Origin of the sequence: Alteromonas sp. Cnat3-28 (assembly GCF_022348265.1) — a bacterium.
GTDB lineage: Bacteria > Pseudomonadota > Gammaproteobacteria > Enterobacterales > Alteromonadaceae > Alteromonas > Alteromonas macleodii.
In genome coordinates this window covers 230686-273184 of sequence record NZ_JAKREY010000004.1, presented here as the reverse complement: position 1 = coordinate 273184, position 42499 = coordinate 230686, and the positions used below count along the sequence as shown (strand labels likewise).

General features: G+C 44.8%; 38 protein-coding genes (1 of these 38 cut by a window edge). 18 read left to right on the top strand and 20 right to left on the bottom strand.

Going from position 1 to position 42499, the window contains the following annotated elements; all coding sequences use genetic code 11:
- The 4 genes from MHM87_RS06620 to MHM87_RS06605 all read left to right on the top strand — a co-directional run.
- Positions 1-277: integrase core domain-containing protein (locus tag MHM87_RS06620; protein WP_239258175.1), on the top strand; the 277-nt coding region annotated here is incomplete at its 5' end.
- 176 nt (positions 278-453) lie between these two features.
- Positions 454-2376 (top strand): PrkA family serine protein kinase, encoded by a 1923-nt coding sequence (locus MHM87_RS06615; RefSeq protein WP_239258173.1) that lies wholly within the window; start codon positions 454-456, stop codon positions 2374-2376.
- A gap of 85 nt (positions 2377-2461) precedes the next feature.
- Complete coding sequence (locus MHM87_RS06610; RefSeq protein WP_239258171.1) at positions 2462-3748, top strand: YeaH/YhbH family protein; 1287 nt, start codon at positions 2462-2464, stop codon at positions 3746-3748.
- A gap of 1 nt (position 3749) precedes the next feature.
- Complete coding sequence (locus tag MHM87_RS06605) at positions 3750-5297, top strand: SpoVR family protein (protein ID WP_014978686.1); 1548 nt, start codon at positions 3750-3752, stop codon at positions 5295-5297.
- A gap of 28 nt (positions 5298-5325) precedes the next feature.
- On the opposite strand, the gene MHM87_RS06600 is transcribed toward MHM87_RS06605, so the two are convergent.
- The 3 genes from MHM87_RS06600 to prmB form a co-directional block, all read right to left on the bottom strand.
- Complete coding sequence (locus MHM87_RS06600; RefSeq protein WP_202940942.1) at positions 5326-6543, bottom strand: MFS transporter; 1218 nt, start codon at positions 6541-6543, stop codon at positions 5326-5328.
- Positions 6544-6696: 153 nt separating this feature from the next.
- Positions 6697-7794: a chorismate synthase gene (gene aroC / locus MHM87_RS06595; protein ID WP_239258169.1), complete on the bottom strand. Its 1098-nt coding sequence runs from the start codon at positions 7792-7794 to the stop codon at positions 6697-6699.
- Positions 7795-7803: 9 nt separating this feature from the next.
- Positions 7804-8739, bottom strand: a complete 936-nt coding sequence (gene prmB / locus MHM87_RS06590; protein WP_061094557.1) for a 50S ribosomal protein L3 N(5)-glutamine methyltransferase — start codon at positions 8737-8739, stop codon at positions 7804-7806.
- Positions 8740-8891: 152 nt separating this feature from the next.
- On the opposite strand from prmB, the gene smrB reads away from it, so the two are divergent.
- Positions 8892-9542, top strand: a complete 651-nt coding sequence (smrB, locus tag MHM87_RS06585; protein ID WP_061094556.1) for an endonuclease SmrB — start codon at positions 8892-8894, stop codon at positions 9540-9542.
- 29 nt (positions 9543-9571) lie between these two features.
- Here the strand turns inward: smrB and MHM87_RS19865 are convergent, their stop codons facing one another.
- From MHM87_RS19865 to MHM87_RS06555, 7 genes are all read right to left on the bottom strand, one after another.
- Positions 9572-9697, bottom strand: coding sequence for a hypothetical protein (locus MHM87_RS19865; RefSeq protein ID WP_012517787.1), 126 nt, complete (start codon positions 9695-9697; stop codon positions 9572-9574).
- A gap of 178 nt (positions 9698-9875) precedes the next feature.
- Complete coding sequence (locus tag MHM87_RS06580; protein WP_187446077.1) at positions 9876-10289, bottom strand: hypothetical protein; 414 nt, start codon at positions 10287-10289, stop codon at positions 9876-9878.
- A gap of 98 nt (positions 10290-10387) precedes the next feature.
- Complete coding sequence (locus MHM87_RS06575; RefSeq protein WP_232380160.1) at positions 10388-10666, bottom strand: hypothetical protein; 279 nt, start codon at positions 10664-10666, stop codon at positions 10388-10390.
- A 5-nt stretch (positions 10667-10671) separates the two neighbouring features.
- Entirely contained in the window at positions 10672-10860 is a 189-nt protein-coding gene (locus tag MHM87_RS06570; RefSeq protein ID WP_239258167.1) for a hypothetical protein, read from the bottom strand.
- A 292-nt stretch (positions 10861-11152) separates the two neighbouring features.
- Positions 11153-11791 (bottom strand): hypothetical protein, encoded by a 639-nt coding sequence (locus tag MHM87_RS06565; protein WP_014948754.1) that lies wholly within the window; start codon positions 11789-11791, stop codon positions 11153-11155.
- Positions 11792-11858: 67 nt separating this feature from the next.
- The gene (gene gshA / locus MHM87_RS06560) at positions 11859-13457 is read right to left on the bottom strand and encodes a glutamate--cysteine ligase (protein WP_239258165.1); all 1599 of its coding nucleotides are present in this window, start codon (positions 13455-13457) and stop codon (positions 11859-11861) included.
- A 74-nt stretch (positions 13458-13531) separates the two neighbouring features.
- Complete coding sequence (locus MHM87_RS06555; RefSeq protein WP_239258163.1) at positions 13532-16417, bottom strand: pitrilysin family protein; 2886 nt, start codon at positions 16415-16417, stop codon at positions 13532-13534.
- A 337-nt stretch (positions 16418-16754) separates the two neighbouring features.
- Between MHM87_RS06555 and MHM87_RS06550 the strand changes: the two genes are divergently transcribed.
- The 3 genes from MHM87_RS06550 (at position 16755) to MHM87_RS06540 (ending at position 19107) form a co-directional block, all read left to right on the top strand.
- Positions 16755-17321 carry an Hpt domain-containing protein gene (locus tag MHM87_RS06550; RefSeq protein WP_239258161.1) on the top strand — a complete coding sequence of 189 codons (567 nt, stop codon included), beginning with the start codon at positions 16755-16757 and terminating at the stop codon, positions 17319-17321.
- Complete coding sequence (locus tag MHM87_RS06545; RefSeq protein ID WP_168463361.1) at positions 17321-18073, top strand: pseudouridine synthase; 753 nt, start codon at positions 17321-17323, stop codon at positions 18071-18073. The genes MHM87_RS06550 and MHM87_RS06545 overlap by 1 nt, the downstream gene beginning before the upstream one ends.
- A gap of 92 nt (positions 18074-18165) precedes the next feature.
- Positions 18166-19107 carry a 2-dehydropantoate 2-reductase gene (locus MHM87_RS06540; protein WP_239258159.1) on the top strand — a complete coding sequence of 314 codons (942 nt, stop codon included), beginning with the start codon at positions 18166-18168 and terminating at the stop codon, positions 19105-19107.
- A 40-nt stretch (positions 19108-19147) separates the two neighbouring features.
- On the opposite strand, the gene lysS is transcribed toward MHM87_RS06540, so the two are convergent.
- Positions 19148-20716 carry a lysine--tRNA ligase gene (gene lysS / locus MHM87_RS06535; RefSeq protein WP_075176188.1) on the bottom strand — a complete coding sequence of 523 codons (1569 nt, stop codon included), beginning with the start codon at positions 20714-20716 and terminating at the stop codon, positions 19148-19150.
- 23 nt (positions 20717-20739) lie between these two features.
- Positions 20740-21838 (bottom strand): peptide chain release factor 2 gene (gene prfB / locus MHM87_RS06530; RefSeq protein ID WP_152910863.1). Its coding sequence is split into 2 segments (ribosomal slippage): positions 20740-21762 and positions 21764-21838, totalling 1098 coding nucleotides; the frame shifts between segments, so codons are not numbered across the junction.
- Positions 21839-22050: 212 nt separating this feature from the next.
- Here prfB and MHM87_RS06525 point away from each other — a divergent pair.
- Positions 22051-22368 carry a hypothetical protein gene (locus MHM87_RS06525; protein ID WP_239218406.1) on the top strand — a complete coding sequence of 106 codons (318 nt, stop codon included), beginning with the start codon at positions 22051-22053 and terminating at the stop codon, positions 22366-22368.
- A 226-nt stretch (positions 22369-22594) separates the two neighbouring features.
- On the opposite strand, the gene MHM87_RS06520 is transcribed toward MHM87_RS06525, so the two are convergent.
- Complete coding sequence (locus MHM87_RS06520; protein ID WP_239258157.1) at positions 22595-23680, bottom strand: alkene reductase; 1086 nt, start codon at positions 23678-23680, stop codon at positions 22595-22597.
- A gap of 289 nt (positions 23681-23969) precedes the next feature.
- On the opposite strand from MHM87_RS06520, the gene MHM87_RS06515 reads away from it, so the two are divergent.
- Positions 23970-25028 carry an FAD-binding oxidoreductase gene (locus MHM87_RS06515; protein WP_239258155.1) on the top strand — a complete coding sequence of 353 codons (1059 nt, stop codon included), beginning with the start codon at positions 23970-23972 and terminating at the stop codon, positions 25026-25028.
- Entirely contained in the window at positions 25025-26179 is a 1155-nt protein-coding gene (locus tag MHM87_RS06510; protein WP_239258152.1) for an acyl-CoA desaturase, read from the top strand. The genes MHM87_RS06515 and MHM87_RS06510 overlap by 4 nt, the downstream gene beginning before the upstream one ends.
- On the opposite strand, the gene MHM87_RS06505 is transcribed toward MHM87_RS06510, so the two are convergent.
- A complete protein-coding gene (locus MHM87_RS06505) occupies positions 26157-26594 on the bottom strand; it encodes a DUF2177 family protein (protein WP_014948742.1) in 438 nt (145 codons plus the stop codon). The two genes, MHM87_RS06510 and MHM87_RS06505, sit on opposite strands and share 23 nt — an antisense overlap.
- Positions 26595-26871: 277 nt before the next feature.
- On the opposite strand from MHM87_RS06505, the gene MHM87_RS06500 reads away from it, so the two are divergent.
- Positions 26872-27243, top strand: coding sequence for a hypothetical protein (locus MHM87_RS06500; protein WP_014948739.1), 372 nt, complete (start codon positions 26872-26874; stop codon positions 27241-27243).
- Between the two features lie 69 nt (positions 27244-27312).
- On the opposite strand, the gene MHM87_RS06495 is transcribed toward MHM87_RS06500, so the two are convergent.
- Positions 27313-27771: a hypothetical protein gene (locus MHM87_RS06495; RefSeq protein WP_239258150.1), complete on the bottom strand. Its 459-nt coding sequence runs from the start codon at positions 27769-27771 to the stop codon at positions 27313-27315.
- 247 nt (positions 27772-28018) lie between these two features.
- On the opposite strand from MHM87_RS06495, the gene MHM87_RS06490 reads away from it, so the two are divergent.
- Entirely contained in the window at positions 28019-28897 is an 879-nt protein-coding gene (locus tag MHM87_RS06490) for a DUF417 family protein (protein WP_239245523.1), read from the top strand.
- 61 nt (positions 28898-28958) lie between these two features.
- Here the strand turns inward: MHM87_RS06490 and MHM87_RS06485 are convergent, their stop codons facing one another.
- Both MHM87_RS06485 and MHM87_RS06480 read right to left on the bottom strand, forming a co-directional pair.
- Positions 28959-31817, bottom strand: coding sequence for a diguanylate cyclase (locus MHM87_RS06485; protein ID WP_343213315.1), 2859 nt, complete (start codon positions 31815-31817; stop codon positions 28959-28961).
- Between the two features lie 102 nt (positions 31818-31919).
- A complete protein-coding gene (locus MHM87_RS06480) occupies positions 31920-33134 on the bottom strand; it encodes an endonuclease/exonuclease/phosphatase family protein (RefSeq protein WP_049585789.1) in 1215 nt (404 codons plus the stop codon).
- 302 nt (positions 33135-33436) lie between these two features.
- Between MHM87_RS06480 and MHM87_RS06475 the strand changes: the two genes are divergently transcribed.
- From MHM87_RS06475 to MHM87_RS06455, 5 genes are all read left to right on the top strand, one after another.
- On the top strand, positions 33437-34486 hold the full coding sequence (locus MHM87_RS06475) for a PLP-dependent cysteine synthase family protein (protein ID WP_061094541.1): 1050 nt from the start codon (positions 33437-33439) through the stop codon (positions 34484-34486).
- Between the two features lie 36 nt (positions 34487-34522).
- Positions 34523-35779, top strand: coding sequence for a DUF2891 domain-containing protein (locus MHM87_RS06470; RefSeq protein WP_239258146.1), 1257 nt, complete (start codon positions 34523-34525; stop codon positions 35777-35779).
- Between the two features lie 105 nt (positions 35780-35884).
- The gene (locus MHM87_RS06465; RefSeq protein ID WP_239258144.1) at positions 35885-36520 is read left to right on the top strand and encodes a response regulator transcription factor; all 636 of its coding nucleotides are present in this window, start codon (positions 35885-35887) and stop codon (positions 36518-36520) included.
- A 243-nt stretch (positions 36521-36763) separates the two neighbouring features.
- The gene (locus tag MHM87_RS06460) at positions 36764-38614 is read left to right on the top strand and encodes a methanol/ethanol family PQQ-dependent dehydrogenase (RefSeq protein ID WP_014948731.1); all 1851 of its coding nucleotides are present in this window, start codon (positions 36764-36766) and stop codon (positions 38612-38614) included.
- A gap of 65 nt (positions 38615-38679) precedes the next feature.
- Complete coding sequence (locus MHM87_RS06455) at positions 38680-39348, top strand: pentapeptide repeat-containing protein (RefSeq protein WP_014948730.1); 669 nt, start codon at positions 38680-38682, stop codon at positions 39346-39348.
- Positions 39349-39434: 86 nt separating this feature from the next.
- Here MHM87_RS06455 and MHM87_RS06450 read toward each other — a convergent pair whose 3' ends face one another.
- From MHM87_RS06450 to argS, 3 genes are all read right to left on the bottom strand, one after another.
- A complete protein-coding gene (locus MHM87_RS06450; RefSeq protein ID WP_239258142.1) occupies positions 39435-41393 on the bottom strand; it encodes a sulfotransferase in 1959 nt (652 codons plus the stop codon).
- 220 nt (positions 41394-41613) lie between these two features.
- Positions 41614-42180 carry an NAD(P)H-dependent oxidoreductase gene (locus tag MHM87_RS06445; RefSeq protein ID WP_239258140.1) on the bottom strand — a complete coding sequence of 189 codons (567 nt, stop codon included), beginning with the start codon at positions 42178-42180 and terminating at the stop codon, positions 41614-41616.
- Positions 42181-42468: 288 nt separating this feature from the next.
- Positions 42469-42499, bottom strand: partial view of an arginine--tRNA ligase gene (argS, locus tag MHM87_RS06440; RefSeq protein ID WP_014948727.1) — the end only. It continues 1700 nt past the right edge of the window; only the last 31 of its 1731 coding nucleotides appear in the window; its start codon lies off the right edge, out of view; it ends in the stop codon at positions 42469-42471.

The following is a 42499-nucleotide window of genomic DNA, read 5'->3' as shown; positions in this document are numbered from 1 at the left end:
CTGTTCAGCTATCTACCAGAATGAGTTGAATGCGAATGGGATCCAGCCGTCAATGACAGATGGTTACGACTGTTATCAAAATGCATTAGCAGAACGAATAAACGGTATACTTAAGCAAGAGTTCTTAATCTATCGGTGTAAAACGATAGAGGAATTAAATATACTCGTTACCGAATCAATCAAGATTTACAACGAAATGAGACCGCACCTTAGTTTGGGCATGAAAACTCCCAACCAAGTGCACGATCGAAAAGGCCAGCTACTAGAGCTGGCCTAAAAACTGTCAACCTATCTTAGGACGGGTCACTGTTGTTCATTAAGTGACACTAAATTCTTATTAAAGTTGCATTTTTCATTAGACGAAAAGATTAAAAACTATACACAATAATTACTATCGTTTTCCCAAATACCTACTAAGCTGAAATTACGGGGTTCCGTATTTAAGGGGTATTCATGGGTATTTTTGAACACTATCAAAGTCGCTATGAAGAGCGAAAACAGGAAGAGTTCACCATTGGGGAGTTCCTTGAAATTTGTAAAGAGGATCAAACCGCTTATGCAAATGCAGCAGAACGTTTGCTACAAGCTATTGGTGAGCCTGAATTAATCGACACTGCCAACGACCCGGCACTTAGCCGCATTTTCTCAAACCGCGTTATTTCTCGTTATCCAGCTTTTTCAGAATTCTATGGCATGGAAGAGGCCATAGAACAAATCGTTTCTTACCTTAAACACGCCGCACAAGGTCTTGAAGAGAAGAAACAAATTCTCTATTTGCTCGGCCCAGTGGGTGGCGGTAAATCGTCTCTGGCAGAGAGACTTAAAGAACTGATGCAGCACGTACCTATTTACATGCTGAAAGGCTCGCCTGTTAACGACCATCCATTCTGTCTGTTTGATGTCAAAGAAGATGGCGACATTTTACAAAAAGAGTACGGCATTCCTAAGCGCTACTTAAAAACCATCATGTCTCCGTGGGCACGCAAACGCCTGCATGAATTCAATGGCGATATTACCCAGTTTAAGGTGGTTCGCGTTTATCCGTCAGTGCTCGACCAGGTGGGTATCGCTAAAACCGAACCCGGTGACGAAAACAACCAAGATATTTCATCTTTGGTGGGTAAAGTTGATATTCGCCGCTTAGAACAATATGCACAAAACGACCCTGATGCTTACAGTTATTCAGGTTCACTATGTAAGGCCAATCAAGGCTTAATGGAATTTGTGGAGATGTTCAAAGCACCGATTAAGGTGCTGCATCCACTATTAACCGCAACTCAAGAGGGTAACTACAACCCAACAGAGGGCTTCTCTGCCCTTCCCTTCGATGGGCTTATACTTGCGCACTCAAATGAGTCTGAGTGGCAATCGTTTAGAAACAATAAGAATAACGAAGCCTTCCTAGACCGTGTCTATATAGTAAAAGTACCGTACTGTTTGCGAGTACGTGAAGAAATTAAGATCTACAAAAAGTTACTAGACAGCAGCGAGCTTAACGGCGCGCCCTGTGCGCCAGACACACTAGAGTGTTTAGCGCAGTTTACGGTGTTATCGCGCTTGAAAGAGCCAGAGAACTCCAGTCTATTTTCTAAAATGCGCGTGTATGATGGCGAGAGCCTGAAAGACACCGATCCGAAAGCCAAGTCTTATCAAGAGTACCGCGACTACGCCGGTGTCGATGAAGGCATGGAGGGGTTATCCACCCGCTTTGCATTTAAGATTCTCTCTCGGGTTTTTAACTTCGATCACCAAGAAGTGGCGGCAAACCCAGTCCATTTGTTTTATGTACTAGAGCGTCAAATTGAACGGGAGCAGTTCCCTCAAGAAACTGCCGATAGGTATTTGGAGTTTTTGAAAGGCTACCTCATTCCTCGCTACGTGGAATTCATTGGTAAAGAGATTCAAACGGCTTACTTAGAATCGTATTCTGAATATGGGCAAAACCTGTTTGACCGCTATGTAACCTATGCTGATTTCTGGATCCAAGACCAAGAGTATCGCGACCCAGAAACCGGACAACTGTTCGACAGAGCGTCACTGAATGCCGAGTTAGAAAAAACAGAGAAGCCTGCAGGAATAAGTAATCCGAAAGATTTCCGTAACGAAATCGTTAACTTTGTTTTGAGAGCCCGTGCAAATAACGGCGGCAAAAACCCAGCATGGACCAGTTACGAGAAACTTCGCACCGTGATTGAGAAGAAAATGTTCTCTAACACGGAAGACTTACTGCCGGTTATTTCTTTCAACACCAAAGGCTCTGCAGAGGAGCAGAAAAAACACGACGACTTTGTAAATCGTATGACCGAGAAGGGATATACGCAAAAACAAGTTCGGTTGCTGTGTGAATGGTACCTGCGCGTACGTAAAGCGTCTTAGCGCTAAACGCATGTGGTGCTGAAGCGCGTGTAATGCGTGCTTCAGCACGGGTATTTGTAGTTCACAACAAGACAAGCAGGTGTGTATGGCGCATTTTATTGACCGAAGGTTAAACAGCAAAGGTAAGAGTACGGTAAACCGCCAGCGCTTTATAAAGCGTTACAAACAGCAGATAAAGCGCGCTGTTTCTGATGCAGTGGGTAAACGTTCTGTTACCGATTTAGATTCTGGCGAGCAAATTAGCATTCCAGCCAGAGATATCTCTGAACCAATTTTTCATACCGGCCGCGGCGGCAGTAGAGATATTGTCCACCCTGGCAACGACCAATTCACAGCGGGTGATAAAATTGATAGACCGCCAGGTGGCGGTGGCAAGGGCGCAGGCGAAGGCGACGCTAGCAATGAAGGCGAAGGCCAAGATGAGTTCGTATTTTCTATATCCAAAGACGAATATTTAGACCTACTTTTTGAAGATTTAGCGCTTCCCAATTTAAAGAAAAATCAATTTGATAAAGTCACCCAATACGAAACCTATCGCGCAGGTTATCAGACCGATGGCGTGCCAAGTAATTTAGATATTGTTCGCTCACTCGAAGGCTCTGTGGCAAGGCGTATTGCCTTAAGCGGAAGTGATAGAAAGAAACTGAGAGAGCTTGAAGAAAAACTTGCACTGCTTATAGAAGACAAGCACGACAATACGTTAGCCATAAATGCATTAAAAGAAGAAATTGAAGCACTCAAAGCCAAAATAGCCCGAGTGCCTTTTATTGATACTTTCGATTTGCGCTTTAAGAACTATGACAAGCGTCCGCTTCCCTCAAGCAAAGCCGTAATGTTTTGCTTAATGGATGTATCTGGCTCTATGGACCAAGCCACCAAAGACATGGCTAAACGGTTTTATATCTTGCTGTATCTCTTTTTGACGCGAACCTACGAAAATGTAGACGTGGTGTACATTCGTCATCACACGCAAGCAAAGGAAGTAGACGAGCACGAGTTTTTCTACTCTCAAGAAACCGGCGGCACTATTGTTTCAAGTGCATTGAAGCTAATGGATGAAGTCGTTCGCGAGCGCTACAGCGATGGAAACTGGAATATCTATGCAGCACAAGCGTCAGATGGCGATAACTGGGCTGATGACTCGCCACAGTGTCGTGACTTGCTTACCGCTAAACTGTTACCCGCAACCCGTTACTATGCCTATATTGAAATAACCGAGAGGCAGCACCAAAGTTTGTGGCGAGAATACGAGAAAGTGGCCGCCACTCACGACAACTTTGTATGTAAGCACATACAAACACAGGCCGACATCTATCCTGTGTTCAGAGAGCTATTCAAACACTCTGAACAAGATGCGCAGCAAGGAGCCTAATATGACAACCGACGCTATGGCAAAAGAAAACAGCAAGCCTGAAACATCAAAACGCCACTTATTAAGCGATGGGCCCGACTGGACGTTTCCACTTATCGAAGAGTATGAGCAACATATCGATCGCATCGCCAAAAAATTTAAGTTAGACACCTATCCCAATCAAATTGAGGTGATCACCGCAGAGCAGATGATGGATGCTTACGCCAGCATCGGCATGCCGCTTAACTACACGCACTGGAGCTTTGGAAAAAAGTTTATTCAAACTGAGCAACAATACCGTCGTGGACAAATGGGGCTGGCTTACGAAATCGTCATTAACTCTGACCCCTGCATTGCGTATTTAATGGAAGAGAACACCATTACCATGCAAGCGCTCGTTATGGCTCATGCGTGCTACGGTCACAACTCATTCTTCAAAGGCAACTACTTATTTAAAACCTGGACCGATGCCAGCTCTATCATCGACTACCTAGTATTTGCTAAAAACTACATTGCTAAATGCGAACAAAAATATGGATTTGATGAAGTCGAAAATATGCTCGACTCGTGCCACGCGCTAATGAATTACGGCGTTGACCGATACAAACGCCCGCAGAAAATTTCGTTACAAGAAGAGAAAAACAGACAAGAAGAGCGCGAGGCCTACCTGCAATCGCAAGTGAACGAGCTTTGGCGCACCCTGCCAAATAGCCCGCATAGCAAACACAAAGAAAAAATTCGTTTTCCACAAGAACCGCAAGAAAACCTGCTTTATTTTATTGAAAAAAACGCACCTTTACTTGAACCTTGGCAACGTGAAATTGTGCGTATTGTTCGGAAAGTTTCGCAGTATTTTTATCCGCAGAAACAGACTCAAGTAATGAATGAAGGATGGGCCTGTTTTTGGCACTATCACATTCTAAATGAGATGTATGACGAGGGTTTGGTCAGCGACCGCTTCATGATGGAGTTTTTGCACAGTCATTCAAGTGTCGTAATGCAGCCAGAGTACAACAGCCCTTATTACTCTGGCATCAATCCGTATGCGTTAGGCTTTTCCATGTTCATGGATATTAAACGGGTATGTCAGTCCCCCACTGAAGAAGACTATAAATATCTTCCAAGTATCGCAGGAAAAGACTGGCTTGAGACCGTGCATTTCGCCATGGAAAACTTTAAAGACGAAAGTTTTATCAGTCAGTTTTTATCGCCTAAAGTTATTCGCGACTTTAAGTTATTCGCCCTTGAAGATGACACCACCAAGCCCTTTATTGCGGTGAGCGCTATTCATGACGAAATGGGTTATCAAATTATTAAAGAGAAGCTGTCTGCTCAATACAATTTGAGTAATTTAGAACCCAACATTCAGGTACATAACGTTGATGTGAGGGGCGATCGTTCGCTTACTCTTCGCTATATTCCTCAGCGAGGAATTCCGCTAGGCGATTCAAAAGATGAAGTTATGCGCCACCTGCACAGGCTGTGGAAATTTGATGTACGTTTAGAGCAAGACAATGGTGATGATGGTATTGACGTGATATCAGAGTGTAAACGTGCACCGCAGGCGTAAGCCTGCGGTCAGCCCTCAGAACAAGATTTTAAGCCGCCTTTGCACTTTCCATTTCTTTTCTGGAACACAGTAACAATGACAGTGCGCCTATTGCTGCAAAAACGGCTGCGGTAACGAACGTCTCATAGGCGTTAGTGCCTTGCTGCCACTGCTGCCCTGCCATGTAGTTTCCAAATGCGCCACCTAATCCAAACGCTATACTGATGTATACCGCTTGCCCTCGGCTTTGATACGCCTTCGGCAGGAACTGGTGGATAAAATGCACCGATACTGCATGCGTTAAACCAAAGCTTAACGCATGAATAAGCTGACTCAACACAATCACCATAAAGGTATCTGCGAATGCCGCCATGACATACCAGCGAAGCCCTGTCAGTGCGATGCTCACAAACAATAAATTCCACACGCCAAACTGGCTAATCAGACGGCGGGCAATAAGAAATATCCCCACCTCGGCAAGTACCCCAAGCGCGATAAAGATACCAGTTTGTTGGCCGCTGTAATCAAGGTCGCGCATGTAAAGTGCGAAAAATCCGTAATACGCACCAAAGCTAATTTGCAAGCACGCTGAAGCGAATATAAAGATGGCGAAAGGTCTTTGTTTGGCGTATTTCCAAATACTTCCCGCCGTAGACGTTTCAGGTGCAGCTTCTTTGGGCGCACGTATGAACAAGGTACTGATGAACAGTAACGCGAGTACGCCAATACTGGCGTGCACTGGCGTATCGGTAGAAAAAATATCTAGGGCCTTTCCTACACCGACCGTCAAACAAATAAAGCCAACGCTCCCCCATAGTCTTATTTGCCCATACGTGGCATTGGTTTCCGCCACCGTGTTCATGGTGATAACTTCAAGCTGAGGCAACACCGCTGTCCAGAACATCATCATTAACCCGAAAGCCAGCGTAAGCCCCCAAAAACTGGTGAAGTAAAACACCGAACTGAAAGTCAGTACGGTGAGCAAGCAGCCTAAACGCATTACGCCAATAGCATTACCCGTTTTATCGGCCACGCCAGCCCACAGACCTGGCCCTAAAATACGCGCTAGCGTTATAACCGCAAAGAGTTCACCGATTTCGGCAGAGGAAAATCCCCGCCCATCAAGGAAGATACCTAAATAAGGCACAAGCACGCCAAGCTGACCGAAGTAAAGCCAGTAGGTGATAGCGAGAATAAAGAGGCCGGTTTTGCTGCTTGCTGGGCTCGCCGCAGTATTGTTGGCATCGTTTAGGCCATTTGGTGACAATTCACATCTCCATATGCAAAAACGCCACTAGCGCAGAACCGGCAGTGGCGAATGATAAAATTAATTAGCGCGACATGCGCTCATGCTGCGTGTATCTTTAATCCGCGTTAACGTCGCAGTCTTGGCATTGCGGTCTTGCGATTTAAAAAACTGCTATGCCTGACCCGCAATTGGTTTCGTGGTCGACTGCACACCGGCATTTTGCGCGCGGTGGCGCAGCAGATGATCCATCAATACCAGCGCCAGCATGGCTTCGGCAATAGGTACAGCACGGATACCCACACACGGGTCGTGACGACCTTTGGTGACGATATCGATTTCCTCATTGTCTTTATTGATAGTTTTACCGGGAACCGAAATACTTGAGGTCGGCTTAAGCGCCATGTGTACTTCAATATCCTGACCGGTAGAGATGCCGCCTAGCACGCCACCTGCATGATTAGATGTGAATCCTTCGGGAGTAAGCGTATCGCGGTGTTCACTGCCTTTTTGATTAATAACATCAAAACCATCACCAATTTCCACGCCTTTCACTGCGTTAATTCCCATCATGGCGTGGGCGATTTCAGCATCTAGCCTATCGAAAACAGGCTCGCCTAGGCCTACAGGCACATTCTTCGCAACAACCGATACTTTCGCGCCAATGCTGTCGCCTGACTTTTTAAGGCCTCGCATGTACTCGTCCAGCGCGTCAAGCTTAGACTCATCAGGGCAGAAAAACGGGTTAGTGTTGGTTACGCTGTGATCAACCTTATCTACCGTTACCGGCCCAAGCTGAGACAAATAGCCTAATACCTCAATACCGTGCACTTCTTTAAGGTACTTTTTCGCAATACCACCTGCAGCTACGCGAATAGCCGTTTCACGTGCAGACGAACGCCCACCACCGCGGTAGTCACGGCTTCCGTACTTTTGATCGTAGGTATAGTCAGCGTGGCCTGGACGAAAGCGGTCCTTGATATTGCCGTAATCTTGGCTTCGCTGATCTTTATTTTTAATCAATAAACCAATACTGGTGCCAGTAGTTTTACCTTCAAATACGCCAGATAAAATTTGTACTTCATCGTCTTCTCTTCGCGCCGTAGTATAACGAGAGGTGCCGGGCTTACGTCTGTCTAAATCAACCTGAAGATCTTCTTCTGTGATCTCAAGTCCTGGAGGGCAACCGTCTACCACACCGCCAATTGCAATGCCGTGGCTTTCACCAAACGTGGTTACAGTGAAAAGTTTTCCGAAGCTGTTACCTGACATAATTAACTGTTAATCCTTACTACTAAAATACTGTACTAATGTGTTTTTCTGAATTGCGAAAATACCTGAACCGCCATTTTCGAACTCAAGCCAAATGACTTCTAAGCCAGGGAACCTTTCGCTCATGTGCACTTCGCTATTTCCAACTTCAACGAATAACCAGCCACCGTCATTAAGGTAAGTTGGCGCCTCTTTAAGCATGATATCAACCAGTTCCAGACCGTCTTCACCTGCGGCAAGGGCAAGCTCAGGCTCGTGGTGATACTCTTCAGGCAAGTCAGCCATGTCCTCTGCGTCAACATAAGGCGGATTAGACACGATAAGGTCGTATTTCTGCCCTTCTAAACTTGAAAACAGGTTAGACTGAATGGGATAAACACGGTGACTAAGACCATGCTCCTGAATATTGATATCGGCCACTTCCAATGCATCTGTGCTGATATCAACGGCATCTACCTGCGCCTCTGGGTATGCATGAGCAAGCGCAATAGCAATACACGCGCCGCCCGTGCACATATCAAGAATACTGTTAGGCGTAGATTCTACAAATGGCGCAAACTCTTTTTGAATAAGTTCAGCAAATGGAGAGCGAGGAATGAGCACTCGCTCGTCTACGTAGAACGGCATACCGCAGAACCAGGCTTCGTTTGTGATATAAGGCAATGGCATGCGAGTTTGCACGCGCTTTAAAACAAGCTCTGCAATCTTCTCTCGCTCGCTTTTCGTTAAGCGAGACGTCATTACGCTGTCCCCAACTTGTTCCAATATAGGGTGAGGCAAATGTAAGGCTTGCATAACTAGGCTTGTCGCTTCATCCCATGCATTGTCAGTACCATGACCAAAATACAAAGCCGCATCGTTAAAACGGCTGGTTGCCCATCGTGTCATATCTAACAGGGTATGCAGATCTTCAATGGCTTCTTCAAGGTAAAACTTATCGGTCATGGCGTTTGGGTACATCAAAAATTTTAAAGCTGGTATCATACCCAAACTTCATACCGATTCACATAATTAACTACGTACCGAATCTTTCTATTCGTTATAATTTAGGCATTTTGAATCGTTAAACTCGAGTGTATTTACCCAAGCTATTGTTGATGAAAACCTTTAAAAAAGAACTCAAAGCATTAAAGAAGCAACTTTCTGGACCTCATCGCCATAAAAGTCAGGCGAGTCAGGAAGGCGCCCGTAATGGAGATATGTCTACGAATACCGAGGAAGAGACCTTTTCATTTGCCGATGCAATGCAGGGAGTGACGCCTTTATCACAAGATAAAGTTGAGCCTGATAAGCAAGTTGAGTTATTTAAGAAGTCACAGCAGGTAAAAGGTAAACACCTAAAACACAGCAAGCAATTAGCGGCAAGCTTCGACTTTTCTGATATGTACCAGGCAGCGTTGCCGCAAGAAGGGCCTATGCGCTTTTGCCAAGAAGGTGAGTCTACGCATATTTTGAAGCAGCTGCGCCGTGGCGACTACTCGCCAGAAATGACGTTAGATTTACATGGCCTTACCCGAGAGATGGCAAAAGCCGAGCTTGCCGCACTTATTCACACGGCAAGAAAAGAACTGATAGATTGCGTGTGCGTAATGCATGGTTTTGGTCAGGGCGTGCTAAAAGCCGCCCTGCCCCATTACTTAGTTCAGCACCCACACGTACGTGCATTTCATCAAGCGCCCCTCGAATACGGTGGACAAGCAGCACTACTGGTACTCATCGACATACCGCTTCAAAACAACAAGCGTTAATTTGCGCCTGGACAGCCATACATGGTGACTTATTTGTCTTCATCTGCACTGTTGTGCATAAACAAATAAGTGTAATACATCATCATCGCTACAATAATGCCTATACCGAGTAGTGAGCCCCATACTACGGGGTCTTTCATCATAGTCCACAACATAAGTAATCTCCTCTTCAACTAAGTAAATAGTAGAAGAGGCGTTAGATAGAGGATGTGATCCAGATCAAATTCGATTCCTGGTGGTTAGCTGTCGGCCTAATTATTTGATCCAGGTCAACATACAGTTAATACGAATCCACATATTCGTCGCGCCATCACAATTGGGGCTTTGCCATACTTAGTTGTAACGATTGAATATGTTCAGGTCTCCCTCATAACCAAGCAACGCCTCCGCATTACGGCACAGCTGCTCCATCGACTCACTAACTTGTATATCAAAATTGGGGGGTGTTGCTCGAAGACTGTGTTGAAAGATTTTGGCGTTTACATGGTTCGCAAGCAAAAGAAACCCCAAACATCCATACGTTCGCAGAAAGGGAAGCCGTGAGCAAAGTTGAGATGCGGCAGTATGTGTAATCGTTAAACTTTTATCGGGTATAGATAGAATTACCCACTTATCAAGTTTCTGACCCTCTCTTGCGATATTCCTAAACCACCCGTCGACAACGCTATCGTAGTATACATTGCTTGGTATATCGAATAGAACATTGTTGACGTTGAAAAAACGGTATTGATGCTGACTACCTACCATGGCTACCTCCTGTTATGCCTTCATTCAATTGATAGAGTGGAGCACTGAGCAAAGATCAGTTTTAACAGGGCGAGTTCGCCTAGTTAGGGCTGTTATGGCTATCGTCTGGCATTATTGAACTGATTAACATTGTGGGCCTGCAGACAAGCAAGTACTTTTTCACTCAACCACAGTGTTGCCTGAGCAGTGTCGTCGAAGTATTCGAATGCTAGTGTTGAAGATTCATAAACACGAGACCAAAACTTCTTTTGCATTGCCACACCTTCTGGTTCATGAAGCACCACTGCCGTAGCAATTAGACCCAATGCTACGGCTTTACTAACAATTTCTTGCCCAGCGTTAGTAGCCTCCATGGGCGCAAGCGCTAGACCATGCACATTTACTAAGCTTCCCCAACACGGTGTATCAATATTCTTTCTTTGTGCGCCAATCTTTGTGCATCAACCTCACGCTCATACTTTTGCATGAACTCAAGATTAAACGGACCTACTAAGTCTATATGTAGAATATTTTGCTCTGCTTGAAAATGAGCGTGAACTTCTCCATGCGCACTAAACTTGTCTATATCCATACGTTCCTCCACTTGAAAAGTATAGAACAAGATTAGGGCCAGATAAATTTGTTGCATATTGAGGCATAAAATTAATCAAAAAAATGTATTGCAAATCATTCTCATTTGCACTATCTTGTAAATGCCTGTTCGACGTTGGGTAAAAAACGGTCTTGGCTTAGCGTCGCTGAGGGATAGACGCCCGTCTATTCCTCAATTTTTTTCTTCAATATATTTTTCTACTTATTTTAATCAACGTTCATAGACGCATAAAAAAAGCGACTATAACGTCGCTTTTTCTCGCTTCTTTAATTTAGCTAAACAGCTTCATAAACCAACCTTTTTGAAGATCTTCCTCGCAGGTCTTAAGTTGCGTAGCGTAGCGCAGCGAGCGCGCTTTAACTTTTGACGCCACTTTCTTCAACCACGGCTTTCTATCATAGCTTCTGCGTTTGTACCCGCCCCATCCTTCGTGATAGTTAAGGTATTGCGCGTAGGCGTCCCATTTAGAAATACCGTTCACTTTTTGCGACTTGTAAATAAACCATCCCATAAAGTCGATAGCGTCCTCGAAATCATCACGATCCGCACCACTGTTATCTGTTTCTCTCATATAGTCAGACCAGGTAGGTGTTTTCGCTTGTGAATAGCCATAAGCCGAACTAACACGCCCCCAAGGGATAAGCCCGAAGAAAACGTAATCACGCGGTGGAAGCGCATCGTGGCGGAAGGAACTTTCTTGATACATCATGGCCATTGGAACATGTATAGGCACACCCCATTTATCGCGGGCATCAGCAGCTGCATCATACCAATCGTCCTTTTCGTAGAATATTTCGCACAAATTACTGATGTCTTTAGGAGGCGTAGTTGCACACCCAGCGATAAACAGCGGAAAAAGAACGATGAGAGTTGATAAAAAAACAACCAATTTTTTGAACTTTTGGTTCATAGCTTGTCTTAACTAATGTTCTAGTAAAATGTGTGTTTCCCTGGAACCCTTCGATGCCTGACCTATGTCAGGCATTTTTTTTTGCTGGGGCCTCAGCGAAATAATCACGAATAAATGTATCAAAGTCTTTAACATCAGCAGCTTCTATTTCTTTTTGAGCAGCAAACGACACGTCAGCTTGGGCAGCAAAACCAGCAGCATCCGTATCCGTGTATTCAAAAGACTTCATCTCAGCTTGATAAGCTTGTGCCAGTTCTAAGCCCAACACGCCATTATCTTTGTCGCTTTCTAGCAAAGTAGCAAGTAGTTTACCTGACGGTGTTAGCGCCGGATCCGCCACTTTTTCAGCCTCGATGTTCACCGCTTGTGTATAACGCGACGTATCATTGGCTAAATCGAGTAATTCGGCCGCTTGCTCGAAGGACTTAAACAGAGAGGCACACCATTTAGGTAGTGAAATATTTTCTCCGCCATTTTGCAGGAGCAAATCAGGGTTTCGCCCTTCTAACACCACTTTACTCATATTCTCTTTAGCTTCTTTAAGCTGCGCTTCGTCAAGTTCTGCACTTGGCATTAGTAAGCACGCCACTAAGAAAACATCTAAGAAATCGAATTGCGTCTGTGAAATACCAATTGCCGAAAATGGATTTACATCTAGAGCGCGCACTTCAATGTAGCTGATACCGCGTCTAACCAAAGCGTCTGTTGGCTTTTCCATTGACTGAGTGGGCTGCTTAGGGCGTATAGGCGAGTACAGTTCATTTTCAATTTGAATGATGTTGCGACTTAACTGTTGATAATTGCCCTCTTCGCCTGCAGCAAACTGGCTGAACCGGGATGACGGCGTATTCATCGCATCGCGCAGCAAAGTGACATAGTTGTCTAGCTTGTTGTAACAAATCTTAAGCGACGATTGCTCTGCACTTGTGTAGCCTAAATCACTCATGCGAAGTGATGTCGCGTATGGCATGTATACCGTGCCCTTACCTACCTTTTTAAAAGGTAACGCATGCTGCTTTCCTTTTAAAAACGATCCACATAATGCAGGGGATGCACCGTACAAATAAGGAATAAGCCAACACAACCTGCGGTAGTTGCGGATAAGCCCAAAATAATCGGCTGAAGTCTGCTCTTGAGAATGTTCTTTTCCGTTCAGTTCAGCCCATAGCTTCCAAAACGTATCGGGAAGAGAAAAGTTGAAATGCACGCCGGCAATTGCCTGCATCATACTGCCGTAGCGATTTTTAAGGCCAATGCGATATACACGCTTCATCTTGCCCACATTTGACTCACCAAAATAGGCGATGGGAATGTGCGCTTCATCATCTATAAAGCATGGCATACTTAGCGGCCATATTTGCTCTTCACCAATATTATCAATAACGAATTTATGGATATCTTTTAACTGAGAAATCGTTTTGGCAGCACTGTTTTCTGGCGGCGTAATGAATTCAAGCAACGATTCAGAAAAGTCTGTGGTGATTGAATCATGGGTTAGCGCAGATCCCAGCGGTTTAGGATGGGGTGTTTGTGCCAACGTACCGTTCGGGTTTATACGAAGGGCTTCGCGCTCAACGCCGCGCTTAATATCTTTTAGCGCAGCGAGAAATTCGGGTGACTTAAGCGCAGCAATGCGCGCTTCAAAACGGGATGAGTCTACAGTCAAAATGGTGGTCCGTTATGTCAATATAGCCCCCTGTTATGGGGGGCAATAATGTAAATTCAACAAAAATCAATCTATCAGTTTAACGTTTCTCGGGTGTTACTCTCTACTGATAACTCGATAATTGGCATCGATAGCGCGTTTAACTGAGGCAAAATTTTAGCTTTATCGCCTACTACAATAATTTGCATCTTATCAAGATTCAAATATTGCTTTGCCAAGGTATCCATCGTTTTCTTATCAATATTGTTGATAATAGCAAGCTGCTCTTCACGATAGCCTTTATCAAGACCATAGCTAAGCAATTGCCTTAAAAAGCGCGCTTTACTGGTAGGTGTTTCAAATTCAAGTGCGTCGCTTAACGTAAAGGCATTGCGCATGAACGCAATTTCTTCCTCGGTTACACCTTCAGTGCGGTAGCGATTAATCTCTTTTAAAATTTCAGCGATACCTTCACCTGTGTTAGCAGCAGTGAGGTCGGTACTTGCTTCAAACCAGCCAAGGGTTTTGCCACCAACGAAACCACTATTTGCTCCATAGGTGAAGCCTTTATCTTCTCGAAGGTTCAGATTTATGCGGCTATTAAATGCTCCCCCTAATGGGAAGTTCATAAGGCGAGACTTAAAGTGATCGCCTGTCGCATCAAAAGGTAAGCTTCTATCAACAATAAATACTACCGACTGAACCGCTTCTGGGCTATCCACTAGGAAGATTTGGTTTTCTTCGTACTTGGGAAAATCGCTGTAATCAGCAAATTCATAGGAATTCCCCTTCCACTGACCAATAAAGTCTAGTGTATTCACCATGTCTTTTTTCGGTAAGTTACCAACAACGACGATACTCGCTTTATCTGGCGAATAGTAATTGGCATAAAACGTTTTAACATCTTCCAACGTGATATTCTGCACAGTTTGCAGCGTGCCTTCATCCGGCAGGCTCACGCGGTTATCTTCACCAAAAAGAACGAGGTCACGCGCGCGGCGAGCTAAGCTAGACGGCGTTTTCGCTTGTTGCTGCAAGCCTTGTACAACACGCTCTTTCATGCGGTCGAAATCTTCTTGAGTGAACGCAGGGTTGAACAGCTTTTCTTTTAACAGCGCTAGGGTTTCATCTAAATGCTTGGTTAAGGTAGAGACGTAAACTTGTGAGTATCTACCTGCAGTACTAAATCGGATAGCGCTACCCAGTTTTGCAAGTTCGCTGGCTAATTCTTCGTTGCTGTAATGCTTTGTAGTTTCATTCATAAGTAACGCGGTTAAGTAGGCCGTACCCGCTTTACCCTCAGGGTCTAGCAACATGCCTCCATCCATACCTAATGTAAGCGTTACCGTTGGCGTTTCGGTGCTGGTTACGCCAAGTATTTCAATGCCGTTAGCAAGTTCAGACTCCCAATAATCAGGAACTTCCACAACCGGTGCCTCACCGGCTTTCGGCATTACGCTTCTATCAAAGCTAGGGGCGGTATTGGTAGATAGGGCACTGGTAACAGCTTCATTTTCAGACACTTCTACCGTATCGATTTCAATATTTCTCACCGGACGTTCAAAGGTCTGCTCAGCCGCAGCGAGCTGAACCTGCCCTTTGGGCACCACGCTTAATACAACGCTATTTGCGTCTTTAATGTATTTATTGTAAACACGCATAACGTCTTCAGCAGTTACGGCGTTATAGCGCGCAATATCTTCGGCAATCAAATCTGGCGTTTGGTAAAAGGTTTCGTTAGCGGCGAGGGCTGACACTTTGCCAGACACACTTTGTAAGCCAAATACCGTACGCGCTTCAATTTGTCCTTTTGTACGCGCTAAATCATCTGCCGTTACACCACGTGTCTCAAACTCTTTTAGGGTTTCATTCAGTACGTTCTGGAGAGTAGAAAGTGAGGTAATTTTTGCAGGGTTAGCCAAAGCGAGTAGCTGGAATTCACAGGCAAGTTCGCGGCAAGGGTGAGACACCACGGCTTGCACCGCCATGCCTTCTTTCACTAGGTTTTTGTAAAACAGTGAGGTTTTTCCACCGCCTAAAATATCGGCCAATACGTCCAGTGGCGCTTCGTCTTCATGGCGACCATACACTGTAGGATAAGTTATTTGCAGAAGCGGAAGATGAACTTTATCTTCTAACGTTACATAACGGGTTTCGTCTAGCGTTACTGGCTGAGGCTCAGGCTCTTCTACTTTCGGTCCTGTTGGGATTTCCCCAAAGTACTTGTTCACCCACGCTTTGGTTTTGGCTACGTCGATATCGCCACCAATAGTTAGGACCGCATTGTTCGGGCCATACCAGCGCTTAAAAAAGGCTTTTAGGTCATTGACGTCAACCCGGTCTAAATCTTCTACATAGCCGATAGTCATCCACGAGTATGGATGCCCTTCAGGATATAGCGCTTCACCATTAAGCTCGAAACGCAATCCATAGGGCTGATTGTCCACTCGTTGCGCACGCTCGTTTTTAACCGTTTCTCTTTGGTTTTCAAACTTAGTTTGATCTACGGCCTCTAAAAGATAGCCCATTCTGTCAGATTCTAGCCAAAGGACTTTCTCCAATTGGTTAGCCGGTACGGTTTCAAAATAGTTAGTGCGATCGGTATTGGTTGTGCCGTTTAAGTTACCGCCCGATTCTGTAATAACCTTAAAATGCTGCTCATCGGCAACGTGTTTTGAGCCTTGAAACATCATGTGCTCAAAAAAGTGAGCAAAACCCGATTTACCTACCTCTTCTCGCGCAGAGCCAACGTGATAGGTAACGTCAACATGAACCAGTGGATCAGAATGGTCTTCGTGGAGAATGACGGTAAGTCCGTTTTCTAATGTGTACTTTTCGTAAGGAATAGACACGGTGTTCGACGAATCAGCTACTGTGTTTAGTTGGTTATTCGTCTTCTCTTCCTGTACGTGCTGACACGCTGTTACTGCAATGACGCCTATGGTCATAACGAAGGTACGTAGGGTCAGTTTTCCTGACATGATGATTCCTTTTAAATTACTACACATTCTTCACTCTGCCTTTTCACTCTGTATTCACTGAGTGGTACTTGGCTTATTGGGTGAAAACAGAGGTTGCTATCTCTATAGCGCAAGCGAATTTTCGAAGACTACCAGACTTTTTAGCGCTTTACTTGCTTCGACTTTGCTATGATTGTATTAATTTGTGTATTTCTGAAATACACTTACACTTCATAGTCTTTTGTAAAATAGGCTTTAGCCAGTTGAATTCGCTAAGTGGTACGAATGAACTGACAAACGGTTTCCATTTGGAATAGAAATAGCCCAATAGAAGTTGCGAAATAAAAAGGATAGTTGCATGGATCAGTCAACAACAGTAGTCGATATTGATTTTGGAATGTCACAGCTAAGTGGTAACAAAAAACTGTTGTTCACCCTACTTGGTAAGTTTACGGACGAATACCGTTCTCTTGATGCTGACTTGCAGGCGCATGTTGCTAAGGGTGATTTTAATGAGGCTTACTCTCTTGTTCACACACTAAAAGGCGTGACAGGAAACCTAGGGCTTTTTGCTTTGCACAATGCGAGCAAGCCTGTAGAAAGCGGCTTTAGAAACGACAAATGCGTTGCTGAACAATACCCTGCGTTTATCGCAGTACTTGATGAAACCATTGCTGCGGTTGATGCGTTGATCAAAGAGCCAGAAGTCACAGCTTCTGCCCCGGCACCGGCGAATGGAGCAGCAGCTGAGCAAGCGCGAAAACAGTTAATGACAGCGCTGAAAGCGAGCGAGTTTATCGCCCAGGACAAACTGGATGAATGGCTAGATGCCCTTGCCCTACCACAAGAAAAGCGCTCGGCTATTATCGATGCGGTAGACGAACTTGACTATGAAGAAGCCATTTCAGAGTTAGAAAATAGCTAGTGCAGCCGATCCCCGTTCTCTTTGAAAATACAGACCTCATTATTGTTAACAAGCCTATTGGCATTGCTATGCACGATGCCACCAGTGAGGCAGATGTTAGAGAAAATATTGCCGAAAACGGCGAACCAGAAAAAATAGACGGCATTGTAACCCGATTAAAAAAGCAGTTAGCCGTAACAGAACTGCATCTATGCCACCGCTTAGATACGGGCACGTCGGGCTGCTTGTGTCTTGCTAAAAATGCAGCTGTAGCCGGAGAAATTGGCGAGCTTTTCTCATCACGACGTGTGAGCAAATACTACTTGGCGCTAAGTGATCACAAGCCTAAAAAGAAACAAGGCACGATAATGGGCGACATGAAAAATCGTCGAGGCGGCCAGCGGATTTTGCTAAAAACCACAGAAAACCCGGCTATCACTCAGTTTTTCAGTAGCGCGGCTAAGCCCGGCACACGGGGCTTTATCGTAAAGCCTCACTCGGGGAAAACCCATCAAATTCGTGTGGCGCTTAAAAGCATTGGCGCACCTATTTTGGGTGATACACTTTATGGTGGTGAGGCATCAGACAGGCTGTATCTTCATGCATGGCATTTGCACCTACCTTTGTCTTCTGGTGAATTATCGGTTACGGCACCTTTCGATACAGGTGAAGTCATAAACGAAGCCGATGTGCAGACTTGGTACAACGGGCTTAATGCGCCTGAGACTTATCCATGGCCTTCCCTGCCCGCACGCTTTTTGCCGGCGTGCTAAGGGAAAACGCGAACGGCCTAATAGGTGCTAACCTAATAGGTGCTAATAGTCATAATAAAATAGAAGCTACTTTGAATGTTTAATAGGTGCTAATGGGTAAACTACATATAGTTGGCGGCGGTGCCATAGGAAGCCTAATTGCTGCGAGCGCCCAGAAAAATGCCGTGCCGTATGACTGCTACCCCAGAGACATGAAAACCATGCCCTCTTGCGCACACTGGCAAAACGGCCAAACCACTTCGCTAAAACCTGCGAAGCCTTCACCTATCGTGTTACCTAAAAGTGATGTGCTGATAATCCCCTTAAAAGTATATCAACTTAAAGCAGCCCTATTGCAATGGCTTCCCTATCTCACACAACAACCTACCGTTGTGCTGCTTCACAACGGTATGGGCGGACTTGAGATCGCAAGAGATTTACTAGGTGGCGATTATCCGTTGCTTCTTGCTACAACCAGTCATGGCGCGTTAAAAGTAAGCGCGTCGAGCGGCGATTTTCATGTTAAGTATACTGGCGTTGGCGCAACGCAAATTGGCGCGCCTAATGTAGATAAGCCATCACCTCAAACATTAGACGCCCTTTCACAAATAGCGCCACAGCTAGCTAGCGCAATTGCGACGTTAGATAACGCACTTCCGCCGGTGCAATACCAAAATAATATTCTAAAAGCACTATGGACGAAGCTTTCCGTTAATGCTGTGATTAACCCACTAACGGCGCTTCACAATATCCAAAATAAGCATATTGCTAAGCCTGAATTTGAACAAAGCCGTATTTCAATTTGCAATGAGTTTACTCAGGTAGCGGATGCTTACGGGCTAGATTTTGATGCACTGTCAGTTCATGAAAATGTGCTGTCTGTAGCCAAGGCGACCGGAGAAAACTACTCAAGTATGCATCAGGATGTTGCTCACGGTAGACAAACAGAAATAGACGCCATCAACGGTTACATTGTAGATATGGCAACAAAAAAGGGTATCCCCGTTCCCGAGAATACCCTTTTAGTAGAGCGTGTTAAGACGCTGAAGCTTTAACAGCGCCGAGCACCTAAATCACGCTATTTGAGGATTAAGATTATTCTTGTTCACCCGCTTCTTGCGCGTCTTTTGGCGCCTGAGGCTTCATGTGTGGGAACAAGATAACATCTTTAATTGTTGAGCTATCAGTAAATAGCATAGCTAGACGGTCAATCCCGATACCTTCACCCGCCGTTGGCGGCAAACCATATTCAAGCGCGCGAATGTAATCGTCGTCAAAGTGCATGGCTTCATCATCGCCTGCATCTTTTTCTTCAACTTGCTTCGCAAAACGTTCTGCCTGATCTTCCGGGTCGTTAAGCTCGCTAAAGCCATTCGCTAATTCACGTCCACCTACAAAGAACTCGAAGCGGTCGGTAATGAATGGGTTGTTGTCGTTACGGCGCGCAAGCGGTGATACTTCCCACGGATATTCTGTAATGAACGTAGGTTGAATAAGCTTCTCTTCCGCGGTTGCTTCGAAGATTTCGCAAAGGTACTTACCCGCACCCCAAATGCCGTCAACTTCAGGCTCTTTAATGTGAAGCTGTTTCGCCATTGCTTTAAGCGCGTCAAGGTTCGCCTCTGGGTCGCGAATAGCTTCCTCGTTAGCTTCTGGCCAATACTTAAGAATAGCTTCGCCCATGCTTAAGCGGTCAAACGGCTTACCAAAATCGTATTCAACTTCAGACGTTACGTTACCTTCAGCGTCTTTAGTTGTGTTTTTGATAATGCTTGTACCAAGAATATCTTCTGCCAGCGTGCGCAGCATATCTTCGGTAAGGTTCATCAGGTCGTTGTAGTCTGCATACGCTTGGTAGAACTCAAGCATAGTAAACTCTGGGTTGTGACGAGTTGATAAGCCTTCGTTACGGAAGTTACGGTTAATTTCGAATACACGCTCAAAACCACCAACCACTAGGCGCTTAAGGTAAAGCTCTGGTGCAATACGCAGGTACATATCGATGTCTAACGCATTGTGGTGAGTCACAAACGGCTTCGCCGTCGCGCCGCCAGGAATAACCTGAAGCATCGGTGTTTCTACTTCAAGGTAGTCACGTTCGGTAAGATAATTGCGAATACCGTTTACGATCTTGCTACGGATCATGAACGTTTTGCGCGTTTGTTCACTTGTGATCAAATCAACGTAGCGCTGGCGATATTTCGTTTCCTGGTCACTCAAACCGTGGAATTTTTCTGGCAATGGACGAAGTGCTTTGGTTAGCAACTCGTATTGCTCCATGTTCACGTAAAGGTCGCCTTTACCTGACTTATGCAGCTCACCCGCCACGCCAATAATGTCGCCAATATCTAGTGCGCCATATTTTGCTTTAAGGGCTTTTTGCGTGTCTTTATCTGCGTATGCCTGAATGCGGCCAGTCATATCTTGAAGCAACATGAAAGGACCACGCTTTGCCATAATACGGCCAGCGATGCTTACTTTGTTACCCTGCTCTTGTAGCGTTTCTTTGTCGAATTCACCGAACTTAGCTTGAAGCTCATCCGCATAGTTTTCGCGACGGAAGCTGTTTGGGAAACCGTTTGCACGGCACTGCTCGCGAATAGCGCTTAGCTTAGCACGGCGCTCTGCAATCAATTTGTTATCGTCTGTTTGTTGGTCAGTCATAACCTTTCACTTCGTTGTTCGGTTTACAGCCCGGATTTCAGGCTGGCTTCAATAAATTTGTCCAAGTCGCCATCCAGCACGGCTTGAGTGTTGCGTGTTTCCACGCCAGTACGCAAATCTTTAATGCGGGAGTCGTCCAAAACGTAAGAGCGTATTTGGCTTCCCCAGCCGATATCAGACTTGCTGTCTTCCATCGCTTGTTTTTCAGCGTTTTGTTTTTGCAGTTCAAACTCATAAAGTTTGGCTTTTAACTGCTTCATCGCCTGATCTTTGTTTTTGTGCTGCGAGCGGTCGTTCTGACACTGCACCACAATGCCCGTAGGTTCATGGGTAATACGTACCGCTGAATCTGTTCTGTTTACGTGCTGGCCACCCGCGCCCGATGCGCGATAGGTGTCTATACGTAAATCAGACGGGTTGATTTCAATATCGATGTCGTCATCAATTTCAGGATATACAAACGCAGATGAAAACGACGTATGACGGCGGTTGCCCGAGTCAAACGGCGATTTACGTACTAAGCGGTGTACGCCTGTTTCTGTGCGTAGCCAGCCAAACGCATATTCGCCCTGAACGCGCAGCGTAGCACTTTTAATGCCCGCGACTTCGCCTTCCGACACTTCAATAAGTTCCGTTTTGAAACCGTGCGCTTCGCCCCAACGCAAATACATGCGCAGCAGCATGTTGGCCCAATCTTGTGCTTCTGTACCACCAGAGCCCGACTGAATATCAATATAACAGTCGTTTTCGTCGTTAGGGCCAGAAAACATGCGGCGAAACTCAAGCACTTCTAGCTGCTCAATTAAGCCTTCAAGCTCACTTTGGGCCTCAACGAAGGTATCTTCATCTTCGGCTTCAACGGCCAATTCAACGAGACCTTCAACGTCTTCAGTTCCCTGATCGAGCTTGTGGATCGTCTCTACGATTTGCTCTAGGGTGACTTTTTCTTTGCCAAGGGCCTGCGCTCTGTCTGGCTCGTTCCAAACGTCAGGACTTTCTAACTCTCGGCTAACTTCTTCTAAACGCTCTGACTTTGCATCAAAGTCAAAGATACCCCCTAAGCGCTTCAGTGCGCTCGCGGATATCTTTTATCGCATTCATAACGGGGTTTATTTCAAACATAGTCCGCTTATTTCGTTAAAAATTTAAGACCGCGGATAGTACCGAATTTGAAGGAATTTTGATAGGGGTTGGCGCAAATATTGCGACACTGGGCTTGTGCTAATTTTCGTATGGATTTTAAGCACCTTCGTTGAAGCGAGTATTTTCACCGTTCAATGGCGCGCACATACTGTTGGGTAGGCTGTCTTAGCCCATACAAATAGAGTAAATGTTTGAAAAAGCAGCCTTCAGCTGCACTAGTTTGGAGCATTATTGCTTATTGTCGCGTGCGTTTAGTGTGCGAATTGATTGGAAAATCTTTTAGGAAAAGTATGTCGTTCAATAATTTGTCTTATGCCGTTATCGGCGTACTTCTCGGTCTTTTTGTATTGGCCTTGGGCCAACTCGTCGATTGCCAGAACCTTGCCGGGGCGACGATGGCGTTGCAGTGCCCCAACGGCACGCCCATTTCTAAATTGTGGCTTGCCACGTCAATGTTAATAGCGGGAAGCGGAATTTTCACTTGGCTATATCGCAATCGTAAATATTAACCGTAAAGTGCAGAAATGACTCGGTGAGTATCAACGGTGTTAACACATCACTGCGTATAACTGTTACGTAATGAGTCTAACTGCTGACTGACGAAAGTAAGATTTAGAACGAACAACATGTTTTAAGTGCTGTTCGTTCTGGTAAAAAAAGAGCCATGCTCACTTTTAATGGATTGCCCCTTTTTCCTGAGCAAAGTGTTTTTTACACACCCGCTGGAATTTCCGGCTATTTAGCAAAAGAATAATCTGTGTAGCCCTTCTCACCACCACCAAATAACGTATCGGGGTTGTGCTCATTCAGCGGTACATTATTCGCCAGTCTGTAGGGTAAATCTGGGTTCGCCACGAAAGGTCGACCAAAACCAATCATATCTGCCCACCCTTCAGTTAGAGCTTGTTCGGCACGCTCTGTGTCGTACTTTCCGGCATAAATGAGCAGACCGCTATAGGCTTCCCGAATAGCCATCTTGAATGATATTGGCATTTGCGGCGCATCATCCCAGTCGGCTTCAGCAATATGCATATAGCCAATCTTGAAACTATTAAGCATGGAAGCAATAGCAAGATAGGTCTCTTCGGGATTGTCGTCGACCGTCCCGTTTAATGTTGTTAGGGGCGCCAAACGTACACCTACTTTATCAGCGCCAATTTCCTCAGACACAGCCTGCACCACTTCTTTCAAGAATCGAATACGGTTCTGTACACTTCCGCCGTATTCATCAGTTCTTGTATTACTTTGAGAATCAATAAACTGGTTAAGCAAGTAACCATTAGCCGAATGCAACTCAATGCCATCAAATCCGGCATCTACGGCATTGCGCGCCGCAACGCGATACTCTTCCACCACGGCTTTTATATCTTCAATGCTCATTTCTCGGGGCATGACCGACTCAACAAAGCCAGGGTTGCCGCTTTCATCAACAAATACTTTTACGCCTTTTGCTTGAATCGCCGATGCGCTAATTGGCTGCTGCCCCTCTGTATTTGAAGGATGGGATACGCGGCCCACGTGCCAAAGTTGCGCAAACATCACACCACCCGCTTCATGGACTTTATCTGTTACCAACTTCCAGCCATCGATTTGCGCCTTGGTATAAATACCCGGCGTCCACGCATAACCCTTACCGAGTGCCGATATTTGTGTGCCTTCACTCACAATAAGCCCTGCACTTGCGCGCTGAGCGTAATATTCAGCCATAAGGGTGTTGGGCACATCTCCCGGCTGTGTTGAGCGGGAGCGGGTCATTGGCGGCATAACAACCCGATTGTTCAGCGTTTTTCCAGCCAGCGATATGCTTTCAAATAATTTCATAATACGATCCTTTGAACTTTATTCTTGCAATTTACACGTTTAGATAACGGTAAATATAAGGCCCTATAGCTGGCTTAGAACCCGTACTTTTAACAAAGCACTTTTGCATTTTTCACAAAAGTACCGGTGTATTTCGACGACGTTATCCCAAATTTCATGCATCTCCTCTTGACGCAGAAAAAATTAAGCTTACACTTGTGCGCTGAATTAGCGTACAAGTGTAAGCTAATATATTTTCATCCTTTTTGTATTTAAGATATTCCGACGAAATACAGGTGTGATTTCTACATTGAGACTATTACTAGATAAATTCACTGATCGCATTTTTCACCATGCCTCTTGGAAGGGCTACTGGGAAGTGCTGATGCAGCAAGTTAGACCCGCGTGGCGCGATGGGTATTTCAGAGCTAGGGTCGTGACCGTAAAAAAACTGAGCACGGATATGCTCGAGGTGTTACTTATACCAGAGAGGTCTTGGCCAACGCATGTTGCAGGGCAACATATCGCATTAACCATAGAAATTAATGGCAGGCTCACCACTCGCGTGTTTACCATAGCGAGTGGTGCTAACACCCGACAAAAAGAAAAGCAGATTCGTCTTGTAACCAAGGTTAAAACTCAGGGCGCATTAACACCTTATCTTCACTCTTGTGTGCCTAATCAATGGGTAAATATCTCAGCCCCTATGGGGGAATTTATCTGGCCGAAGGTTGAAAAGCCCCTACTTATGATAGCGGGCGGCTCGGGTATAACTCCTTTCATTGCCATGCTTGACGATGCCGTCAACAACGCGCAGCTAAACCATACACCGGTACACTTACTTTATTTTGCTAAGCCGGACGAGCATGTATTACTCAATGAATTATCAGCGTTCAGTCAGCGCTGTGAGCACTTCACCTATGATATTTTGAGCAAACAAAAAAACGGAGACGTAGAAGCGCATTTGTGTAACTTTGCCAATGCACACTGGTTAGTGTGTGGTCCACATGCCATGTTCGAGCAAGTTGAAAGTTATGCAAAAGCGATCAACGTGCCTGTTTCGAGCGAGCACTTCGCTGCGCTTCCTGTGGTGAGCAACACCAGCCTTACCGAAATCGAAACCTTTTCCCTGGTACACAATGGCCAATCTTTGGCTATCGACAATCAGCAAACCCTACTTATACAACTTCAGCAAGCAGAACAACCTGTGACTTATGGCTGTGGCATGGGAATTTGTCATCAATGCCAATGTGTTAAGAAACGGGGCGTAGTGAGAGATACCCGCACGGGTGAGCTTTCAGATAGCGCAGAGCAACTTATTCAGCTGTGTGTATCACAAGCCGTTACTGATTTGGAGATTCAACTATGAACACCAGCGTTGCAATAGACAACCAACACCGTGAAGAAGCCATCGAACAGGCGCATGCTCCGATAAGTGAAACCAAAGCTATTCGGTCAACGAGCACTAAAGAGAAACCGAACTACGAGTTACTTGCCGCTCAGCTTGATGAAATTAAAGCTGACATTAAACGAAAAGTGGGCGCTGAAGATGCGGCCTATATCCGACGTATTATTCTTGTTCAGCGAATTTGCGAGTGGAGCGGACGGATACTTTTAATGTTGGGGTTCATTCAACCGCTGCTCTGGGTTGCCGGCGTATTGAGTTTAGCTACAGCAAAAATTCTCGATAATATGGAAATAGGCCACAACGTAATGCACGGCCAGTACGATTGGATGAACGACAAACACATTAATTCGAAAGGCTATGAGTGGGATATTGCCTGCGATGGTGCGAGCTGGAATCGCGTTCATAATTACGAGCATCACACGTATACCAATATTATTGGGAAAGACAGAGACTTTGGCTACGGCTTGCTTCGCCTGTCTAACGATTTTAGATGGCGTGTAAAAAACCTATGGCAGTTTGCGACTTACATCGTACTTAGTGTTTTATTTCAGTGGGGTGTGTCGTATCACGAAATGGCCGCTGAGCGGGTCTTTTTTGGAAAAAAGAAGGACAACCGTAAGAATCAGGTTACCCATAATGAACTTAAGAAACGCTTTTTTAGTAAAGGCGCACGTCAGTTAGTAAAAGATTATGTACTATTTCCTTTATTAGCTGGGCCGTTATTTTTATGGGTATTTACCGGCAACCTTATCGCCAATTTGTTACGCAATTTATGGACATCTACTATTATCTTTTGCGGCCATTTCACTGGCGACGTGGAAACGTTTAAACAAGAAGATTGTGTTAATGAAACCCGAGGGCAATGGTACTACCGACAAGCGCTGGGCTCGTCGAACATAAAGGGCGGAAACCTGTTTCACGTGCTTACTGGGCATTTAAGCTTTCAAATTGAGCACCACCTGTTTCCAGATATCCCAGCCAGACGCTACCGAGAGATGGCCCCCAAGGTAAAAGCCGTATTCGAAAAACACGGCATGCACTACAACACTGGCAGCTTTTTAAAACAATACGCCAGCGTGTTAAAACGCATTATTCGCTACTCTTTCCCTTAACCAGTTGAAACCCTAACCAGCCGGCCATGGCGCTAGCGCTGGTTAGGCACGTACCCCACGCCCAATCAATCAACATGATAAACAAAGTAAAACCTTCAATAATGCTGTACGCCGTTAAATTGTAGGCGCCATAACTGGCCAACCCTAGAAGCGCGCCATCGATCCCTGCATAAAGTAACGACTTATCTCTGTTCGCCACCACAGCAAGTACAAACACCACACATCCATACATGAGGTAAAAAACCACCCAAGGCCACGTGATAAATTGACTTCTAAGCAGAGGAGCCATTTCACTTTGATACCAGCCATCCGCAATAACGCCAAGCCACAAGAAGTCGAGCACACCAAAACACACAAAGATTGCAATTAACGACACGACGATGTTTTTCGCAAAGCGAATGATGTTGGAAAGCATGGAACCTATCCCTGTAAATAAGCAAATTGCGGATGCAAGTGATTTAAAATATGAATACGCAAGTGTTGCACAATAAGCGCACCGCGAGAATGCTAAACCTTAAAAAACAAATCCACACTTTACTTAAAACTTACACTGGGTACTGCAACTAAAGAGGCGTTTGAATCTCAAAGTGACGTGGTTCAAATAAGCGTTAAATAAAATGAATAAAACACTATTAGTAATAACGACCTCTTTGATTGTCAGTGCGTGCGCTCATAGGCCACCACCTTTAGACATGGATGAAATATTTTTTGAAACGAAGATCAAGCAAGACGGTACCAAGCTCTTCGCCTTTAGCATTCCGTTAATGCAGCATCGTGACAGTGCCAAAGGTGGCGGTAAAGGCGGCCGTGGTCAGGGAGGCGAGCGAAGTGGTCGTGGCGGTCGCAAAGGACAGGAAAGTCGCGAAGGCTCGTCACATAGCAGCGATAGAATGACTGAGCAACTTTATACATCTCTAGATGAGAAACTGGATGAGACCGGTTACTGCCAAACGGGCTTTCTAGAAATAGATACACACCAAACCGAAGATAGGCTTCACCTATTAGGTGAGTGCAATGAAACGGCGAGCGAACTGGACAAAATCGAGTTCCCCAACGTTAATTAACCCGCGTTGTTGTGAAGCGCATTGCCGATGGCGTGCGCTTCATTCAACGTTCGTTTGCTAAACAACCTCTTAGTCAACACACAAGGTATGCTCCACAACGCCGTTAGACACATAGGCTCTACAGCCGAATAAGTCCGTACTTTCTAAACACACGCCGCGCGCCTTTTCTCCCGCTTCCATATTATTGTTTTCCGTAACACAAGCCACTTCGCACTCGCTGCTGTCATTACACGCATTATCAGCATCGTTTGCTGGTAGCACACAAGCATGCGCCTGCTGTCGGCCTACTTTCTTCCAGTTACCACCGTGTTTATCGCACACTTTTTCAGACTCAATGGAATAGGCCTGCTGCACCAAAGGCAATGAGGTATCAACGACTTGCTCTAATCTTTCGACGTCTTCAACACTCGCGATTGGCTCATCAATAGGTTCTGGGGGCTGAGCGCCACAAGCAGACAAGGCTGCACACACGCCTGCTATTAACCAGACCCTAAAACGCTTCTGTGCTCTACTGCTTGCTTGTTTCATTTTTTCTCTCAATTTATTTTACTTTCTAAACCACTACTATTTAAGCCCTACACTACTTAAGACCTAAATTAATTAAGACCGCTGCTACTTATGACAACCGCTATTAGATAAGTTCTTATTTTGTCGATAAATCCTTATTTGCTTATTGCGCTATGCCTAATAAATTATCAAACCTATGAAATTTTAGTGCTACCTCGACGGGTCTCTACATACACTTCGCAAAACTAGCAGTATTTACGGACGCTTTATGACACTAAACCAAACCGAAAACATGGTCACCGCATTGCTCACTTTTAGCTTCGCAGTTCTTGGCCTAACATTTTTATTGGGTGCAAACCCCAATGCACTTATCGCTACATTTAATTTCTACTCGTTAGACACTGTGTTGAGCGAGAGTGCCCTTGGTGCTTTTTCAGGTATCGCATTGCTGTTACTACCGTTAATGACCATTGCAGCACGTTTTAGCCTTGTTTCAGCAAAAGCAGTAACAATATATGCCGCTTTTGTAACTGCCATTCCATTGCTGACGTTATTATCACCAACAAGATGGATGGCCGATTTAGGGGGCTTCCCGATTATTGGCAGCGGTCAAGGCATCATCAAGTACTTCGCAGTATTACCACTTTTCCTATTCTTGTTTTATCGCGAAAAATTTTCGCACAAGCAACTGACATACCTCAACTTTGCTCCTGTAGCCATGGTCTTATTATGGATAGGAGGCATGAAGTTTTTCGAGTTTGAAGCTAATGCGATTGTGGGGTTAGTTGAAACATCACCGTTTATGTCGTGGCTATATGCTGTGTTTAGCGTACAGGGGGCATCGAATGTAATTGGTGGGTTTGATGTCCTCTTTGCACTGCTATTGGGTGCGGGCATCTTTACTAAGAACAAGCCGATGCTCATTGCGAGCGGATTGGCTTGTTTATCGGTTTTTCTGATGACACAAACGTTTTTGTTTACTGTGCCGGATACCTTTAACAGCACGACTATCGTCAACCGCCTAGGTCAATTCGTTATTAAAGACCTTTGGTTTGTCGCTAATCTTGCTGTGGTGGCTTACTTTACGCTGTTCGAGGCAGTTTCACGAGAACGCGAAGAAGCGCAGTTGGGCCAATCGCCACAGTAAGGCTTTACGGCAAAGTCAGGTTAAAGATGTTGTAGTAATTAACCACTACCCCACTTATCGTTTATTCGAAAATGGTCACTTGGTTGCGGCCATTTTCTTTTGCAGTGTAAAGTGCTTGGTCGGCATGGGTTAACATTCTGTCGTGATCTCTCGCGCCATCTGCACTTGCTACACCAATACTGATTGTGACTTTCAGCGTTTGCGCTATAAAACTGAAATCATGTGCTGCCACGATTTTTCGAACATGATCCATAGCTACCCTTGCATTTATCAAGTCATATTCGGGTAACAACACAGTAAACTCTTCGCCGCCCCACCTTGCACATTTAGCATAATGCGGAACTTCGCGATTTAATATACGGGCCACCTCAGTAATGACTTTATCTCCTACTAAGTGAGAGTACTGATCATTTACCTGTTTGAAATGGTCGATATCGATAACGGCAAGACATAGAGGAGATTGTTTCGCTTTAGCCTCTTCAAAATATTGTACAAGCCAGCGGTCGAATGCTCGTCTATTTGCAATACCGGTTAGATCATCATGAGTTGCTTGGAACTCGAACCGCTTGGTTTGTAATTCTAATGATCTGGTTTGTTCATCGACCCTTTGTTTTAAAATCATTTCTGATTTTTTCAAGTGATGAAAACGTACTTTATAAAGTGCATAGATAACAAAACAGAAGAAAAGAAAAACCGAGAATTTAAAAGCAAATGTCTGATAAATGCTAGGGAGCACGCGAATAGAAAATGGTGACGTAATCTCTTGCCAGGTGCCTCCAATGTAACGAGCACGTACTTTAAACTGATAACGACCAGGTGCTAAATTAGTGTATTCAGTCATTCTAAATTGATGACGGTTAACCCAATCTTGGTCATATCCTACTAACATAGCCTGATACTCTATACGCGAAGGCATAGCGAAACCCAACCCTGCATACTGAAACGCTACTCGCGTGGTTAACGGCGTTACGTCTACTTCCCTTTTATCCGTATCAAATTGCTGGTCAGCACCGTCCAGTAGTACCGCCTCTATACTTACCGGAATAGGGAATTCACTCAACATGGCAAGGTTTGCAGGCGTCACTGTAGCGAGCCCTTTCGCAGTAGGAAGCCAAACATTTCCGTCTACATCGACAATCTGAGATGGCTGTGATCCACCATTGATTTGAATACTCGCCAGGCCATTTTCTTCCTTAAAATGTTCAAATTCCAATAATGCACTTGGATATGTCAGACACTCCTTAAGACTTGATAGTGAAGTGAGAATGACCCCTTGGTTTGAACTTAGCCATACACCGCTGTTGTGATCTATACCGATTGAAAACAGTTTATCTACGGGAAGCCCCTGCGACTTTTCGATTACACTAAGTGCCTGAGTAGCATTGTCAAAATACGCAAGGCCTCGATCGGTTGTAATCCAAGTTCCCTTTTCAACAACGCTAAAACTGAACGCGTGCTGCGCATCTGAATGTTCAGGAAACGACACTGTGTGCACAATACCCTGTTGGATATAGGCGAGCCCTATCCCTGTAGCAATCCAGATTCGTCCTTCACGATCTTCTGCCAAGCCCATCGAAAAATGGGCAGGTAGCCCATTTTGTTCATTAAAATGGCTTAGCTTTCCATCTGGTGTTTGTTGAACTACACCTTGCGCCGTGGCATACCAAACACTGTTATCACTCGCTAAAAGAATGGCCCTTACTTCATTACTCGGTAACCCTAAATGTCTATTGAGGTACGGAGTAAGTTGGTCGTTTTCATATCGCAGTACACCTTTTGTGTAGGTGCCAACTAACGTTACGTCTTCAGTTACCGCTGCCAAACTGAGTACAGAAAAGGCTTCACCCGTAGTGAGCGATGCGCTGGAAAACGCATCATTGGAAAATATATCTAATCCAGCACTTCCACCTGCTAAAAGTTGGCCATCAGACGTTTGCAAAACAGTTCGCAAAAAGTCTCCACTCATTCCTTGGCTTTGCGAGAATGTGGTAAATAGCGCACGACGCAGCCTAAACAAACCACCATTAGTGCCAATCCAGATATTTTTTTCCAAATCTTCAAGCAGTGAAAAAACGCGGTTGTTGGGAAGACCTGTTGTCGCATCCAGTTTCTCTAGGCCTAAGCCACTTAGACGGTAGAGGCCATGATTAATGGTGCCTACCCAAATGCTATTTTGATGATCAAGCAAAATACTACTAACTGATTTGTCGGCAAGTGAGCTGTGAAGTAGCGCGAAGGTACCGTTTGTTTGCTGCCAAACACCGTGTTCTGTGCCAACTAAAACACGTTTTTTGCTATCAAGAGCGAGAGTAAATGATGGACCAGAGAGTATGTTATGGTCGGGTACAGCTAGCTGAAATTTATCGTTTATGTATTTGAATAACCCTTGGCTTGTTGCAAACCAGATTACGCCAAATCCGTCTTCGATTATGCGGTAAGCACTCGAATTTACAATGTATTCTTTTTGCGTGCCGTCAGGCGTTCTCATTGCAATCCCCGTGTCTTCCAGCGCAAACCATAACACGTTATTACTGTCTCTGAATGCATGATTAACCATTGAAGACAGGGGCGCTTGAGCATGCCACTGCTCGGCAATAAGCGACGTTACACCGCCTCGGTTTCCTGCCACCAGTAGCTCGTCGCGGGGCTTGTTGTAATACAAGCTTCGAATGCCGGAGTCTGGTAATCCTGTTTGCGCGCCGCGGGTAAATACAGTGAACTGCTGACCATTAAACCGAGCTACACCTTCCCAGGTACCCGCCCATAGATACCCATTGGACGTTTGTGCTAGTGCGTGAATACTATTGTGAGGAAGCCCGTCTTTCGTTCCCCACGATTGAGGGAAATACCGGTTGAGCGGCATGAGCTGAGAAGACTCTACCGAAAAGCCATCTATGGGTATCACCCACAGCAAACACATCACAAAAGTGCGAGACACAAACTTCAATGGCTTCTCGGTACGTTATTAGATAGACAGTGTAATAATACCTCTATCTATTAACTAACACAAAAATTGTGGTTTTTAGTTATCGTCGGTCAACGACAAGCTAATCCAAACTAACCTGTGATCTGAGCTGGCTTCGCGGTCTTTAACTAATCGATATAGGTCACTGGTTTTTGCAGGCCAGAAAACGCCAGCATCGTTCACATCGAAGCCAAATCGAGATGGCAAAACATAGTCAGCTCTGGCTCCCCAATAGGCAGTAAAGCGGTTACTAAACTCTGCACCTGACGCGCCTGCACCACCTGCGCTTGTTGGAATGATGTCTTTATTAACTAACGGGTGCTCAGTTAACTGTTCAATTACACCCTCGCGATGTTTATCTCCAATATCCGCCGCGTTAAAATCACCAACAAGTACAAAACGCGCGTTCTCTGACAGGCTGACTTTCTCGCCATTATCATCGTAAATGTAGGCCCCTTTATCCGGAGAAAGATAATCTGCCATAAGCCTAATTTCGTCAAAGTTGCGCTTGCCGTTGCGATCCTCGCTTCCATCGAAATTAGGTGGTGTTGGATGCATAGCAAGTATGTGTACGGTTTTGCCCGCTACTTTCACCGGCACATCCCAGTGAGACTTAGAACTCAACCTTAGCGCGGCCCACTCTTCTACGTCGTACCATGGCTTGCCCTTGTCAGTACTTCCGCTCTCATCGGGAATAATAGGAACCCGTGGATGAGGCATGTGATGCCATTTAAACGTCTGAAAGGTGCGAATACCATCAACATCAATAGGGTATTTCGACAAAAGCGCCATACCATATTGCCCGGGATAAAGCCCAAAACCATATGCATCGCCACCAAAACCTTCTGCTTTGCCATTGTTATCTAAGTCGAATTTCGTGGGCTCCCCTGTGTTGACTGTGGCCACATACGTATACGGGTAATCCACAGGCTCAAGGCCGTCTTGTGAAACATTCAGGTAGTTCTTAACAAATGCTTCTACCCCTTTACGCTTATCTGCAATGTAGTCAAATTCGTTCAACATTAAGATATCGGGGTTAACGCGTTGAATAATTTCAGCAATGTTTTTAACTTGGCTATGCTCCCCCGTTGAAAGAACGTGTTGAAGTACCTGATCGCTTGGCTTCATACCCAACGCTTTGTAGTTAGTGGCTTCCATACTTACATTAAACGTTGCGACTTTAAGCATTTGCTCTTCTTGCGAGCTAGCCAGGGTAGATACAAATAATGCGGGTAAAAAAGCTATTGCACAGAGAAGCGCCCTATTTTTCATGTTGTTACCTGTAAGTAAAAGCGAAATGCAAAGATAGCAACTTTAGCGACTTATCTGAACTTTTTTGTTTTATTAAAGACCGTTGTATCAACAAGATGGTCATGCTCTCGCCCTTACATAAAAACGGAATTTATTTTCATAAATAAGACCCATTAAAGAAATATTTTTTACTATAAAGCACTAATACTAAAATAATAGAATCAAATACTCGCTCTTAACTGATATTCTAATTTTGTTTTATACAGCTAGCGTCAAGCGAACTACGCTTAACGTTTCACATTTTGGGTGAATGAGAGAAAGTTATGAAAAGCTGGGTTTCAAAAGCGATCAATATTATCAATGCAGATTATCAACGTTCGGCTGATACGCACTTAATCAAATTAGAGCAGATCGCTTTTAGAGATATTGATATCTACCTTAAAGATGAAAGCACCCATCCAACAGGCAGCCTAAAGCACCGTCTAGCCCGGTCCCTTTTTCTGTACGCCCTCTGTAATGGAAAAATTGTAGAAGGAACTACTGTGGTTGAAGCCTCGTCAGGAAGCACAGCGGTGTCTGAAGCTTATTTTGCTAAAATGATTGGCGTTCCGTTTGTTGCGGTTATGCCTAAATCTACCGCCCAAAGTAAAATCGCGCTTATTGAGCGATATGGCGGGCAGTGTCACTTTGTAGATTGCCCTACGCAAATGCACAGCGAAGCAACCAAAGTAGCTCACGAGCTCAATGGCTACTTTATGGATCAGTTCCTTTTCGCAGAGCGCGCTACAGACTGGCGTGGCAATAACAATATTGCTGAGAGTATCTTTGAGCAAATGAAAGCCGAGCCCCACCCTATTCCACACACCGTGGTTATGAGTGCAGGTACAGGTGGAACATCAGCCACCATTGGGCGCTACATTCGCTACAAAGGTCTCGCTTCTCAGCTTGTCGTGGTAGATCCAGAATTCAGTGTGTTTTTTGATAGCTTCAAAAACAACGATCATACACTTACTGCTACCCGTGGAAGCCGCATAGAAGGGATAGGACGCCCTAAAGTGGAAGCCTCTTTTCAGCATGACGTTATAGATGACATGATTGCCGTTCCCGATGCCGCCAGTATTGCAACCATGCATTGGTTAAACAACACCATGGGAATTAAAGCCGGCCCGTCTACCGGCACAAACCTATGGGGCGCATTAAGTATTGCTGAACAAATGAAGCAGCGAGGAGAAATGGGATCGATCGTAACGCTTATGTGCGACAGCGGAGAGCGGTATAGTGAAACTTACTATAATGCTAGTTGGGTAGAAAAGACCATTGGCTCATTCGCTGAATACACCACCAAACTAGAGGCCATCGGAGCCCCTGCTTAAATAGCCTGTTTCTGCTGTTTAAAGTGCTGCGGCGTTATGTATCGCGCAGCACTTTATTCAAAGCGTTTATCTCTATACATTGGCGATATACTTCTCATTGATAAAGCGCGCAAAATTATGATCAATACAAAAAACGTTGTTAGCTGTACAGTTGCATTCGTCACAGCGTTTGCTGCACACACTGCCTTTGCTAGCGGTACGTCGACTGTTGAAACTGCGAACACAAGCAACACTAGTATCAACCAAGCCGCAGACGCGACCGCCAACGCTGGCGTTCCTAACAACAATTACGAAAGCGTTTTTGCTAGCCTCGCGCTTCATTGTATTCATCAAGAGTTTCCAAATGTAGTGAAACACATGATGAATAACGACGACGACGTTAAAGCACCAAGTCAACTCTACCCAGCATTTTATGGTTGTTTAGACTGGCATTCATCAGTTCATGGCCATTGGCTTTTAGTAAGAATGCTAAACACTGCGCAAGATGCAGTGGATAAGGATGAGATCATTGAAAAGCTCAACATCAGCTTCACGCCTAAAAATATCCAAGGTGAATTGACGAGCCTTAAGCGTGAAAACAATGCCTCATTTGAACGCCCCTATGGTCTTGCTTGGTTCCTGCAGCTAACCGCTGAACTACGTCAATCTTCCCTTCCTGAAGCAACAAAATGGCTAAATACTTTACGTCCTCTCGAGGACGAAATTGTAGCCAGAGTAAGCGCATGGTTACCCAAATTAGCTTACCCAATCCGTACGGGTGAGCATAGCCAAACCGCCTTTGCTTTTGGCTTAATGTTGGATTGGGCGAAAACAGCAGGTAATAAGGAGTTTGAAGCGCTGTTAACGTCCAGGGTGAAAGACTACTATCAAGACGATACACAGTGCCCTCTTGCCTACGAGCCTTCGGGACAAGATTTCTTATCACCGTGTTTGGCCGAAGCTGATTTAATGCGAAGAGTAATGTCTAAAAAGGACTATAGCCAATGGCTTTCAGCGTTCTTTCCAAGCCTCACAGCTAGAACATCAAATTGGCTAGCTCCCGCTACAGTGACTGACAAGACGGATGGTAAACTCGCTCACCTAGACGGGCTGAACATCAGCCGAGCGTGGATGATAGAAGGCATAATGCAAGCTTTGCCTGAAGGTGACAAACGCTTACCTGTGCTTAAGAAAGCATTAAGTTCACATCGTGAGGCCGGGCTCAACGCGGTGTTTGGTGACATGCACTATATGGGCAGCCATTGGCTTGGCAGCTTTGCTAGCTACTTAGAAACACAGCGCGGTTTGAATTAACTTATATCCTACTAAAGTGTGAGATGAATGAGCACTAAAGTGCTATTCGTCTCACTCGCCTACCGTGGCATGCTCATTCCATGGTGATATGAATAAAGCGCAGCTATGGAAATTTTACTTGTTGATGATCACGCAATAGTGAGAGAAGGCTTTTCTACGCTGTTATCTTCGGTACTCGAAGGCGCTGTCGTCACCAATGCAAAAAATGCGCAGCAAGCCACAAATGCACTTCGTACCAACCACTTCGACCTCATTATTTTAGACATTAATTTAGGAACCACCAGCGGACTCACGCTAGCGGAATATATTGTCCAGCGCTGGAAGCACGCAAAAGTACTTATGTTCAGCATGTTCGATGATATTTCCATCATCGATAGAGCTATGAAACTAGGGGCAATGGGCTATGTTAGTAAACAAAGTGAACCTGATGTACTGATAAGCGCGGTGACATCTATCATTAAAGGCCGCCGTTATTTAGAACACAATACTGCCATTGAGCTCGCTACATTCAACCTGTCACATTCCGGAGGCAACTTAACAGATCTGACACAAAGAGAGTTGGATATATTCCTTGGTATAGCGAACGGGCTTTGCCGAAAACAGGTCGCTGAAAGCCTCAATATTTCTGAAAAGACGGTCTCAAACGTTATCACCCAGCTCAAGCGAAAACTTGAGCTACAGACAAATGCCGAGTTTGTTCACCTTGCCATAAAGCAGGGTTATATCAAAATTGCCAGCTAAACAAGCGCCACTAAACAAGGTCGGGAAAACTTCCCTGTACTTTCGTATCTTTTTTATACCCCTTTGGTACTAACTTTGTCTCATGATAAAGATACCTCATGTAAATCAATATATTAGCGTTTTCATTACACTTCAATCTAAGGGAATTTTTCCCGTATTTTGAAGGACGGAATCCGTTTATCAGGGCCTCTACTTAGTTACATACTGTTAACACAACATCAAGGTAACAGTGGAAATAAAACTATGGCTAAGTTCTATTCAAAGGCTTCATTGGCCTTAAGCGTAATTATTGGTTTAGGTACGAGTTCACATTTATATGCGGACGATGGCGTGACATGGGCAGACATTGAAAATGATGCCAAGACGCCTGAGAACGTGCTGATGTATGGTATGGGTCCAGAAGCTCAGCGTTACAGCGGACTTGATCAAATCAACAAAGAAAATGTACACATGCTATCTCCGGCTTGGGTGATGAGTTTTGGTGATGAAAAGCAACGGGGTCAAGAGTCCCAGGCAATCGTGTACGACGGTATTGTCTATGTAACCGGTAGCTACTCCCGTATCTACGCCTATGAGGCAAAAACAGGTAAGAAGTTGTGGGACTACGCCCACCGCCTTCCAGAAGGGATTCGACCGTGTTGTGACGTGGTAAATCGCGGCGCAGCAATTTATGGTGACTTAGTCTTTTTCGGTACGCTGGATGCTGGCGTTGTTGCCCTTGACCGGCTAACGGGCAAAGTAAAATGGAAGAAGCGCTTTGAAGACTATCGTGCAGGCTACACCATGACGGGGGCACCTACGATTGTTAAAGACCAAAAGTCAGGAAAGGTCATGCTTATTCACGGTTCATCAGGTGATGAGTTTGGTGTTGTAGGAAAACTGTTTGCACGCGATCCTGAAACCGGTGAAGAGATTTGGATGCGTCCATTTGTTGAAGGGCACATGGGCAGATTAAATGGAAAAGACAGCACACCCACGGGTGGTTCATACGAAGTGACAACGTGGCCAAAGGATGAAAACGGCGAAATGGTTGAGGCTTGGCACCACGGTGGTGGCGCACCATGGCAGAGTGCAAGCTTCGATGTTGAAACTAACACTATCATCATAGGTGCAGGTAACCCCGCTCCTTGGAATACATGGAAACGCACCGCCAAAGGTGGCGATCCGCGAGATTGGGATAACCTTTATACTTCCGGACAAGTGGGTGTAGATGCAACCACTGGTGAGGTTAAATGGTTCTATCAACATACACCTAACGACGCATGGGATTTCTCTGGCAACAATGAACTTGTTCTATTCGACTATTACGATAATGGAAAGCTCATAAAAGCGACGGCTCATGCAGACAGAAATGGCTTTTTCTATGTAGTTAACAGACAAAACGGTGAATTCATCAGAGGATTTCCCTTTGTAGATAATATTACGTGGGCCACACACATAGACCCTGACACGGGTCGCCCAGTTGAAGTAGACGGACAGCGCCCGCCACTACCTGAGCCGGGTGAAAAACGAGGAAAGTCAATAGAGGTATCGCCTCCATTCTTGGGCGGGAAGAACTGGAACCCGATGGCCTACAGCCAAAATACCGGCTGGTTCTATATGGGCGCAAACCACTGGAAAGAAGACTACTGGACGGAAGAAGTGACCTATAAGAAAGGTGCCGCTTACCTAGGACAGGGTTTTAGAATTAAGCGCATGTATGACGACCACGTGGGCGTACTTCGTGCCGTAGACCCCATTTCAGGTGAAATTAAATGGACACACAAAGAGAAACTTCCTATGTGGGCTGGGGTACTGGCGACGAAAGGCGGACTCATTATTACCGGAACGGGCGATGGCTATGTCAAAGCTTTCGACGAAGAAACCGGTGAAGAACTTTGGAAGTTCCAAACGGGCTCGGGCATCATTTCATGCCCTATAACCTGGGAAGAAGATGGTGAGCAATACATTGGCTTAGCGTCAGGGTATGGTGGTGCAGTACCTCTATGGGGTGGAGATATGGCTGAACTCACCAAACCTGTCGCGCAAGGTGGTTCGTTCTGGGTATTTAAACTTCCTAATCATAATAAAAAGCAAAACGTCGCTAAACAATAGCTTTATCTTTGCAACAAACCAAACCGAGAGGCGGTGAAAACGCCTCTTGGCATTAAGGAGCTCTCATGCGCTTACGTTTTCAAGCAACCAAACAACTCCCCATATTATTAGTTGTCCTATATTCAGCAACTGCCAGTGCCATTCCCGATTTCGAAGATGACGTGAAAATTATCAACGGATGTGAAATAAAACCAAAGACAGTGTGTAGCGATACAGACTTAAGCGGTGCTGATTTGAGCCATGCAAATTTGCACGGGGCAGTATTCACCAACGTTAAGTTCAACAAAACAGATTTAAGGCACGCCAACTTAAGCTATGCGACGTTTAAGAAAAGTAACCTAGATCACGCTGATTTAGCTACCGCCAACTTAAAACACGCAGATTTACGCAGCTCAAAAGTTCGCAACGCTAACTTAGAAGGCGTAGATGGCTGGGCGCTTTTCGGTCAAGGGGTTGATTTCACTAACTCCAACTTTTCAGGTGCTAACCTGGACCAAGCGCGTTTATCAGGTGCGACAATGGTAAACACCAACTTACGTGCCGCACGCTTAGAGCGGGTTTGGATGAACAAAGCAAACTTTGAAGGTGCTTCACTGATTAACGCCAATATTCAGGAAGCAAAACTGAACGATGCAAGTTTGTATCGAGCGAACCTAACCGGCACGCGCATCCACTACGCAACATTTCAGGGCACTTTCATGGACGAATGTATAAACTGTCCTATTAACTGGTAACTGTGATTGGGTGGAAAGAAAACATTGAGCCGTTCTATATAGCCAGCGCCCATTACCTTCGCTAACACCCATTCATACTTACTTTCTTAATATCCCCACTTTTGCTCCCATTCATCTAAAAGAGGGGGACATTCAGAGAAAAGCGTTGGATAGTTCTCATACTTTTGCATTGAAGACTTATACACTGGTTGACTAACTTGATAGTAGCTCGGTGTTTGGAACAAAGGCGAACTATTACTTTCTAAGGTCTTAGTCTCCCCTTCTGTCAGCCCTGAAAACTGATATATGGACGCTATAGAAGATTCAGGGTCAGCAACAACATCTTCATATTTAATGCTTATTGCTCTGTCCCTTAAAATTGGTTCCATTTTTTCCCAGCACGTGAAGACTTTATTATAAGCCTCAGCGAATTGCTCAACGGTGTACAAGTTTATTTCCTCGAACTGTAAACAACTCAACGCAACTGCCTTCGGGTTACGTAGGCAACAAAGTACTTTTGCGTTAGGAAACAAGGTCAACATTGCAGGTAAATAAGGGAAGTTAAGCGGCATCTTATCTACGATGAGTTTATTGCTGTCAACACTAGGAGAATAAGCCGTTAAATGCTCAAGATAGTCATTTGCCAAAGCGTCTAGTTCACTTTGGTTTGTACGCTTTATATCACCCGTCTCAGGGTCAACAATCTCGCGTTCAACCATCTGGTTATAGAAGGTTTCTACGGCATCTGTTTCTTCTAATAACTCAACATTCGCATTTTTAAGTAACAAACTTTCTATCAATGTCGTTCCCGAACGAGGAAATCCAACAATAAAGAGAATGTTTGTGCTGTTACTTGACGTGTTAACGATAGGAGAAGGTGATACATCAAAACCATTGAGCATGACGCCAGAGGACAAATCTGCGAATTTACTGGAATGAAGGTTATTCACGTTATGTGCGATAAACCTGATGACCTCTTCGGCATCGCTAAAACGCTTAAGCTTTTCAAGGGTTCTAATCTTCTGGTAAAGATGAGGAAGGCTTTTGGGTTGTTTTACTAAGAAGTGCTCGTTAATTCGCAGCCCCTCTTCAAACTCTCCTTTTGCGAAGGCCAACAGCGAACGTTTTAACTCGTGTTGCTCCTTGTCGCCTTCAGCTTGAATTAATTGAATTTTGCCAAGAAACTTCTCAGCTTCAGCTAACTCACGCCTGTTTTCGTTAATGTTAAAGGCCAGCTCTAGTAACTGAATGTTATCGGTGTTTTCAAACTTTCTATTGAGGACATCAAGGTTGTCTTTAGTGGCATTGAGTAGCCAAGAAACATAGTCTAAATACGTCAGTAACTCTTCTTTATCCGATGAATCATCGAGGGAAAGTGATTTTTCAAGATGACGCTTTGCATGAACGTAACGCTTCGACTCCAATGCTGACAACGCCAAAAAATAGTGGATCGAATAAGAATCTGAGTACCTTGAACTTAGCATATTACTCTGCTTAGCTAATTCTCCTCTCGAATGAATTCTGTAACATGCTTCTGTATACAGTTCAGCGCTAAGTTTATCGCTTAGATGAAGATCCTCTCTTTTAATATGCGCGACCAACTGAGACCATTTTTCCTGCTGATAAAGACACTTACTCAGGCTTTGTCCGTACTGAATATTTTTAGGATTTTTTGCTATTGCTTTTTCATATGCTAACTGTGCTTCTTCATTTCGGCCAAGCTCAGACATTAAATTTCCAAGTGCATGAAAAGCAACGTGGTAGTTTGGGTTAATTGCTATCGCTTTTGAAAGCTGCTTTTGTGCGTCATCAAACCGCTCAGCTTCTTTTAGCAATAGCCCATAATTATACGCCACATCAGTATTTTGAGGATAATCAGACTGAAGGCTTTCAAATATTTCAAACGACGTAGTAAATTCAGCAACCTTTCCTAGTGCCGTAGCATATACCATTTTTGCCATTGGATGCTGCTCATAGACAGGAGAAAGCGTCGATATGACTCGGCTAAATTCACCGGCACCGAACGCCTGCATTGCTTGATTTATTATTTCTTGAGTAAGTTTCATGGATATTTTATTTTTGGAGATATGTGCGTCTGTAGAAGATTTTGCAGTAATGATTTGTTTTATAGTAACACGCTAAAAGTTGAATTTAAGCACCCTCAACTAACCGTGCACAAAACTAAAACCTCGAACATTCACCGAAGACTAGCCACGTGTAGATACTGCAATTACAAGGTGGCCAGTCTTAATTTAGTAGGCTTCAAATTTGATTACCTAGTTTCAGCTATTTTACTTTGGCGGCAAGCTCGGCAGTTTCTTTACCCAAATTTTTAAGCTGCTTAATCGTCTTTTCATCCGTAATTGCGCCATCTTCCATAAGCGTATTTACCTTCGCAATAGCTTTTTGGTTCGGCAGCACCATGGTACCTAGATTTTCAAGTAACATTCTCAGTACCACCAGCACGCGCATGCCGCCTAGCCCACCAGCAGACGCAGCCATAATTCCAGCCACCTTACCGCGATATGCTTGTAATGGCTTTTCGCCTTCCCCCATGCGCGATGCCCAGTCGATGGCATTCTTTAGCAGTGCGGGATAGCTTGAGTTGTATTCTGGTGAAGCAATAAGAAAACCATGATGGCTCATTAGCAATTCTTTGAACGCCTGTGCTTTTTCAGGCATACCAAACTCGGCTTCCTCATCTTCATTAAACAACGGCATTTGAAAGTCAGCGAGGTCTATAACGGTAACCTCTGCGCCAGCTTCACGTGCGCCCTCTGCGGCAACCTTCATAATAGCTTGGTTGAATGAACCTTTACGGGTACTACCTGCAAATGCAAGGATCTTAGTCATTTGAGTTTCCTGTCGTTAATTTAAGTAGTGTTCTAATTGTCTGATTTATAGGAAGCTATCGCCCTATTGGTTCTAATCGAAATGTAATACCACTGTACCTGCGGTTACTCGCCGCGATTACGAACATTTTAAATCTCGCTGAGTACGCAATAATCTATGCCCACTGGTATAAGGATCACGATTAGCGCAAACGAGCGTTGTAGGGTTGACGCTTATGTTTCGCATAAAAAAAGGCTGACAATCAATGTCAGCCTCTTTGTTATCAATATGTATGTTGTACCGCGAACACTACATTTTTTCTAGTGTTTCGATGCCAAGT

Coding starts and splice junctions, on each gene's coding strand:
- MHM87_RS06615 (WP_239258173.1), top strand. CDS start 454: ATGGGTATTTTTGAACACTATCAAAGTCGCTATGAAGAGCGAAAACAG.
- MHM87_RS06610 (WP_239258171.1), top strand. CDS start 2,462: ATGGCGCATTTTATTGACCGAAGGTTAAACAGCAAAGGTAAGAGTACG.
- MHM87_RS06605 (WP_014978686.1), top strand. CDS start 3,750: ATGACAACCGACGCTATGGCAAAAGAAAACAGCAAGCCTGAAACATCA.
- aroC (WP_239258169.1), bottom strand. CDS start 7,794: ATGTCAGGTAACAGCTTCGGAAAACTTTTCACTGTAACCACGTTTGGT.
- prmB (WP_061094557.1), bottom strand. CDS start 8,739: ATGACCGATAAGTTTTACCTTGAAGAAGCCATTGAAGATCTGCATACC.
- smrB (WP_061094556.1), top strand. CDS start 8,892: ATGAAAACCTTTAAAAAAGAACTCAAAGCATTAAAGAAGCAACTTTCT.
- MHM87_RS19865 (WP_012517787.1), bottom strand. CDS start 9,697: ATGTTGTGGACTATGATGAAAGACCCCGTAGTATGGGGCTCACTACTC.
- MHM87_RS06580 (WP_187446077.1), bottom strand. CDS start 10,289: ATGGTAGGTAGTCAGCATCAATACCGTTTTTTCAACGTCAACAATGTT.
- MHM87_RS06570 (WP_239258167.1), bottom strand. CDS start 10,860: ATGGATATAGACAAGTTTAGTGCGCATGGAGAAGTTCACGCTCATTTT.
- MHM87_RS06565 (WP_014948754.1), bottom strand. CDS start 11,791: ATGAACCAAAAGTTCAAAAAATTGGTTGTTTTTTTATCAACTCTCATC.
- MHM87_RS06555 (WP_239258163.1), bottom strand. CDS start 16,417: ATGTCAGGAAAACTGACCCTACGTACCTTCGTTATGACCATAGGCGTC.
- MHM87_RS06550 (WP_239258161.1), top strand. CDS start 16,755: ATGGATCAGTCAACAACAGTAGTCGATATTGATTTTGGAATGTCACAG.
- MHM87_RS06540 (WP_239258159.1), top strand. CDS start 18,166: ATGGGTAAACTACATATAGTTGGCGGCGGTGCCATAGGAAGCCTAATT.
- lysS (WP_075176188.1), bottom strand. CDS start 20,716: ATGACTGACCAACAAACAGACGATAACAAATTGATTGCAGAGCGCCGT.
- MHM87_RS06520 (WP_239258157.1), bottom strand. CDS start 23,680: ATGAAATTATTTGAAAGCATATCGCTGGCTGGAAAAACGCTGAACAAT.
- MHM87_RS06510 (WP_239258152.1), top strand. CDS start 25,025: ATGAACACCAGCGTTGCAATAGACAACCAACACCGTGAAGAAGCCATC.
- MHM87_RS06505 (WP_014948742.1), bottom strand. CDS start 26,594: ATGCTTTCCAACATCATTCGCTTTGCGAAAAACATCGTCGTGTCGTTA.
- MHM87_RS06500 (WP_014948739.1), top strand. CDS start 26,872: ATGGATGAAATATTTTTTGAAACGAAGATCAAGCAAGACGGTACCAAG.
- MHM87_RS06495 (WP_239258150.1), bottom strand. CDS start 27,771: ATGAAACAAGCAAGCAGTAGAGCACAGAAGCGTTTTAGGGTCTGGTTA.
- MHM87_RS06490 (WP_239245523.1), top strand. CDS start 28,019: ATGACACTAAACCAAACCGAAAACATGGTCACCGCATTGCTCACTTTT.
- MHM87_RS06485 (WP_343213315.1), bottom strand. CDS start 31,817: ATGTGTTTGCTGTGGGTGATACCCATAGATGGCTTTTCGGTAGAGTCT.
- MHM87_RS06480 (WP_049585789.1), bottom strand. CDS start 33,134: ATGAAAAATAGGGCGCTTCTCTGTGCAATAGCTTTTTTACCCGCATTA.
- MHM87_RS06475 (WP_061094541.1), top strand. CDS start 33,437: ATGAAAAGCTGGGTTTCAAAAGCGATCAATATTATCAATGCAGATTAT.
- MHM87_RS06470 (WP_239258146.1), top strand. CDS start 34,523: ATGTATCGCGCAGCACTTTATTCAAAGCGTTTATCTCTATACATTGGC.
- MHM87_RS06465 (WP_239258144.1), top strand. CDS start 35,885: ATGGAAATTTTACTTGTTGATGATCACGCAATAGTGAGAGAAGGCTTT.
- MHM87_RS06460 (WP_014948731.1), top strand. CDS start 36,764: ATGGCTAAGTTCTATTCAAAGGCTTCATTGGCCTTAAGCGTAATTATT.
- MHM87_RS06455 (WP_014948730.1), top strand. CDS start 38,680: ATGCGCTTACGTTTTCAAGCAACCAAACAACTCCCCATATTATTAGTT.
- MHM87_RS06450 (WP_239258142.1), bottom strand. CDS start 41,393: ATGAAACTTACTCAAGAAATAATAAATCAAGCAATGCAGGCGTTCGGT.
- MHM87_RS06445 (WP_239258140.1), bottom strand. CDS start 42,180: ATGACTAAGATCCTTGCATTTGCAGGTAGTACCCGTAAAGGTTCATTC.